This window comes from Streptomyces sp. NPDC101132, assembly GCF_044759225.1.
GTDB lineage: Bacteria > Actinomycetota > Actinomycetes > Streptomycetales > Streptomycetaceae > Streptomyces.
This window is the reverse complement of sequence record NZ_JBIVYX010000011.1, coordinates 148,716-205,110: the sequence shown is the minus strand read 5'-3', so window position 1 is coordinate 205,110 and position 56,395 is coordinate 148,716. Positions and strand designations below refer to the sequence as shown.

50 protein-coding genes and 1 riboswitch (1 of these 51 running past the window's edge) are annotated in these 56,395 nt (G+C 72.0%); of the genes, 23 read left to right on the top strand and 27 right to left on the bottom strand.

All coding sequences use genetic code 11. From position 1 onward, the window contains the following. Together ACIQUR_RS25410 and ACIQUR_RS25405 are read right to left on the bottom strand one after the other, a co-directional pair. A protein-coding gene (locus ACIQUR_RS25410; protein ID WP_403668415.1) for a cystathionine gamma-lyase crosses the window boundary here: on the bottom strand, positions 1-361 show its 5' portion. Its footprint begins 779 nt before the window's first position; 361 of the gene's 1,140 nt are visible here — the first part of the coding sequence; it begins with the start codon at positions 359-361; its stop codon lies off the left edge, out of view. 28 nt (positions 362-389) lie between these two features. Further along, positions 390-767 carry a phage holin family protein gene (locus ACIQUR_RS25405; protein WP_403668413.1) on the bottom strand — a complete coding sequence of 126 codons (378 nt, stop codon included), beginning with the start codon at positions 765-767 and terminating at the stop codon, positions 390-392. Between the two features lie 79 nt (positions 768-846). On the opposite strand from ACIQUR_RS25405, the gene ACIQUR_RS25400 reads away from it, so the two are divergent. The 4 genes from ACIQUR_RS25400 (at position 847) to ACIQUR_RS25385 (ending at position 3,097) form a co-directional block, all read left to right on the top strand. Further along, positions 847-1,164 carry a cupin domain-containing protein gene (locus ACIQUR_RS25400; RefSeq protein WP_403668410.1) on the top strand — a complete coding sequence of 106 codons (318 nt, stop codon included), beginning with the start codon at positions 847-849 and terminating at the stop codon, positions 1,162-1,164. Between the two features lie 129 nt (positions 1,165-1,293). Continuing rightward, complete coding sequence (locus ACIQUR_RS25395) at positions 1,294-1,521, top strand: DUF5326 family protein (protein WP_403668407.1); 228 nt, start codon at positions 1,294-1,296, stop codon at positions 1,519-1,521. 285 nt (positions 1,522-1,806) lie between these two features. Further along, entirely contained in the window at positions 1,807-2,544 is a 738-nt protein-coding gene (locus ACIQUR_RS25390; protein WP_403668561.1) for an IclR family transcriptional regulator, read from the top strand. Positions 2,545-2,641: 97 nt separating this feature from the next. After that, positions 2,642-3,097, top strand: coding sequence for an SsgA family sporulation/cell division regulator (locus ACIQUR_RS25385; protein ID WP_403668404.1), 456 nt, complete (start codon positions 2,642-2,644; stop codon positions 3,095-3,097). A gap of 134 nt (positions 3,098-3,231) precedes the next feature. Here the strand turns inward: ACIQUR_RS25385 and ACIQUR_RS25380 are convergent, their stop codons facing one another. Then, positions 3,232-4,743: a YibE/F family protein gene (locus ACIQUR_RS25380; RefSeq protein ID WP_403668402.1), complete on the bottom strand. Its 1,512-nt coding sequence runs from the start codon at positions 4,741-4,743 to the stop codon at positions 3,232-3,234. A 72-nt stretch (positions 4,744-4,815) separates the two neighbouring features. Beyond that, positions 4,816-4,964, top strand: a riboswitch (TPP riboswitch). Between ACIQUR_RS25380 and thiC the strand changes: the two genes are divergently transcribed. Next, positions 4,958-6,739: a phosphomethylpyrimidine synthase ThiC gene (thiC, locus tag ACIQUR_RS25375; protein WP_403668399.1), complete on the top strand. Its 1,782-nt coding sequence runs from the start codon at positions 4,958-4,960 to the stop codon at positions 6,737-6,739. (Overlaps the previous riboswitch by 7 nt.) A 102-nt stretch (positions 6,740-6,841) precedes the next feature. On the opposite strand, the gene ACIQUR_RS25370 is transcribed toward thiC, so the two are convergent. Further along, complete coding sequence (locus tag ACIQUR_RS25370; protein WP_403668396.1) at positions 6,842-7,951, bottom strand: glycosyltransferase; 1,110 nt, start codon at positions 7,949-7,951, stop codon at positions 6,842-6,844. Between the two features lie 288 nt (positions 7,952-8,239). Here ACIQUR_RS25370 and ACIQUR_RS25365 point away from each other — a divergent pair, with 288 nt between their 5' ends. After that, the gene (locus tag ACIQUR_RS25365) at positions 8,240-9,352 is read left to right on the top strand and encodes a hypothetical protein (protein WP_403668394.1); all 1,113 of its coding nucleotides are present in this window, start codon (positions 8,240-8,242) and stop codon (positions 9,350-9,352) included. Positions 9,353-9,435: 83 nt separating this feature from the next. On the opposite strand, the gene ACIQUR_RS25360 is transcribed toward ACIQUR_RS25365, so the two are convergent. From ACIQUR_RS25360 to ACIQUR_RS25350, 3 genes are all read right to left on the bottom strand, one after another. Continuing rightward, complete coding sequence (locus ACIQUR_RS25360; protein ID WP_403668391.1) at positions 9,436-10,230, bottom strand: hypothetical protein; 795 nt, start codon at positions 10,228-10,230, stop codon at positions 9,436-9,438. Between the two features lie 149 nt (positions 10,231-10,379). Next, positions 10,380-11,543, bottom strand: coding sequence for a metallophosphoesterase (locus ACIQUR_RS25355; protein WP_403668388.1), 1,164 nt, complete (start codon positions 11,541-11,543; stop codon positions 10,380-10,382). 206 nt (positions 11,544-11,749) lie between these two features. Continuing rightward, positions 11,750-12,862 carry a LacI family DNA-binding transcriptional regulator gene (locus tag ACIQUR_RS25350; RefSeq protein ID WP_403668385.1) on the bottom strand — a complete coding sequence of 371 codons (1,113 nt, stop codon included), beginning with the start codon at positions 12,860-12,862 and terminating at the stop codon, positions 11,750-11,752. 351 nt (positions 12,863-13,213) lie between these two features. Between ACIQUR_RS25350 and hisC the strand changes: the two genes are divergently transcribed. Continuing rightward, positions 13,214-14,293 (top strand): histidinol-phosphate transaminase, encoded by a 1,080-nt coding sequence (hisC, locus tag ACIQUR_RS25345; protein ID WP_403668383.1) that lies wholly within the window; start codon positions 13,214-13,216, stop codon positions 14,291-14,293. Positions 14,294-14,370: 77 nt separating this feature from the next. Here hisC and ACIQUR_RS25340 read toward each other — a convergent pair whose 3' ends face one another. Then, on the bottom strand, positions 14,371-14,739 hold the full coding sequence (locus ACIQUR_RS25340) for a cyclophilin-like fold protein (RefSeq protein ID WP_403668380.1): 369 nt from the start codon (positions 14,737-14,739) through the stop codon (positions 14,371-14,373). A gap of 192 nt (positions 14,740-14,931) precedes the next feature. On the opposite strand from ACIQUR_RS25340, the gene ACIQUR_RS25335 reads away from it, so the two are divergent. The 4 genes from ACIQUR_RS25335 to ACIQUR_RS25320 all read left to right on the top strand — a co-directional run bounded on the left by ACIQUR_RS25335 (position 14,932) and on the right by ACIQUR_RS25320 (position 22,950). Continuing rightward, complete coding sequence (locus ACIQUR_RS25335; protein WP_403668377.1) at positions 14,932-16,437, top strand: cytochrome ubiquinol oxidase subunit I; 1,506 nt, start codon at positions 14,932-14,934, stop codon at positions 16,435-16,437. Between the two features lie 18 nt (positions 16,438-16,455). Then, the gene (gene cydB / locus ACIQUR_RS25330) at positions 16,456-17,460 is read left to right on the top strand and encodes a cytochrome d ubiquinol oxidase subunit II (protein WP_403668374.1); all 1,005 of its coding nucleotides are present in this window, start codon (positions 16,456-16,458) and stop codon (positions 17,458-17,460) included. 96 nt (positions 17,461-17,556) lie between these two features. Continuing rightward, positions 17,557-21,210 carry a thiol reductant ABC exporter subunit CydD gene (cydD, locus tag ACIQUR_RS25325; protein ID WP_403668371.1) on the top strand — a complete coding sequence of 1,218 codons (3,654 nt, stop codon included), beginning with the start codon at positions 17,557-17,559 and terminating at the stop codon, positions 21,208-21,210. A 24-nt stretch (positions 21,211-21,234) separates the two neighbouring features. Next, on the top strand, positions 21,235-22,950 hold the full coding sequence (locus tag ACIQUR_RS25320; protein ID WP_403668368.1) for a GAF domain-containing sensor histidine kinase: 1,716 nt from the start codon (positions 21,235-21,237) through the stop codon (positions 22,948-22,950). Between the two features lie 59 nt (positions 22,951-23,009). On the opposite strand, the gene ACIQUR_RS25315 is transcribed toward ACIQUR_RS25320, so the two are convergent. After that, the gene (locus ACIQUR_RS25315) at positions 23,010-23,867 is read right to left on the bottom strand and encodes a Cof-type HAD-IIB family hydrolase (protein ID WP_403668364.1); all 858 of its coding nucleotides are present in this window, start codon (positions 23,865-23,867) and stop codon (positions 23,010-23,012) included. Between the two features lie 120 nt (positions 23,868-23,987). Between ACIQUR_RS25315 and ACIQUR_RS25310 the strand changes: the two genes are divergently transcribed. Both ACIQUR_RS25310 and ACIQUR_RS25305 read left to right on the top strand, forming a co-directional pair. Beyond that, positions 23,988-24,890 carry an LLM class flavin-dependent oxidoreductase gene (locus tag ACIQUR_RS25310; RefSeq protein WP_403668361.1) on the top strand — a complete coding sequence of 301 codons (903 nt, stop codon included), beginning with the start codon at positions 23,988-23,990 and terminating at the stop codon, positions 24,888-24,890. 247 nt (positions 24,891-25,137) lie between these two features. Continuing rightward, positions 25,138-26,067 (top strand): class I SAM-dependent methyltransferase, encoded by a 930-nt coding sequence (locus ACIQUR_RS25305; protein ID WP_403668358.1) that lies wholly within the window; start codon positions 25,138-25,140, stop codon positions 26,065-26,067. A gap of 58 nt (positions 26,068-26,125) precedes the next feature. Here the strand turns inward: ACIQUR_RS25305 and ACIQUR_RS25300 are convergent, their stop codons facing one another. Then, a complete protein-coding gene (locus ACIQUR_RS25300; RefSeq protein WP_403668355.1) occupies positions 26,126-26,665 on the bottom strand; it encodes an RNA 2'-phosphotransferase in 540 nt (179 codons plus the stop codon). A gap of 231 nt (positions 26,666-26,896) precedes the next feature. Between ACIQUR_RS25300 and ACIQUR_RS25295 the strand changes: the two genes are divergently transcribed. Further along, positions 26,897-27,634 carry an aquaporin gene (locus tag ACIQUR_RS25295; RefSeq protein WP_403668351.1) on the top strand — a complete coding sequence of 246 codons (738 nt, stop codon included), beginning with the start codon at positions 26,897-26,899 and terminating at the stop codon, positions 27,632-27,634. Positions 27,635-27,726: 92 nt separating this feature from the next. Here the strand turns inward: ACIQUR_RS25295 and ACIQUR_RS25290 are convergent, their stop codons facing one another. The 3 genes from ACIQUR_RS25290 to ACIQUR_RS25280 all read right to left on the bottom strand — a co-directional run bounded on the left by ACIQUR_RS25290 (position 27,727) and on the right by ACIQUR_RS25280 (position 31,441). Beyond that, positions 27,727-28,644 (bottom strand): MerR family transcriptional regulator, encoded by a 918-nt coding sequence (locus ACIQUR_RS25290; protein ID WP_403668348.1) that lies wholly within the window; start codon positions 28,642-28,644, stop codon positions 27,727-27,729. Positions 28,645-28,820: 176 nt separating this feature from the next. Next, on the bottom strand, positions 28,821-30,602 hold the full coding sequence (locus ACIQUR_RS25285) for an SDR family oxidoreductase (protein WP_403668558.1): 1,782 nt from the start codon (positions 30,600-30,602) through the stop codon (positions 28,821-28,823). Positions 30,603-30,604: 2 nt separating this feature from the next. After that, positions 30,605-31,441 (bottom strand): M24 family metallopeptidase, encoded by an 837-nt coding sequence (locus ACIQUR_RS25280; protein ID WP_403668345.1) that lies wholly within the window; start codon positions 31,439-31,441, stop codon positions 30,605-30,607. 230 nt (positions 31,442-31,671) lie between these two features. Here ACIQUR_RS25280 and ACIQUR_RS25275 point away from each other — a divergent pair, with 230 nt between their 5' ends. The 5 genes from ACIQUR_RS25275 (at position 31,672) to ACIQUR_RS25255 (ending at position 35,932) form a co-directional block, all read left to right on the top strand. Further along, positions 31,672-32,634: an ABC transporter ATP-binding protein gene (locus tag ACIQUR_RS25275; RefSeq protein WP_403668342.1), complete on the top strand. Its 963-nt coding sequence runs from the start codon at positions 31,672-31,674 to the stop codon at positions 32,632-32,634. Continuing rightward, positions 32,624-33,511 (top strand): ABC transporter permease, encoded by an 888-nt coding sequence (locus tag ACIQUR_RS25270; protein ID WP_403668339.1) that lies wholly within the window; start codon positions 32,624-32,626, stop codon positions 33,509-33,511. The genes ACIQUR_RS25275 and ACIQUR_RS25270 overlap by 11 nt, the downstream gene beginning before the upstream one ends. Further along, entirely contained in the window at positions 33,508-34,419 is a 912-nt protein-coding gene (locus ACIQUR_RS25265; RefSeq protein WP_403668336.1) for an ABC transporter ATP-binding protein, read from the top strand. Before ACIQUR_RS25270 ends, ACIQUR_RS25265 begins: the two co-directional genes overlap by 4 nt. Before the next feature lie 14 nt (positions 34,420-34,433). Beyond that, entirely contained in the window at positions 34,434-35,153 is a 720-nt protein-coding gene (locus tag ACIQUR_RS25260) for an ABC transporter permease (protein ID WP_403668333.1), read from the top strand. A 110-nt stretch (positions 35,154-35,263) separates the two neighbouring features. After that, positions 35,264-35,932, top strand: coding sequence for a rhomboid-like protein (locus ACIQUR_RS25255; RefSeq protein WP_403668330.1), 669 nt, complete (start codon positions 35,264-35,266; stop codon positions 35,930-35,932). A 163-nt stretch (positions 35,933-36,095) separates the two neighbouring features. Here ACIQUR_RS25255 and ACIQUR_RS25250 read toward each other — a convergent pair whose 3' ends face one another. The 9 genes from ACIQUR_RS25250 to ACIQUR_RS25210 all read right to left on the bottom strand — a co-directional run bounded on the left by ACIQUR_RS25250 (position 36,096) and on the right by ACIQUR_RS25210 (position 45,896). Then, positions 36,096-36,902 (bottom strand): HAD family hydrolase, encoded by an 807-nt coding sequence (locus ACIQUR_RS25250; protein ID WP_403668326.1) that lies wholly within the window; start codon positions 36,900-36,902, stop codon positions 36,096-36,098. Further along, positions 36,899-38,176: a serine--tRNA ligase gene (gene serS, locus ACIQUR_RS25245; RefSeq protein ID WP_403668323.1), complete on the bottom strand. Its 1,278-nt coding sequence runs from the start codon at positions 38,174-38,176 to the stop codon at positions 36,899-36,901. Before serS ends, ACIQUR_RS25250 begins: the two co-directional genes overlap by 4 nt. Before the next feature lie 571 nt (positions 38,177-38,747). Next, on the bottom strand, positions 38,748-39,683 hold the full coding sequence (gene pheA / locus ACIQUR_RS25240) for a prephenate dehydratase (protein ID WP_399944251.1): 936 nt from the start codon (positions 39,681-39,683) through the stop codon (positions 38,748-38,750). Positions 39,684-39,725: 42 nt separating this feature from the next. Then, the gene (efeB, locus tag ACIQUR_RS25235) at positions 39,726-41,000 is read right to left on the bottom strand and encodes an iron uptake transporter deferrochelatase/peroxidase subunit (protein ID WP_403668320.1); all 1,275 of its coding nucleotides are present in this window, start codon (positions 40,998-41,000) and stop codon (positions 39,726-39,728) included. A 5-nt stretch (positions 41,001-41,005) separates the two neighbouring features. Continuing rightward, positions 41,006-43,063: a copper resistance CopC/CopD family protein gene (locus ACIQUR_RS25230; RefSeq protein WP_403668317.1), complete on the bottom strand. Its 2,058-nt coding sequence runs from the start codon at positions 43,061-43,063 to the stop codon at positions 41,006-41,008. 22 nt (positions 43,064-43,085) lie between these two features. Continuing rightward, on the bottom strand, positions 43,086-43,571 hold the full coding sequence (locus tag ACIQUR_RS25225) for a copper chaperone PCu(A)C (RefSeq protein WP_403668314.1): 486 nt from the start codon (positions 43,569-43,571) through the stop codon (positions 43,086-43,088). Continuing rightward, the gene (locus tag ACIQUR_RS25220; protein WP_403668311.1) at positions 43,568-44,218 is read right to left on the bottom strand and encodes an SCO family protein; all 651 of its coding nucleotides are present in this window, start codon (positions 44,216-44,218) and stop codon (positions 43,568-43,570) included. The genes ACIQUR_RS25225 and ACIQUR_RS25220 overlap by 4 nt, the downstream gene beginning before the upstream one ends. 82 nt (positions 44,219-44,300) lie before the next feature. After that, positions 44,301-45,038, bottom strand: coding sequence for a YcnI family protein (locus ACIQUR_RS25215; RefSeq protein ID WP_403668308.1), 738 nt, complete (start codon positions 45,036-45,038; stop codon positions 44,301-44,303). Positions 45,039-45,146: 108 nt separating this feature from the next. Further along, positions 45,147-45,896: a hypothetical protein gene (locus ACIQUR_RS25210; protein WP_403668306.1), complete on the bottom strand. Its 750-nt coding sequence runs from the start codon at positions 45,894-45,896 to the stop codon at positions 45,147-45,149. A 264-nt stretch (positions 45,897-46,160) separates the two neighbouring features. Between ACIQUR_RS25210 and ACIQUR_RS25205 the strand changes: the two genes are divergently transcribed. After that, positions 46,161-46,604 carry an ATP-binding protein gene (locus ACIQUR_RS25205; protein ID WP_399944270.1) on the top strand — a complete coding sequence of 148 codons (444 nt, stop codon included), beginning with the start codon at positions 46,161-46,163 and terminating at the stop codon, positions 46,602-46,604. A 129-nt stretch (positions 46,605-46,733) separates the two neighbouring features. Here ACIQUR_RS25205 and ACIQUR_RS25200 read toward each other — a convergent pair whose 3' ends face one another. Together ACIQUR_RS25200 and ACIQUR_RS25195 are read right to left on the bottom strand one after the other, a co-directional pair. Further along, entirely contained in the window at positions 46,734-48,221 is a 1,488-nt protein-coding gene (locus ACIQUR_RS25200; RefSeq protein WP_403668302.1) for an aminopeptidase P family protein, read from the bottom strand. Between the two features lie 114 nt (positions 48,222-48,335). Continuing rightward, a complete protein-coding gene (locus ACIQUR_RS25195) occupies positions 48,336-49,751 on the bottom strand; it encodes a PP2C family protein-serine/threonine phosphatase (protein ID WP_403668299.1) in 1,416 nt (471 codons plus the stop codon). Between the two features lie 513 nt (positions 49,752-50,264). On the opposite strand from ACIQUR_RS25195, the gene ACIQUR_RS25190 reads away from it, so the two are divergent. After that, positions 50,265-50,957, top strand: coding sequence for a bifunctional DNA primase/polymerase (locus ACIQUR_RS25190; protein WP_403668296.1), 693 nt, complete (start codon positions 50,265-50,267; stop codon positions 50,955-50,957). 135 nt (positions 50,958-51,092) lie between these two features. Beyond that, positions 51,093-51,650: a hypothetical protein gene (locus ACIQUR_RS25185; protein ID WP_403668294.1), complete on the top strand. Its 558-nt coding sequence runs from the start codon at positions 51,093-51,095 to the stop codon at positions 51,648-51,650. Positions 51,651-51,832: 182 nt separating this feature from the next. Here the strand turns inward: ACIQUR_RS25185 and ACIQUR_RS25180 are convergent, their stop codons facing one another. The 3 genes from ACIQUR_RS25180 to ACIQUR_RS25170 all read right to left on the bottom strand — a co-directional run bounded on the left by ACIQUR_RS25180 (position 51,833) and on the right by ACIQUR_RS25170 (position 54,491). Then, positions 51,833-52,822 carry a DUF5926 family protein gene (locus ACIQUR_RS25180; RefSeq protein WP_403668291.1) on the bottom strand — a complete coding sequence of 330 codons (990 nt, stop codon included), beginning with the start codon at positions 52,820-52,822 and terminating at the stop codon, positions 51,833-51,835. A gap of 131 nt (positions 52,823-52,953) precedes the next feature. Beyond that, positions 52,954-53,586, bottom strand: coding sequence for an ATP-binding protein (locus tag ACIQUR_RS25175; RefSeq protein ID WP_403668288.1), 633 nt, complete (start codon positions 53,584-53,586; stop codon positions 52,954-52,956). Positions 53,587-53,660: 74 nt separating this feature from the next. Beyond that, positions 53,661-54,491: a glycerophosphodiester phosphodiesterase gene (locus ACIQUR_RS25170; protein WP_403668285.1), complete on the bottom strand. Its 831-nt coding sequence runs from the start codon at positions 54,489-54,491 to the stop codon at positions 53,661-53,663. Positions 54,492-54,687: 196 nt separating this feature from the next. On the opposite strand from ACIQUR_RS25170, the gene ACIQUR_RS25165 reads away from it, so the two are divergent. Continuing rightward, on the top strand, positions 54,688-56,220 hold the full coding sequence (locus tag ACIQUR_RS25165) for a S1C family serine protease (protein ID WP_403668282.1): 1,533 nt from the start codon (positions 54,688-54,690) through the stop codon (positions 56,218-56,220). Positions 56,221-56,395: the final 175 nt, after the last annotated feature.

Here is a 56,395-nt window from a genome sequence, read left to right as displayed (position 1 = left end):
ACGCCTCCAGCTGCTCGCGCAGCAGTGGCAGGGCCTGGTACCCGTCGGAGGGAAGTACGACGGTGTCGCCGGTCCGGGCGCCGGAGAGCAGGACGGCCGAGACGGCCGCCATGCCCGAGGCGAAGACCACGGTGTCCGCGTCGTCGTGGCCGGGCGCCTCCAGTTCGCCGATGGCCCGCTCCAGCAGGGTCCACGTGGGATTGGTGTCACGGCCGTACGTGTACGGACCCGCCACCTCGCCCGGCAGGTGGAAGTGCGCGGCGAAGGCCGGGCCGGGCAGCACCGGCTCGTTCTTGACCGGCTCGGGGACCCCGGCGCGGACGGCGCGGGTGCCGTCGCCGTATGTGTCCCGGGCGTTCATGCGGCGGTCCTTCCCATGGTGGTGCCGATCAGTCGTTGTCGGGCAGGAGCACGTTCAGCGCCCACGAGACCACGCTGATGATCAGGCCGCCGACGACCGCGGTCCAGAAGCCCTCGACGTGGAAGTCGAGGTTGAGCTTGTCGGCGAGCCACGAGGTCAGCAGCAGCATCAGGGCGTTCACGACCAGGGTGAACAGGCCCAGGGTGAGGATGAACAGCGGCAGGGAGAGGAGCTTCACCACCGGCTTGACCAGGAGGTTGACCAGTCCGAAGACCAGCGCGACCAGCAGGAGGGTGAGCGCCTTGCCCCCCGTGCTGTCGCCGGTCAGCGTGATGTCGTCGACCAGCCAGATGGCCACGGCCAGCGCGCCCGCGTTCGCGATCGTCTTGACTAGGAAATTCGTCATGTGTCTGATCGTGGCAGAGAAGATCCGTGACGGACATCAGCAGAACAGCGGATCCGGGAAACACTAGGGGCGCAAGGCGATGAAGGCATTCCGGCTGGACGAGCTCGAGGCGGAGCGCGCGGCCAACGAGGGCGCGTACCTCCAGTTCCTGAGGGAGCGGAACATGTCGGTCGGGCTGTACGCGCTCGACGCCGGGCAGAGCGATCCGCAGCAGCCGCACCGCCAGGACGAGGTGTACTTCGTGGTGAGCGGCCGCGCGTCGATCACCGTGGGGGACGAGACGACCACGGTGGCCCGCGGCAGCGTGGTGTACGTGCCGGCCGGGGTGCCGCACAAGTTCCACCACATCTCCGAGGACCTCAAGGTGCTGGTGGTCTTCTCGCCGCCGGAGGCCTGATCGGGGTTGAGGGGGCTGCTCCCCTAGGGGTTGGATCAGGGGACTCCAAGGGCTCTGGAGCCTCCGTTCCCTTCGCCGCGCTCCTAGCATCGAAGCCAGGAACGAATCCGAAGGGAAGAGGTAGAGGAAATGGACGGCATCCGGGAGATATTCGCAGGCATGCCCTGGTGGGTGAAGTGGGTCGCGGTCCCGCTCCTCGCGCTGCTGGTCTTCGGCGGGGTGATCACCTCCTTCCTCACCGCGCTCATCGGCATCGTGTTCAAGGTCCTCGTCTTCGTCGCCCTCGTCGGCGGTCTGGTCTTCGTGGTCCGCAAGTTCACGGGGACGAAGAGCACGGCCACGCGCGGCGACTGGTAAGCGGCGCTCCCGCGGGACGGGCGTTAGCCCGCCTGAGGGAACGTGACCGCCCAAACCGCCCGCAGGCCAGGAATCGGCGGATACAGTGGCAATCTGTGCCGTCCCCTGGGCGCCGTGCGGCCGGTAACCCCTCTGACCCAGGGGCTTTGTGTGAAGAGCCACCGAGCATGACCCCCAGGAGTGCGGTCGCTGCGGGGGAGGCCCCCGCAGCGGCGGGCCCCCAGAGCCCGCCGCCACGCCTGGGGGTGAGCTTTGTCTTCGGTTCACAACGCCGCTGTGCCGACCCTGATCGGTTCGGTTCAGAGGGCGCTGAGACTGCTCGAAGCCGTGGGGTCCCATAGCGAGGGAGCCCCGGCCAAGCAGCTGGCCCGCGAAGCCGGACTCCCGCTCCCCACCGCGTACCACCTGCTCCGGACCCTCACCCACGAGGGCTATCTCCGCCGCGAGGGCGGCGTGTTCGTGCTGGGCGACGCAGCCGGTCGGCTGGCCGGTGGCGGACTACAGCAGAAACGTCGCAGCATGATCCTCGACTCCCTCGCGCACTTCCGCGACACCATCGGCGCCCCCATCTACTTCGCGGTCTTCCGCGAGGGCGAGATCGAGGTCGTGGGCGTCTCGGACACCCCCGGCATGCCGGCCGTCGAGGAATGGGCGGAATTCCGCGCCACCGGCCACGCGCACGCCATCGGGCAGTGCCTGCTCGGCCAGCTCGACGAGGAGACCCGACGCGAGTACCTCGACCGGCACCCCGTCGAGGCCGTCACCCCGTACACGGTCCGGGACCTGCGCGCCCTGGAGCAGCGCATCACCGCCCAGCAGCGGATGCAGCCCGTGATCGAGCGTCAGGAATACGCCCTGGGAACGGTCTGCGCGGCCATTCCCATCACGGCCGGTGACGCCGCCGCGACCATGGCGATTTCTCTCCCCCTCCACCAGCAAGACCGGTTGCTCTATGTGGTTGATCGGCTACGGAGTGAAGTAGGCGCGCTGTTGAGCTCACTCTCGTTCTCTATCAGTATCTGAAAACTCACTCCTTGTGATCCGATGGCGCTTCCACCACCCTTGTCAAGAGAGCCCTGGGGGATCATTCCTGGCCACTTCCACAACAGCGGGGTAGGCAATGCGCGAGTCGGTACAGGCAGAAGTCATGATGAGCTTCCTCGTTTCCGAGGAGCTCTCGTTCCGGATCCCGGTGGAGCTCCGGTACGACGCTCGTGACCCCTACGCAGTACGCCTGACTTTCCACCTTCCCGGCGACGCGCCCGTGACCTGGGCGTTCGGCCGGGAGTTGCTTCTCGACGGCATCAACAAGCCATGCGGTGACGGCGATGTGCACATCGCCCCCACCGACCCCGAGGAGCTGTCCGATGTCCACATCAGGCTCCAGGTCGGCACCGACCGAGCCCTGTTCCGGGCCAGTGCGGCCCCTCTTGTCGCGTTCCTCGACCGGACCGACCGGCTGGTGCCGCTCGGTCAGGAGCGCAACCTCGGCGACTTCGAGGAGAACCTCGACGAAGCCCTCGACAAGATCCTTGCCGAGACGCGTACGCAGCAGAACGAGCAGAACGCGGGCTGAACCACGGCCGGCGGGAACCGGTCCGTACGCGTGCGTCCCGAGCGGTTCGCGTACGACGAGCGACTCTCAGCGTGCCGACGCGCTGAGCCGCCCGGTCCCCACCCCGTGACCCGTCCGTCCCTCCCGGCGGTCACTCAGCGCTTACGGCGGCGACCCCGTCCGCCCGTTCGTCCCGGCCCCCCGGCCGGGGCGGCGGACGGGGACACCGGCCGGTCGGCCGAAACCACCAGGGCGGCCAGCGCCGTCGTCACCGGCACGGACGCGACGAGCCCGATCGAGCCCACGAGGGTCCGTACGATCTCCTCGGCCACCAGCTCGCTGTTGGCCACGGAACCCACACTGCTCTGTGCGATCGAGAACAGCAGCAACAAGGGCAGGGCCGCGCCGGCATAGGCGAGCACCAGCGTGTTGACCACCGAGGCGATGTGGTCGCGGCCGATCCGGATGGCCGCGCGGTACAAGGCCCGTGGCCCCATCGTGGGGTCCGCCGCGTGCAGTTCCCAGACGGCCGACGTCTGCGTGACGGTCACGTCGTCGAGCACGCCGAGGGACCCGATGATCACACCTGCCAACAGCAGGCCGCTCATGTCGATCTCCGGGTAGAGCCCGTGGATCAGACCCGTGTTGTCATCCGTGTTCCCGCTCAGGAACGCCGACCCGATGAACCCGGACCCGAGCACGCCGATCAGCAGCAGCGAGACCAGGGTCCCCAGGACCGCGACGGACGTGCGTGCCGTCACGCCGTGGCACATGTAGAGCGCGATCAGCATGATGGCGCTCGCCCCGACCACCGCGACGAGCAGCGGGTTCGACCCCTGGAGGATCGCCGGCAGGATGAAGAGGACCAGCACGGCGAAGCTGACGGCGAGCGCGACCAGCGCGAACACCCCGCGCATCCGCCCCACCAGCACCACGGCCAGCGCGAAGATGCCGGCCAGCAGCGCGAGCGGCAGCTCACGGTTGACGTCGACCACGGAGTACTGGAGGTCGCGGGGGGCGTCCGGCGCGTACGCGACCACGACCTCCTGACCCTCGGTCAACTGCCGCGGAGCGCCCGGCTGGACGATCTCCAGGAATGTACGCCCCTTGTCGGGACCGGTGGTGACCTCGATCGTCGCCTTCGCGCACTGCCCAGTCTGCCGCTGCTGCGCCTCGCGCCCCTCGGGCGTGGAGGTGTCCCCGGTGGGCGGCACCTGGGCGACGTTGACCTCCTTGCAGTCCACCCGCTGAAGCGTGGCCACCCGCCCTTCCTGCGTCTGGCGGTCGAAGCCGACCCCGGTGCGCTCGTGCGAGGGTGCGCCGCCGGGCCACAGCACCACCAGGCCCACCACGACCGCGGCGGCGAACGGGATCAGCACGGCGGCGATGACCTTGCGCAGGTGCTTCGAGACGGGGGCCGCCGGACCGTGCCCGTGCGAGTGGCCGCCGTGGGAGTGGCCGCCGTGGGAGTGCCCGCCGTTCCCGCCGTGCCCAGCGTTCCCGCCATGCCCGCCGGTGCCGCCGTGCGAGTGCCCGCTCCCGTGCCCGCCGCCCTCGTGCGCCCCGTGCCCGAAGTCGGGGTCGCCTGGCCCGGCGTAGCCCTGTGAGGGGCCGGAGTGGCCGGTGGGGTCATGGGGGTCGACGGGAGGCCGCGGCGGTGTGGTCACCGGCCGATCATCGCAAGAGTTGAGGGGGCCCACTGTTCAGCGCGCCACAGATGACGCTAGCGTGGGGGCACCTTTGCACAACGCGGGAGCTCGGAGCACCGGGCTGAGAGGGCGCTGATCACCGTACGCGCGTCGAAGACGACGGGTACGGGAGGAGGCTGCGTCGACCGCCGAACCTGTTACCGGGTAATGCCGGCGTAGGGAGATGGGTCTCATGACCATTCAGGATGCACGCACGCCTGCCATCAGCCAGGACGGCCAGAGCGAGCGCCAGCCGGGCTGGCACAAGGGCTACGTCGCGGGCTCCCGCCCCGACATCCGCGTGCCGGTTCGCCAGGTCCACCTCACCAACGGCAAGGACGTGACGCTCTACGACACGTCCGGTCCGTACACCGACCCGCAGATCGAGACCGACGTCCGCCGCGGCCTGCCGCCGCTGCGCGAGAACTGGATCATCGGCCGCGGCGACACCGAGGAGTACGCGGGCCGTCCCGTGCGCCCCGAGGACGACGGCATCAAGCACACCTCGCCCCGCGGCGGCCTCAAGAACCTCGACGCGGTCTTCCCGGGCCGCCCGCGCCTGCCGCGCCGCGGCCGCGACGGCCAGGCCGTCACGCAGCTCGCGTACGCCCGCCGCGGTGAGATCACCCCGGAGATGGAGTACGTCGCGATCCGCGAGAACGTCTCCCCCGAGGTCGTCCGCGAGGAGATCGCCGCCGGCCGCGCGGTGCTCCCGGCGAACGTCAACCACCCGGAGATCGAGCCGATGATCATCGGCAAGAAGTTCCTGGTGAAGGTCAACGCCAACATCGGCAACTCCGCCGTGACCTCCTCCATCGAGGAGGAGGTCGAGAAGATGACCTGGGCCACCCGCTGGGGCGCCGACACGGTCATGGACCTCTCCACCGGCCGCAACATCCACACCACCCGCGAGTGGGTGCTGCGCAACTCCCCCGTCCCGATCGGCACCGTGCCCCTCTACCAGGCCCTGGAGAAGGTCGACGGCAAGGCCGAGGAGCTGACCTGGGAGATCTACAAGGACACTGTCATCGAGCAGGCCGAGCAGGGCGTCGACTACATGACCGTCCACGCCGGCGTGCTGCTGCCGTACGTGCCGCTCACCGCCCGCCGCAAGACCGGCATCGTCTCGCGCGGCGGCTCGATCATGGCCGCCTGGTGCCTCGCGCACCACAAGGAGAACTTCCTCTACACGAACTTCGAGGAGCTCTGCGAGATCCTGGCGGCGTACGACGTCACGTACTCGCTCGGCGACGGCCTGCGCCCCGGCTCGATCGCGGACGCCAACGACGCCGCGCAGTTCGCCGAGCTGAAGACGCTGGGCGAGCTGAACACGATCGCCAAGCGCCACAACGTACAGACCATGATCGAGGGCCCGGGCCACGTCCCGATGCACAAGATCAAGGAGAACATCGACCTCCAGCAGGAGATCTGCGAGGAGGCGCCGTTCTACACGCTCGGCCCGCTGACCACGGACGTCGCGCCCGCGTACGACCACATCACCTCGGGCATCGGCGCCGCGATGATCGCCTGGTGGGGCACCGCGATGCTCTGCTACGTCACGCCCAAGGAGCACCTGGGCCTGCCGAACCGGGACGACGTCAAGACCGGGGTGATCACGTACAAGATCGCCGCGCACGCCGCGGACCTGGCCAAGGGCCACCCGGGTGCCCAGGAGTGGGACGACGCGCTGTCCGACGCGCGCTTCGAGTTCCGCTGGGAGGACCAGTTCAACCTGGCCCTCGACCCGGACACCGCCCGCGAGTTCCACGACGAGACGCTTCCGGCCGAGCCGGCCAAGACCGCGCACTTCTGCTCGATGTGCGGCCCGAAGTTCTGCTCCATGAAGATCTCGCAGGACATCCGGCGCGAGCACGGCGGGGACCTGAAGGCCGAGGAGATCCAGGCCGGCATGGCGGAGAAGTCCGCCGAGTTCGCCGCCGCGGGCAACCGCGTCTACCTGCCGCTGGCCGACTGACCCACCGGCCGCCGCAGCCGCACCGGACGGTCCCGCGACCCTATGGGGGGAGTCGCGGGCCCGTCCGGCGGCACCTTCCCGGTGGCGCCGGGCGTACGCCGGTCAGGCGACGGTCTGGTACGCCGAGCCGAGCTTCGCGCGGGCGAAGTCGCGGTTCGCGGTGACCCGTTCGCGCTGGTCCTCCGGCAACAGGCCGTCCCCGAGCAGCCGTTCGCAGCAGTCCAGGCACTCCTGGTACTCGCCGGTCCAGTAGGCGGCGACGGCCAGCTCGTCGAGCGCGCGCCAGTCGTGCCAGGCGAACTCCACGAACAGGATGTCCTCCGGGCGCGGGACGGCCACCGCACGGCGGGCGAACAGGTGGGCCAGGGGCCAGCGCCCCTCCAGGCGGCACAGCCGGGCGAGGTCGCCGATGGCCTCGGCACGGGTGGGCCGGCTCTCGTACGCGCGCAGGTAGCGGTCCATGACCTCGGCCGCCGGCCGCTCCAGTTCGGCGGCGAGCCGCGCGGCGTACACCCGGGCGAGGTACGTCTCCTCGACCCAGCCGTCCATGGCCGCGCGCCGGTCGTAGGCGGCCAGGGACTTCTCCTTCTCGCCGGCGTCGCGCCAGCTCTGGGCCAGGTAGAAGGCGTAGCGCGCGTTGCCGGGCTCCTTGGCGAGCCCCTCCTCCAGGATCTTCGCGTCCCGCAGGTACTTCTCCCGCTCGCCGCCCTCCCGCTGCCGGGCGCCGCCGCCGACGATGAGCAGGCTGATCCCTTCGAGCACGTCCTTGCTGTGCGGTCCGCCGCAGTCGAGGTACTCGTGGAGCACCCCGACGTAGCGCCAGGGCAGCCGAGTGGCGACGAGCGTGTGCCGCCAGTGGATGACCGGACCGTGGTGCACCGCCAGCTGGTAGGCGTCGTGGGTGAGCTCGGGCATGCGGAAGCCCGGCTCGATGCGCATCTCGTCGTCGGCGTCCATGAACAGCAGGTAGTCGGCCCGGTCGCGGGCGAGTTCGACGGCTTCCGTGCGGCTGCCGTCGAAGCCCCGCCACGGGCGCTCGTACAGCTCGCCGGGGAGGTCGGCGAAGAACTCCCGGATCACGTCCTGGGTGCCGTCCGTGGAGCCGGTGTCGACGATCACCCACGTGTCGATCAGGGGGCGCACCGACTCCAGGCACTTGCGGATGGTCGGCGCCTCGTTCTTGACGATCATGTTCAGGCAGACTGTGCTCAAGGGTCCCGTCCACGGTGTGCGGGCCGCCGTACGGGCGGCCGGGCCGGTGTCGGTCCGTGACCGTAGTGACCCCCGTGACGCCGTTGTCCACGGCTCGCCGAAGCCTCTACTGCGTCTGCGGGCGGGAACACCCCCTCGGGTGGGTGCCTGATAGCCCGAAGTGTTGACGCGTGCATCCGCCCGCTCAAGTGGTACTGCTCGTCGTCCGTTCTCTCCGGAGGAAGCTCGAACCCACGACCGGGACGTCACCCGTTCCGGCGGCAGATCCCCTCCGAAGGAGCGTTTTTGATGAGTCGTGAGCGCAGGACCACGCAGCTGGGTCCCGTTCCCTGCACCCGGGGCTGGCAGGTGGGCGGTGCCCTGGCCTCCCTCTCGCTCGTGCTCGTGGGCCTCGCCAGCCCCGCCGTGGCCGCGGCCAACGCGGTCACTCCGAAGGTGAGCGCCGTCGCGCCGGCGGGTGGCAGCGGCGACTGCAAGGAGGAGCGCCCGCACGAGCGGCCGCGCCACGGCATGCCGCTGGCCCGCCACCTGCTGGACAGGTACCTGCACGGGCAGGACCACGAGGACCACGACGAGTACGTGCGTGGCGGTGGCGGCGACGACAAGTGCAAGGGCGCCACGGGCGCGACGGGCGCCACCGGCGCGACCGGCGCGACGGGTCCGACGGGTCCGACGGGTCCGGCCGGTACGGGTGACGGCGCGACCGGCGCCACCGGCCCGACCGGCCCGACTGGCGCCACCGGCCCGACCGGTCCGACCGGCGCCGACGGCACGGGCACGCCGGGCGCGACGGGAGCCACGGGTGCCACGGGTGCCACCGGCCCGACCGGTCCGACCGGCGCCGACGGCACGGGCACGCCGGGCGCGACGGGAGCCACGGGTGCCACGGGTGCCACGGGTGCCACGGGCGCCACGGGCGCCACCGGTGCGACGGGTGTGGCGATCTGTCAGGACGTCGACGCCTACAAGCCGAGCGGCAGTGAGGAGGTCAAGGCCGTCCTGACCGGGGGTGTCGCGTACGCGGGCATCCGCGACCTGACGCCGTCTCCGACGGACTTCATCTGGTACGACCTGACCGACAGCACCGGCAACCAGTTCCCCGACGGTGCGTGCTCGATCTCCATCGCGTCCCAGACCAGCAGCGACGCAGGCGTCTCGATCCAGGTACTGACCGAGAGCGGGGAGGTGTGGGAGACGACCTGCGAGATCAACAACGAGGGCATGCCCACCGAGCCGTTCGGTAGCCGTCGCCTCGACTGCAACGAGGACTGGGAGCAGCTGACTACGCCGACTCCCGGCTCGAATGGCATCCCGCCGACCGCGCTCAACATGGTCCACAAGGACCTGCGCGCGGCCGTCGCTGCTCAGGGCCACAACAAGGCTCTTCACAAGGTCGGTTGAGCGGAACCCCTGACCTGAACCCCTGTGCCGCGTCCGGTTCGCCGGGCGCGGCACAGCCGTGTTTCACGTGAAACATGTGGACGTCAGTCCGGTCGGCGGTCCGGGCCGCCGAAGTCCGGGCTCGTGAAGTCGGGACTGGTGTAGCTCGGGCGGGGGGTGGGGTCCTCACCCGCCGGGGACGTGAAGTCCGGCCGCGAATACCCGAGGCTCGGCATCCGGCCCGAAGGACGGTACGAGGACGGCGCCGCCGGATCCCGGGGGTCGGCCAGCGCGTCCCGCAGGAACGGCAGCACACCCCGCTCCAGCAGCGCGTTGAGCCAGGCCTCCCGCGCGCGGGCCAGCTCCTCCGGTACGGCGTCGAGGTCCTCCGCCACGACCTCGGTGGAACTGTTCCGCACCGCCGTCACCAGCAGTCCGACCGCGGCGACCAGGATCGCGACCACGGTCAGTCCGCCGAACAGCCAGCCCGCCGTCAGCATCGTCCGGGCGAAGGCCGGTTCGGGGTCCAGCAGCTTCAGGAAGTACCCGACCAGCAGGAATATCAGCATGGCCGTGACGGACAGCACGGGTGCCAGCACCGCCACCACCGCGCTGGCCCCGGCCCCGCCGGTGCCGTCGTCGGTGTCCCGTGGTTCCTGGCGCGCCGGGTCGCGCAGGTCTTCCCGTACCTTCACGAAGTGCTCGTACTCGGGAGCCGCCGCGGCGGTCAGGATGCCGGTCGCGTTGAGTGCCATCGTGCGCAGCTGTTCGGTGTTCAGCCGTTCGCCGACGGAGGCCAGGTCGGGCCGCTCGGAGGCCGTGCGGAGCACCTCGTCCAGCAGGCGCAGGAACTCGGGCCGGTCCTCGGTCAGCAGGTGCGGAGCGCTGGTCATGTGCATCCCCCGATGCTCCGTCGGCGCCGGTTTGCCCGCGTAGACAGGAAGGTCCGGCGGAAACGGAGGAGAGCCTGCTACGGATAGAGCGATGGTAGAGCGCCCACGTGGTGCCGTGACAGGGGCTTTCGGTAAATACCCCGGACGGTGAACAGTCAGTCGCGCAGCGGAAGTTCGACCACCAGCAGCTTTCCGGCCATGGTCACCCCGCCGTCCATCGCGATGGCGAGCCCGTCGGCGTACACGTGCGGCCCCTCGACGGTCGGGCCGTCCGAGTCCTCGCCGTCCTCCGAACCGACCTCGCCCAGGAGGTACGGGATGGGGCTGTGGCCGTGCACGATGCGCGAGCCGCCGTACGTGGCGAGCAGCCTGCGGACCTCGCCGGGGCCGGACTCCTCGTCGCGGAAGCTGAAGCGCTTGGTGAACTTGCGGAACAGGTCCCAGCACTCGTTGGCGTCGTTGCGGTTGAGGGCCTGCTTGACGGTGTCGTTGACCGCCTCGACGGAGTCGCCGTAGTCGAGGTACGCGATCGTGTCCGAGTGCAGCAGCAGGTGGTCGTCGACCACGGCGGCCGCGTCGAGCCGCGACATCCACTGGAGGTGGACGTCCTCCAGGCGCTCCATGTCGGTGCGCTGGCCGCCGTTGAGCAGCCAGGCGGCCTGGAAGGTGGCGGTGCCGGCGCCGGAGCTGACCGGGGTGTCGCCGAACCGCTTGGCACCGATGAGCAGCAGCTCGTGGTTGCCCATGAGGGCCTTGCAGTAGCCGCCGGCCGCGGCGGCCTCGGCGGAGAGGCGCATGACCAGGTCGATCACGCCGATGCCGTCGGGGCCGCGGTCGGTGAAGTCGCCGAGGAACCAGAGCCGCGCGTTGCCCGCGGCCCAGTGGCCCTCGGAGTCGGTCAGGCCCTTGGCGCGGAGTTCGGCGACCAGCTCGTCGAGGTAGCCGTGCACGTCGCCGACCACCCACAGGGGGCCGGGGCCGCCGGCGCGCTCCTCGGGGACGTGCTGGATCTGCACGGTGTCGCCGGGACCGCCGGCGGGGCGTGCGCCCTGCCCGATGACCGGGAGGTCGCGCTGGGTCGGGGTGTAGCCGTCCGGGTCCTCGGCGGGTGCCGTCGGGGGGGCCGGGTAGGCGTGGGGCTCCGGCGGCGCGGACCGCTGCACCGGAGCCGCTCCGGGGTGGTGGGCGGCGGGGTGCGCCGGGTGGCCGGGGGTGCCGGCGTACGGATTGAACTCGGGGGTGTACTCGGCCGCGGGAACGCGGAAATCCCGGAGCGTCTCCGTCCGCATCGCGGGTCCCTGACCTGCCCCCTGAGCCATCGACCCCTCCACCACCTCGCGCTGCCGTGCACCTGCGGACCCTCCTGGCCGGAGGGTCCGTGATGTCGTGCGCCCATCATAGGAATGCAGCTCGCTCTGTGTGACGCACCAGGGGTGGTGAATCCTGGACGGACACGAACCGCGTTGGTTGTTTCTCCCGATTTGGGTGGTCTGGACGGGTGATCTTGTGGATCCGGGCCGCGTCGTCAGTCCCGTGCCGGGGATCGGGGCGGGCTGACCGTGGTACGTGGAGGCCTGCGCTGGGACGAGGTGCGGACGATGAGTTCGGTCGGTATCACCTGCTCGACCGGCCGGCCGGCGTCGACTCCCTCGATCGCGTCGATCAGCAACTGCACGACGGCGGTGCCGATGCGGCGCGGTTTGAGGGAGAGCGTGGTGATGGGCGGCTCGGTGTTCGCGTAGACCGTGGACTCGCTGCAGCACACGAGCAGCAGGTCGTCCGGGACGCGCAGCCCGTAGCGGCGGGCGGCGGCCAGCAGGTCGGTGCCGTTGGGGTCGAAGAGGCCGTACACGGCGTCCGGGCGGTCCGGGCGCGCGAGCAGCCGGTCGGCGGCGACCGCGCCCGCGCACGGGTCGTGCGCGGGGTAGGACTCGTACACCGGATCCTGGCCGACCCGGGCGCACCAGTTGAGGTACGCGGTGGTCGAGAGCCGGGTGTACGTGTCCGTGGTCGTCCCGGTGAGCAGCCCGATCCGGCGGGCGCCCGCGGCGGCGAGGTGGTCGAGCAGGTCGAGTACGGCGGCCTCGTGGTCGTTGTCCACCCAGGCGGTGACCGGGAGGGAACCCGCCGGACGGCCGTCCGAGACCACCGGCAGGCCCTGGCGGACCAGCTCGGTGACCACGGGGTCGTGGTCGGAGGGGTCGATCACCACGGTCCCGTCCAGCGCCACGTTCGACCAGACGTCGTGGCGGGAGGTCGCCGGGAGGATGACGAGCGCGTACCCGCGGGCGAGTGCTGCGGAGGTGGCGGCTCTCGCCATCTCCGCGAAGTACGCGAATTCCGTGAAGGTGAAAGGTTCATCCCCGTACGTCGTCACGGTCAGGCCGATGAGGCCCGATTTCCCGGTACGGAGGGTTCGGGCCGCGGCGGAGGGGCGGTACCCCAGCCGGTCTGCGACCTCGCGGACGTGGCGGCGGGTGGCGTCCGGCAGCCGGCCCTTGCCATTGAGCGCGTCCGAGACAGTTGTGATCGAGACGCCGGCCGCGGCGGCCACGTCTCTGATGCCTGCCCGTCCTTGCCGGGCGGCCCGCCGGGGGGTCTCCGTCCGGCTCACCTGATGCTTCCCTGCTGCTGTCATGGCGAGCCGATAGTAGGGCTCGGGGGGGTGGGTGGTCCGGGTGCATATGCAGTCGTTGACAGGCACGTTTCTGCATGGTTCGCCACCCCCAATGACCTTGGAAATAGAGGTAGTTGCAGGTTGGGGGTCCGGGCTGCCGCTTGTCGGCGGGTACGGGCATGCCAAAGTGTCGATGTTTCGAAGTGGTCTCAACTCACCTTCACGAGGGATGCGCGCCACGGCGCAAGCCACCGGCGCACGCATATATGCAAGCGCTCCCCTCATTCCTTCTGCCAGCCATTCTCCGAACGGCGGAATCCTCATAAGGTGAGCAGTATTGAACTTGCACGGGAAGGTCGAGGAGGACCTGCGGTGAGCGAGAAGAGCCCGAAGCTGCGCGCCGAGCTGGACGGCATCCCCACGTACAAGCCGGGGAAGCCCGCCGCTGCCGGGGGCCCGGTCGCGTACAAGCTGTCCTCCAACGAGAACCCGTATCCGCCGCTCCCGGGCGTGCTGGAGAGCGCGGTCGCGGCGGCGAACAGCTTCAACCGGTACCCCGACATGGCCTGCACCGGCCTGGTGGCCGAGCTCTCCGAGCGCTTCGGCGTGCCGGTCGAGCACATCGCCACCGGCACCGGCTCGGTGGGCGTGGCCCAGTCCCTGATCCAGTCCACGGCGGGCCCGGGCGACGAGGTGATCTACGCCTGGCGGTCCTTTGAGGCTTATCCGATCATCGTGCAGATCTCCGGCGCGACGTCGGTGCAGGTGCCGCTCACCAAGGGCGACGTGCACGACCTGGACGCGATGGCGGACGCCATCACCGACCGGACGCGGCTGATCTTCGTCTGCAACCCGAACAACCCCACCGGCACGGTGGTGCGCCGGGCCGAGCTGGAGCGCTTCCTGGACCGGGTGCCGTCGGACGTGCTGGTCGTGATCGACGAGGCGTACCGCGAGTTCATCCGCGACGCCGAGGTGCCGGACGGCATCGAGCTGTACCGCGACCGGCCGAACGTCGCCGTGCTGCGCACGTTCTCGAAGGCGTACGGTCTGGCCGGCCTGCGCGTCGGCTTCGCCGTGGCCCACGAGCCGGTGGCCGCGGCGCTGCGCAAGACGGCGGTGCCGTTCGGCGTCAGCCAGCTGGCGCAGGACGCCGCGGTGGCATCGCTGCGGGCCGAGGACGAGCTGCTCGGCCGGGTGGGTTCGCTGGTGTGCGAGCGCAAGCGGGTCTACGAGGCGCTGGTCGACCAGGGCTGGACCGTGCCCGAGACGCAGGCCAACTTCGTGTGGATGCGGCTGGGGGAGCGGACCGCGGCGTTCGCGGCGGCGTGCGAGAAGGCCGGTGTGGTGGTCCGGCCGTTCCCCGGTGAGGGCCTGCGGGTCACGATCGGTGAGACCGAGGCGAACGACCTCTTCCTGCACGCGGCGGAGGCGTTCCGCAAGGAGCTGTAGTTCCTGGGGCCGGGTGCCCGGACGTCATCGTTCCGGGGGCCGCGGTCGTCGGGTGTGCGGTCCGCGGGGGCCGGCGGTTACGCCGGCTCCACGCGGACCGGGTCGCCGTCGCGGACGGTGGCCAGGAGGCGGGGGTCGCCGTCGAACGAGCCGAGTACGTTGCACGGGCTCGCCAGGCGGCTCTCGCCCCCGCGGGAGATGGGCGTGGGGCCGTAGGGGAGCGCGAGCGCGTCGCCCTCGGTCCAGAACGCGACCGTGCCGGGCTCGACGACCTGCTGGGCGTCGTCCTCCAGGGCCACGGAGACGCCGGTGTCGAAGTAGACCTCCTCGCCCCAGGTGTTCGCGGAGGCGTGGATGGGGAGCGCGGCGGCCAGGGCCTTGCTGGTCGGCGTCTCGTCGAGGGTGGCGGTGAGCTGGCCCGCGGGCCAGGAGATTCGTATCTGCATGGCCGAATTCAACAATATGTTGAATTTCTTGGCTAGAGGTGTACCCCCCGGATGAAAGATCGCGGAACCGGTACGACATAATGCTTGTGAATGTGAACGCGTTCACAAGCGTGTCCTGCTTCCTCCCGTATTGAGCGGTATTAAGCAGGCAAACTGCCGATGTGACCACGGCGACCGTAAGGAGAAGACGACGTGGACCTAGCTTTGGCGCCGGAGACGCTGGCGCGCTGGCAGTTCGGGATCACCACCGTCTACCACTTCCTCTTCGTCCCCCTGACGATCTCCCTCGCCGCCCTCACCGCGGGACTGCAGACGGCTTGGGTCCGCACGGAGAACGAGAAGTACCTCAGGGCCACCAAGTTCTGGGGCAAGCTGTTCCTGATCAACATCGCGATGGGTGTCGTCACCGGCATCGTGCAGGAATTCCAGTTCGGCATGAACTGGTCGGACTACTCGCGGTTCGTCGGTGACGTCTTCGGTGCCCCGCTGGCGTTCGAGGCACTGATCGCCTTCTTCTTCGAGTCCACGTTCATCGGACTGTGGATCTTCGGCTGGGACAAGCTGCCCAAGAAGATCCACCTCGCCTGCATCTGGATGGTCTCCATCGGGACCATCCTGTCCGCGTACTTCATCCTCGCGGCCAATTCCTGGATGCAGCACCCGGTCGGCTACAAGATCAACAAGGCGAACGGCCGGGCCGAGCTCACCGACTTCTGGGCGGTGCTCAGCCAGAACACCACGCTCACCCAGGTCTTCCACACGCTCTCGGCGGCCTTCCTGACCGGCGGTGCGTTCATGGTCGGCATCGCGGCCTTCCACCTGATGCGCAGGAAGCACATCCCCGTGATGCGCACCTCGCTGCGGCTCGGCCTGGTCACCATCGTGATCGCCGGCCTGCTGACCGCGATCAGCGGCGACCTGCTCGGCAAGGTCATGTTCAAGCAGCAGCCGATGAAGATGGCCGCCGCCGAGGCGCTCTGGGACGGCGAGGCCCCCGCCCCGTTCTCCGTCTTCGCCTACGGCGACGTGGACGAGGGCCACAACAAGGTGGCCATAGAGATCCCGGGCCTGCTGTCCTTCCTCGCCAACGACGACTTCGACTCCTTCGTCCCCGGCATCAACGACGTCAACAAGTCCGAGCAGGAGAAGTACGGGCCCGGCGACTACCGGCCCAACATCCCGGTGGCCTACTGGGGCTTCCGCTGGATGATCGGCTTCGGCATGGCGTCCCTCGCACTCGGCGCCGTGGGCCTCTGGCTGACCCGCCGGAAGTTCATGCTGCCGGCCGCCCACCGCACCGGCGACGACGAGGTGCCGAACCTCGTGCTCTTCAAGCAGCCGCTGGGCGCCCGTCTGACGCGGTGGTACTGGCTGCTGGCGGTGTGGATGCTCGGCTTCCCGCTGATCGCCAACTCCTGGGGCTGGATCTTCACCGAGATGGGCCGCCAGCCGTGGGTCGTCTACGGCGTCCTGCGCACCCGGGACGCGGTCTCGCCCGGTGTCTCCCAGGGCGAGGTGCTCACCTCGATGATCGTCTTCACCCTGCTCTACGCCGTGCTCGCGGTGATCGAGGTCAAGCTGCTGGTGAAGTACGTCAAGGCCGGACCGCCCGAGCTGACGGAGTCCGATCTCAACCCGCCCACCAAGATCGGCGGCGACGACAAAGACGCCGACCGGCCGATGGCCTTCTCGTACTGAGGCCGAGGGGATCGCGCTATGGAACTCCACGACGTCTGGTTCGTACTCATCGCCGTCCTGTGGACCGGCTACTTCTTCCTGGAGGGCTTCGACTTCGGCGTCGGCGTCCTGACCAGGCTGCTGGCCCGGGACCGGGCCGAGAAGCGGGTCCTGATCAACACGATCGGGCCGGTCTGGGACGGCAACGAGGTCTGGCTGCTCACGGCGGGCGGCGCGACCTTCGCCGCCTTCCCCGAGTGGTACGCCACCCTGTTCTCCGGCTTCTACCTGCCGCTGCTGGTCATCCTGGTCTGCCTCATCGTGCGGGGCGTCGCCTTCGAGTACCGGGCCAAGCGGCCCGAGGAGAAGTGGCAGACCAACTGGGAGCACGCGATCTTCTGGACCTCGCTGGTCCCGGCCTTCCTGTGGGGTGTGGCCTTCGGCAACATCGTGCGGGGCGTCAAGATCGACGCCGACATGGAGTACGTCGGCACCTTCTGGGACCTGCTGAACGTCTACTCGATCCTCGGCGGTCTGGTCACGCTCACCCTGTTCACCTTCCACGGCGCGGTCTTCACCTCGCTCAAGACGGTCGGTGACATCCGGGACCGCTCGCGGAAGCTCGCGCTGCGGCTGGGCCTGGTGACGGCGGTGCTCGCACTGGTCTTCCTGATCTGGACCCAGGTCTCGAAGGGCGACGCCAAGAGCCTGGCCGCGATGGTCGTGGCCGTGCTCGCCCTCGTGGGTGCCGTCGGAGCCATCGTCGCGGGCCGGGAGGGCTGGTCGTTCGCGCTGTCGGGCATCACGATCGCGGCCGCCGTCGCGATGCTCTTCCTGACGCTCTTCCCGAACGTCATGCCGTCCTCGCTGAACGACGCGTGGAGCCTCACGGTCACCAACGCCTCGTCCAGCGCCTACACCCTGAAGATCATGACCTGGTGCGCGGCCGTGGCCACGCCGGTGGTGCTGCTCTACCAGGGCTGGACGTACTGGGTGTTCCGCAAGCGGATCGGCACCCAGCACATCGCCGACCCGGTCCACTAGGTCCCGCGGGTCCCGCCGGGTCCCGCCGGGTCCCGAGCCTGTCCGCCCCGTGCCGGGGGCGTCCCGTCCGACGCCCCCGGCCTCCCGCCGAGGGGGATGTTTCACGTGAAACCGATCGACCCGCGTCTGCTCCGGTACGCCCGGTCCACCCGCCGCTTCCTCGTGGCGACGGTGGTCCTCGGCCTGGTGGGGGCGGCGCTGGTCGTCGGCCAGGCGATGCTGATCGCCGAGGTCGTGGTCGGTGCCTTCCAGCGCGGGCTGGGCGGTACCGAACTGCGGACCCCGCTGCTGCTGCTCGCGGGCGTGGCGCTCGGGCGCGCCTTGGTGTCCTGGCTGACCGAGCTGGCCGCGCACCGCGCCAGCGCCGCGGTGAAGTCGGAGCTGCGGGGCCGGCTGCTGGACCGGGCCGCCGACCTGGGCCCCTCCTGGCTCAGCGGACAGCGCACGGGTTCGCTGGTGGCCCTGGCCACCCGGGGTGTGGACGCGCTCGACGACTACTTCGCGCGGTACCTGCCGCAGCTCGGGCTGGCCGTGGTGGTGCCGGTGGCCGTACTGGCCCGGATCGTCACCGAGGACTGGGTGTCCGCCGCGATCATCGTGGTCACGCTGCCCCTGATCCCGGTCTTCATGGTGCTCATCGGCTGGGCCACGCAGGCCCGGATGGACCGTCAGTGGCAGCTGCTCTCCCGGCTGTCGGGGCACTTCCTCGACGTGGTCGCGGGTCTGCCGACGCTGAAGGTGTTCGGGCGGGCCAAGGCGCAGGCCGAGTCCATCCGGGCGATCACCGCCGACTACCGGCGGGCGACGCTGCGGACCCTGCGGATCGCCTTCCTGTCCTCCTTCGCGCTGGAGCTGCTGGCCACCCTGTCGGTGGCGCTGGTGGCCGTGACGATCGGCATGCGGCTGGTCCACGGCGAGCTGGACCTGTACACGGGCCTGGTCATCCTGATCCTGGCGCCCGAGGCGTACCTGCCGCTGCGTCAGGTGGGTGCGCAGTACCACGCGGCCGCCGAGGGGCTGGCGGCCGCCGAGGAGATCTTCGAGGTGCTGGAGACCCCGGTGCCGGGGGCGGGCGGGACCGCGGCCGTGCCGGCGGACTCCGGGCTGCGGGTCGAGGGCGTGTCCGTGCGGTACCCGGGGCGGGAGGCCGACGCGCTCGGCGCCGTCTCACTGACCGTGGCGGCGGGGGAGACCGTCGCCCTCACCGGTCCGAGCGGCGTGGGCAAGTCGACGCTGCTCCAGGTGCTGCTGGGGTTCGTGCGGCCCACGACCGGGCGGGTGCTGGTCGGGGGGACGGACCTGGCGGAGCTGTCGCCCGAGGAGTGGCGGGCCCGGATCGCGTGGGTGCCCCAGCGGCCGTACCTGTTCGCCGGGACGATCGCCGAGAACGTCAGGCTGGCCAGGCCCGGGGCCACCGACGCGGAGGTGGAGCGGGCCCTGGGCGACGCCGGGGCGCGGGACTTCGTGGCCGCGCTGCCCCGGGGGGCCGGGACGGTCCTGGGCGAGGGCGGGGTGGGGCTGTCCGCCGGCCAGCGCCAGCGGCTGGCCCTCGCTCGGGCGTTCCTCGCGGACCGGCCGGTGCTGCTGCTGGACGAGCCCACCGCCGCGCTCGACGGGGAGACCGAGGCGGGCGTGGTCGAGGCGGTACGACGGCTCGCCGCCGGGCGCACGGTGCTGCTGGTCGTGCACCGGCCCGCGCTGCTGTCGGTCGCCGACCGGGTGGTGCGGCTGGGGTCCGGCGCCGACGGGTACGGGGCGGGGGCCGTGGTCCGCGTGCCGGGCGCGGTGGAGCGTTCGGGCGCGGCGCGGGGTGCGGAGGGCCGTACCGGTGCGGGCGTGACGCCCGGCGCCGGGGATCTCGGGGTGCCGGACGCGATGGGTGAGGCCGGGGATCTCGCGGCACCGGGCGCGACGGGTGACGCCGGGTACCTCGCTGCTCCGGGCGCGGCTCCGGGCGACGTCGCGGGGGCCGTGCGGGGCGCCGGGCGGCCGGTGCTGGCCCGGGTGCGCACCGAGGCGCGCCGCCGCTGGGGGCGCTTCGCCGGTGCCCTCGGGCTGGGCAGCCTCGCCACCGCCTCGGCCGTGGGCCTGATGGCGGTCTCCGGCTGGCTGATCTCGCGGGCCTCGGAGCAGCCGCCCGTGCTCTACCTGATGATGGCGGTCACCGCGACCCGCGCCTTCGGCATCGGACGGGCGGTCTTCCGGTACGCCGAGCGGCTCGTCTCGCACGACGCCGTGCTGCGCATGCTGGCCGACCTGCGGGTGTCCGTGTACCGCCGGCTCGAACGCATCGCCCCGGCGGGACTGCGCCGCACCCGGCGCGGCGACCTGCTCTCGCGGCTGGTCGCCGATGTCGACGCGCTCCAGGACTACTGGCTCCGCTGGCTGCTGCCGCTCGGCACCGCCGTCCTCGTGGGTGCCGCGTCCGTCGGTTTCACCGCCTGGCTGCTGCCGGCCGCCGGAGCGGTCCTCGCGGTCGGCCTGCTGGTCGCGGGGGCCGGCGTACCGCTGCTCAGCGGCACGGTCGCGCGCCGCGCGGAGCGCCGTCTGGCGCCCGCCCGGGGCGAGCTGGCCACCCAGGTGGCCGATCTGCTCTCCGGGACCGCTGAGCTCACCGTCGCCGGAGCCCTGGCCGCCCGCAAGGAGCGGGTCCGCGCCGCCGACTCCCTCCTCACCCGGATCGCCCGCCGCGGCGCTTCCGCCACCGGTCTCGGCTCCGGGCTGACCGCCCTGGCCTGCGGGCTCACCGTGGTGTTCGCGGCCCTGGCCGGGGTCCGCGCGGTGGCCGACGGCCGGCTGTCCGGGGTGGCCCTGGCCGTGGTGGTCCTGGCTCCGCTGGCCGCCTTCGAGGCCGTGGCCCCGCTGCCGCTGGCCGTGCAGTACCGCCAGCGCGTCCGGCGTAGCGCGGAGCGGGTGTACGAGGTGCTCGACGCGCCCGCGCCCGTACGGACCCTCGCTCCGGTCCGTCCGCCGGCCTCGCCCTTCCCGCTGCGGCTCCGGGGCCTGCGGGCCCGGTACCCCGGCCAGGAAGGCGACGCGCTCGCCGGGATCGACCTCACCGTCGAAGCGGGCCGGCGGATCGCCGTGGTGGGCGCCTCGGGCTCCGGCAAGACCACGCTCGCGCAGGTGCTGCTGCGCTTCCTCGACGCGGAGGAGGGCTCGTACACGCTCGGCGGCACCGACGCCCGGGCCCTCGACGAGGACGCCGTACGCCGGTTCGTCGGCCTGTGCGCGCAGGACGCCCACATCTTCGACAGCTCGGTACGGGAGAACCTGCGGCTGGCCAGGACCGGTGCCACCGACGCCGAACTGCGGGAGGCCCTGGCCGCGGCCCGGCTCCCCCTGGACCTGGACACGCCGGTGGGTGAACACGGCGAACGGATTTCCGGCGGCCAGCGCCAGCGGCTGGCCCTGGCCCGCGCCCTGCTCGCCGACTTCCCGGTGCTGGTGCTGGACGAGCCCGCGGAACACCTCGACCTGGAGACCGCCGACGCCCTGACGGCCGATCTGCTGACCGCGACCGAGGGCCGCACGACGCTGCTGATCACCCACCGGCTGGCGGGGCTCGACGCGGTGGACGAGGTCGTCGTCCTGGACCGGGGCCGGATCGTGCAGCGCGGCGGGTACGCGGCGCTGGCGGAGGCCGAGGGACCGCTGCGGCGGATGCTGGAGCGGGAGTGGGCGGCGGACCGGCTGTCCGGCCGGGCCGGCGGGGGCCGCAGCACCGCCATGGCCGACTTTCCCCAGTAAAAGGGACTAACTAGGCTCAAGGTCATGTCAGTGCAGGAGTCGCAGGAATCCCCGGACCCGCTCGAAGCCGCCACCGAGGCGACACGGAGCCTCCAGGGACTGTCCACCGAGCTCACCGCCCGTGTCCCCCAGCTGCTGGAGGCGATGCGGTCGGTCGGCACGGGCCTCGAGCTGCACTCCACCCTCGACCGCATCTGCGAGACGGCCGCCGAACTGGCCGACGCGCAGTACGCCGCCATCGGGGTCGTGGACGTCGAGGGCCGAGGGCTCTCGGACTTCGTCACGTACGGCATCGACGAGGAGACGTCCCGGCGCATCGGCCACCGCCCCGACGGCAAGCGGGGCCTGCTCGGTGCGCTGATCAGGGATCCGCAGCCGGTCCGGCTCGCCGACCTGACCAGCGACCCGCGCTCCGCGGGCTTCCCGGCGCACCATCCGCGGATGCGGAGCTTCCTCGGCGTACCGATCCGCGTGCAGGGCGAGATCTTCGGCAACCTCTACCTCGCGGAGAAGCGCGGCGGCGTCGAGTTCAACGACTACGACCTGCACATGGTCCGGGTGCTGGCCACCGAGGCGGGCATCGCGATCGGCAACGCCCGGCTCTACGAGGCGGCCACCCAGCGGGAGCGCTGGATCGACGGCTCCGTCGCCGTCACGACCGCGCTGCTCTCCGGCGGCGACGCGGACGACGCGCTGGCGGTGGTGGCCGAGCAGGCCAGGCACCTGGCGGACTCGGCTGCCGGGATAGTGATGCTGCCGGCGGAGGACGGAGGCATGGAGATCGTCGCGGTCTCCTCCGACGACCCGGCCACCTCGCTCGGCGTGGTCGTCCCCGCCGAGAGCGCGGTGGTCGACAGCCTGATGGCGGGCGAGCCGGTCTTCGTGGACGACGTCTCCGCCGATCCCCGCATGATCAGCCGTCTGACCAGCCAGTACGGCCCCTGCATGATGCTCCCGCTGCAGAGCGGGGGCCGGGTGCTGGGCGCCCTGGTGACCCCGCGGGCGCGGGGCAAGCGGCCGTTCACGGAGGCCGAGCGGACCCTCGCCACCCAGTTCGCCTCGCAGGCCGCGCTCGCGCTGATGATGGCCGAGGCGCAGCGCGACCGGGAGCGGCTGGCGGTCTACGAGGACCGCGACCGGATCGCCCGCGACCTGCACGACCTGGTGATCCAGCGGCTCTTCGCCACCGGGATGATGCTCGAGGGCGCGCAGCGCAGGTCGATCGTGCCCGAGGTGCGCGAGGGCGTCGGGAAGGCCGTCGACGAGCTCGACGTGACGATCCAGGAGATCCGTACGGCGATCTTCGCGCTCCAGCAGGGCCCGGCGGAGGCGCCCTCGGGGCTGCGCACCCGGGTGCTGCGCGAGATCAACATGGCCGCGGTGCCGCTGGGCTTCAAGCCGTCCCACCGCTTCCTCGGCGCGGTCGACGCCGTGGTGGGGGAGCTGGTGGGCAAGAACCTGATCGCCGCGCTGCGGGAGGCGCTGTCGAACGCCTTCCGCCATGCCGAGGCCGGCCGGATCGAGGTGCTCGTCGACGCCACCGCCAAGCTGGCGGACGGGCGGCCGGCGGTACGGCTGGAGGTGGCGGACGACGGGGTCGGCATCCCGGAGGGCGGGCGCCGGAGCGGGCTGCGGAACCTGCGGCGCCGGGCCGAGTCCCTGGGCGGGGCCAGCTGGTACGGGCCGGGCCTCGGCGAGGACGGGGGCGGGACGCGGCTGGTGTGGGAGGCGCCGCTGTAGGGCGGCGCGGTCACGCTCGCGCCGTCGCGCTGCATCCGGCCCCCGGCCGGCGGGCTCCGTCAGGCCCCGCGCTCGGCCAGCATGCGCTCGATGACGACGGCCACGCCGTCCTCGGTGTTGGCGACGGTACGGCCGGAGGCGGCCGCGATCACGTCCGGGTGGGCGTTGCCCATGGCGTACGAGGTGCCGGCCCAGGTGAGCATCTCGATGTCGTTCGGCATGTCGCCGAAGGCCACCACCTCGTCGGCGGAGATGCCGCGCTCGGCACAGCACATGGCCAGGGTGCTGGCCTTGGAGACCCCGGGCCCGCTGATCTCCAGCAGGGCGGTGGGGCTGGACCGGGTGATCGAGGCGTGCCGGCCGGCCGCCTCCCGGGCCAGGGCGAGGAAGGCGTCCGGGGCGAGTTCGGCGTGGTGGGCCAGCAGCTTGAGCACCGGTGCCGTGCTGTGTTCCTCGTGCAGCAGCTTCTCCGCGACGGCGACCGTGGCGCCGGGGTCGAGGAAGAAGGGCGGGTAGGCGGGCTCGTAGTTGATGCCCGTGGTCAGCTCGACCGCGAAGGAGGTGCCGGGCACGGCGGCGCGCAGGGTGCGCACCACCTCCAGGGCGACGGGCCGGTCGAGGGGCCGTACCTCGATGATCTTCCGTCCGGCGTGCAGGTCGACCACGGCGGCGCCGTTGGCGCAGATGGCCAGGCCGTGACCGTGTACGTGGGCGCTGACCACGTCCATCCAGCGGGCCGGGCGGCCGGTGACGAAGAAGACCTCGATGCCGGCGGCCTCGGCCGCGGCCAGCGCGGCGACCGTGCGGTCCGAGACCGTCTTGTCGTCCCGCAGCAGGGTGCCGTCGAGGTCGGTGGCGATCAGCCGAGGGGCCCGGGGGTGCTTGGGAGCTGCGGTCACCCGTCCATCTTCGCCCATGACGGCGCGGGTACGTGCGACAGGTCGAACACCCGAGCCCCCTTGGGCCAGGGCGCGCCCCGGTGCCGCCGGGACGCCGGTGTTCGGTGGGGTCCCCGGGACGGTCGTAGGCTCGTGGGCATGAGCCTGCGTCTGAGCACCGTGATCCTGCCCGTCCACCGCTGGCACGAGGGGGGCCGCGAGCGCTGGCAGCGCGCCGAGGAGCTGGGCTTCCACGCCGCGTACACCTACGACCACCTGTCCTGGCGGAGCTTCCGCGACGGGCCCTGGTTCGGGGCGCTGCCGACCCTCACCGCCGCCGCGACCGCCACGGAGCGGCTGCGCCTGGGCACTCTCGTCACCTCGCCGAACTTCCGGCACCCGGTGACCCTCGCCAAGGAGCTGATCTCCCTCGACGACATCTCCGGCGGCCGGGTCACCCTCGGCATCGGCGCGGGCGGCAACGGTTTCGACGCCACCGTGCTGGGCCAGGAGCCCTGGACCCCGAGGGAGCGCGCCGACCGGTTCGGGGAGTTCCTCCCCCTGCTGGACCGGCTGCTGACGGAGGACGCGGTCAGCCACACCGGCACGCACTACTCCGCCGACGAGGCCCGCAACGTGCCGGGCTGCGTCCAGCGCCCGCGGCTGCCCTTCGCGGTGGCCGCGACCGGGCCGCGCGGCCTCAAGCTCGCGGCGCGGTACGGCCAGGCATGGGTGACCACCGGCGACCCGAAGCTCTACGAGGACGGCACTCCGGAGCAGTCGGTGGAGGCCCTGCGCGGCCAGGTCGAGAAGCTCGGCAAGGCCTGCGCGGACATCGGCCGGGACGTCGCCGAGCTGGACAAGGTGCTGCTCACGGGCTTCACGCCGGACCGGAACACGCTGCTGGGCTCCGTGGAGGCCTTCGTGGACTTCGCCGGCCGCCACCGGGAGCTCGGCTTCACCGAGATCGTCGTCCACTGGCCGATCGCCGACTCCGACTTCGCCGCCGACCAGGCCGTCTTCGAGGAGATCGCCACGGAGGCGCTCGGCCGGCTGGGCTGAGGTACGGGCGGGACGGGCAACAGCGCAGGGGGTCGTACCGGCGCACACCTCGGGGATTGCCGTGGCGGTGTGCGTCGGTCGGGCGGGGGCCGGGCGCGTCGCGCATGGACGGTGTGTGAACGGCTCGCGGATGGGCGGGGGTTGACGAGGTGACAGCGCGCGAACTTCACCCCATGGCCCTTGGGCTGGATGCGGGGCAGTCAATAGCTTCGTTTCACGTGAAACGGTCCGCATCCAGGAGAACCCCATGACCGATGTGCCACTCCGCGCCCGTCCCGCGCGGCGTCTGCTCCAGCCCCTGATCGACCGCATCGACCGGCGGATCGATCGGCGGCTGCGGGCGGCCGACCGGCAGATCGACACCCTGCGGCAGGAGCTCCGCCGTACGCAGGAGCAGCTGGCCACCCAGCACGCCCGGCCGTTCACCCATGACCTGCTCTACGGCAAGGACGGCCGGCTCAACGACCGGATGCCGAGCCGTGAGGTCTTCAGGAAGCTGTCGGACGAGATCGCGGCCGTCGCGGGCCGCCCGGGGGCGTGGACCGAGACGGCGCAGGCCTTCCGGACGCTGGTGGAGCTGGAGTCCCGGGGCGTGGGGCGGATCGCCGGCTCCACCGTGAACATCCTGGGGAAGCTCACCACCACGCCGCTGCTGGGCCCGCCGAACGGCGAGATCCTGGAGATCGGCACGCTGTACGGGCTCTTCGCCGGCGGCATGGCCCGCCAGCTGCTGCGCCGGGGGCTCGGCTACCGGCTGACGATCGTGGACCCGATCGCACCCGTACAGCTCCAGCCCGGGGTGGAGATCAGCCGGGACCCCTCGGGCACGCCGATCAGTGAGGACGTCGTGCGGGCCAACCTGCTGTTGGCGGGCGTGCACCCGGACCGGCTGCGGCTGCACCGCGGGTTCTCGCAGGACCCGGCGGTGCGCGAGGCCCTTTCCGACCGCCGGTACGGGGTCATCGTGATCGACGGTGACCACTCCGAGGAGGGCGTGGCGCGGGACCTGGAGTGGGCCGAGGAGATCGCGGCCACGGGGGCGGTCGTGGTGCTCGACGACTACGGCGACGCGCGGTGGCCCGGGGTCCAGGCGGCCGCCGACGCCCACCTGGCCGGGCGCACCCGGCTGCGGCTGGTGGGCACGGTCGCCACCAGCGCCTTCCTGCGGGCGGGCTGACGGACCGGACCGTACGGCCGCCGCTGTGGTCCGGCGCGTTCCTGCGGGCGGGCCGGGGTCAGGGGAAGCGGATGAACTCCGGCGGCACGGCGTCCACCAGCCACACGCCGTTCTCGCTGATCCGGAAGGAGTGACCGGCGGCGCGCATCGCCGCCGCGTCCACGCTCAGCACGACCGGACGGCCCCGGCGCGCGCCCACCCGCGTCGCGGTCTCCCGGTCGGCGGAGAGGTGGACGTGGTGGCGCCGCATGGGCCGCAGCCCCTCGGTGCGGATCGCCGTGATCACGGCGGGCACGGTGCCGTGGTAGAGGTACGCGGGCGGTTCGGCCTCGGGCAGGCCGAGGTCGACGGTCACCGTGTGGCCCTGGCTGGCGCGGATGCGGGTGCCCTCCACGGCGAAGCGGCGCTTGTCGTTGGTGGCCACGACGTGGTCGAGCTCGGCCCTGCTGAAGGCGAAGCCATGTGCGGCCGCGGCCGCGAGCAGGTCGTCGATCTCCACCCAGCCCTGGGCGTCGAGCACCAGTCCGATGCGTTCCGGCTGATGTCTCAGGTGCTTCGAGACATATTTCGACACCTTCACGGTGCGGCGTTCGTCCATGGGCCCAGCGTGCCCGCAGGGCAGGGGCCCCGGCATGCCCTTTTCCGGTTCTGCCGCCGCCAGGCCGGGCCGACCCGGCGGCGGACGAGGGGTGGACCCCCTCTATCGCACTTCCAAGATACGAAATACATTTTCCGTTAGGACTCCGCACGTGAAGACATCCGTCGCCGGGTCCACCCACCACTTCGTCGTCGACGACCGTCGACCCATCCGTTCCAGGGGGACACCACCATGCCCGCTTCCGCCTCGCTGCCACGCAGGGCCGCCGCCGAGTTCACCGGTACCGCCGCGCTGCTGGCGATCGTCGTCGGCTCCGGCATCCAGGCCGCCGCGCTCAGCGGGGACACGGGCGTGGCGCTGCTCGCCAACGCCACCGCCTCCGCCATCGGCCTGGGGCTGATCATCACGCTGTTCGGGCCCCTCTCCGGCGCCCACCTCAACCCGGTCGTCACGCTCGTCTCCTGGTGGACCCGGCGCACCGGCGGTGAGGGGCTGACCGGGCGCGCGGCGGGCGTGTACGTGGTCGCCCAGACCGTGGGTGCCGTGGCCGGAGCGGTGCTGGCCGAGGTGATGTTCGGCAGGACGCCGGGGGCGTTCGCCGCGCAGGCCAAGGACGGTGCGCACCTGCTGGTCGGGGAGGTGGTGGCCACCGCCGGGCTGGTGCTGGTCATCCAGGGGCTCGGGAGGATCGGACGGCCGCGGCTGGTCCCGGCCGCGGTGGCCGGGTACATCGCCGCGGCGATCTGGTTCACCTCGTCCGGCTCGTTCGCCAACCCGGCCGGCACGGTCGGCCGCGCCTTCTCCGACTCGTTCACCGGGATCGCCCCCGCCTCCGTGCCCGGCTTCGTGGCCGCCCAGCTGGTCGGCGGCGGACTCGGCCTGGCGCTGTCGCTGGTCCTGTACGGGCGGGAGCGGGCGCGCGACGCCGAGGTGACGCCCATCAACACCGCCTATCGTGCGGCGAGTTGACGCAATCCACAGTCACGGTCGGTTATCCACAGCCCATTTGCCGGGGTATGTCGGCGATTGAGTGATCGTCTGTGGGCAACCCTGTGGGTAAGTCAGTCACCCTTCCGTGAGGCCAGCTCGTTCATCGTCCGGGCCTGCAGCTCCCGCTCGGTGGCGGCCCGTACGAAGGCCGCCACGTGGGCCGGCCCCACCAGCTCCTGCACCGCGCGCACCGTCTCGGCCGGCAGCGCCACCGGGGACGGGCCCGACGGGGACACCGGCTGGCCGGCCGCCCCCAGGTGCCGCTGGAGGTGGCGGGTGGCGAACAGCCGCATGGCGCGGGCCAGCTCGGCGTCGACCGTCTGCTGGGCCAGCGGCCGCAGCCGGCGTACGAGCGTGGCCGCCTCGGCGGCGTCCGCGTCGGTCGGCGGGTGCGAGCCGAGGTACCGGGCGAAGACGTGCTCGGTCGTGAAGTCCAGGAACCGCGAGGCGATCGACTCCACCTGCCCCCGCAGCTCGCGCAGGTGCCCGGTGATCGCGTCCAGCGGCACGCCCGCGGCGTGCAGTTCGGCCGCCACCGCCAGCTCCTGCGGGCTGGGCACCAGGAACTCGTCCGAGGTGCCCGGCACCCGCTCCAGCACTCCGAGCTCGACCGCCTCGTCGACGGCCCGGTCGTCGGGCCTGCCCCCGAAGCGGTCGTTCAGCTCCTCCCGGGTGATCCGGGCGGCCTCCTCGTCGGTCCAGGGCCCGTGCACCTCGGCCACCAGACCGAGGACGCCGCCCAGGCCCCGCCCCGCGTCCCAGGCCTCCAGGAGTTCCTTGATGGAGGCCAGGGTGTAGCCGCGGTCGAGCAGGTCGGCGATCTGGCGCAGCCGGGCCAGGTGCGTGTCCCGGTACACGTTGGACCGGCCGCGCCGCTCCGGCTTCGGCAGCAGCCCGCGGTCCTGGTACGCCCTGATGGTGCGCACCGTGGCTCCGCTGTGGTGCGCCAGATCCTCGATCCGGTACTCCGCCACCGCCTGCTCGGACACTCAGCACTCCCTACGACATCGCCGCCCGCCGGCACCGCCCGCCGCGGCCCGGGCGGCCGGTGGGGCCGCCAGGTGCTCGGCCGCCCTGTGCGGCGAGCCCTCCTGCGAGGGATGGTACGACCGGCGGAATCAGCAGGGTATGGCCGTGCCGGGCTCTCTGCGGGTGGCGTACGCGGTCACAGCCTGGGCTCCAGCCGGGCGATCGCCCGCAGGGTCCGGGGAGTGAACCGGGACATCCACAGGGCGCCGCGCGATTCGGGGGTCACCGGCACCACCGCCTGGTTCTTCACCACGGCCTGGAGGATCGCGTCGGCCACCTTCTCCGGCGGGAAGTTGCGCAGGCCGTAGAGGCGCGAGGACTTCTGCTGACGGCGCTTCTGCTCGGCCTCGTCGACCCCGGCGAAGCGGGTGGTGGCGGTGATGTTGGTGTTGACGATGCCCGGGCAGATCGCGGAGACGCCGATGGACTTGCCGGCCAGCTCCGCCCGCAGGCACTCGCTGAGCATCAGCACCGCGGCCTTGGAGGTGCTGTAGGCGGGCAGCGTCCGGGACGGCAGGTACGCGGCGGCCGAGGCCGTGTTGACGATGTGGCCGCCCTGGCCGCGCTCGGCCATCTGCCTGCCGAAGATCCGGCAGCCGTGGATGACGCCCCAGAGGTTGACGTCGAGGACCTTCCTCCAGTCCTCCGCGGTGGTGTCCAGGAACGACCCGGACAGTCCGATCCCCGCGTTGTTCACCAGCACGTCGACCACGCCGTACTCCGCCGCGACCTTGGCGGCCAGCTGCTCCATCGCCTGCTCGTCGCTGACGTCCACCGTCTCGCCCCAGGCCTCCGGGGAGCCGAGCAGCCGGGCCATCTCGGCGGTGCGCGCCGCGCCCTCGCCGTCCCGGTCCACGGCCACGACCCGGGCCCCCGCCTCGGCGAACGCGAAGGCGGTGGCCCGCCCGATGCCGCTCGCGGCCCCGGTCACCAGCACCAGCTGGCCGCCGAACCGGTCGGCGTACCGGCCGGTGGCCGCCGCCGGGGCCGTCGTACCCGCCGCACCGGCGGCCGCCCGGTCCTCCTGCGCCTCGACGAACTCGCCGATCCAGGCCGCCAGCTGGTCGGGCCGGGTGCGCGGCACCCAGTGCTTGGCCGGCAGGGTGCGGCGCAGCACGTTCGGCGCCCAGAGCTCCAGGTCGTCGTACAGCCGCTCCGAGAGGAAGGCGTCACCGGTCGGCGTGATCAGCTGGACCGGGGTGTGGGCGTACGCGTCGGCGCGCGGCCGGCGCAGCCTGGCGCGGACGTTGTCGCGGTAGAGCCAGGCGCCGTGCGCCGCGTCCGAGGGCAGCGAGGCCGTCGGGTACTCCCCCGCCGGCACCTTTTCGACCCGGGCCAGGATCCCCGGCCAGCGCTTGCCGAGGGGGCCGCGCCAGGCGAGCTCCGGCAGCACCGGGGTGTGCAGCATGTAGACGTACCAGGACTTGGCGCCCTGCCCGAGCAGCTGGGCCGCCCGGCGCGGGGTGGGCCGCGCCATCCGCTTCTTGATCCAGTGTCCGAAGTGGTCCAGGGAGGGCCCGGACATCGAGGTGAAGGAGGCGATCCGGCCCTCGGTGCGCTTGACCGTGGCGAACTCCCAGGCCTGCACCGAGCCCCAGTCGTGGCCCACCAGGTGCACCGGGCGGTCCGGGCTCACCGCGTCGGCCACGGCGAGGAAGTCGTCCGTCAGCTTCTCCAGCGTGAACCCGCCGCGCAGCGGCACCGGAGCCGTGGACCGCCCGTGCCCGCGCACGTCGTACAGCACCACGTGGAAGCGCTCGGCCAGGCGCGCCGCGACCTCCGACCACACCTCCTTGCTGTCCGGGTAGCCGTGCACCAGCACGACCGTCGGCCGGCCCGCGTCCCCGAGCTCCGCGACGCAGAGCTCGACGCCCCCTGTGTGTATCCGGCGCTCCCGCGCCCCGCCCAGAACGGCCATGCTCACGCTGCCTTCTCCTCTGCCCAGCGCCGCACGTGCGGCAGGTCGTCGTCCAGCCAGTAGGCGCTCTCCTCGGGATCCCGGGAGTCGGTGACGACCAGGATCTCCTCGAACTTCGCGCCGGTGCCCCGGAAGCCCAGGTGGGGTTCGACCGCCCACAGCCCCGGCTGCGGGGGGTGGTCCGAGAACTTGTACGGGCTCCACAGCGGCGACCAGCCCTCACGGTGCCCGTGCAGGGCGTCGCTCACCAGCCCCTTGAGCGACTGGGTGCCGAACCCGAAGGCCGTCGGTGACCAGCGCCGCTCCTTCACCCGGTCCACCTTGTGCGCGATCACGCCGAAGGGATAGGCGCGGTGGCGGTTGGCGTACCCCTGGCGGATCATCAGCCGCTCCACGTCCTCGTAGATCTCGCGCAGCGACCGGCGCTCGCGGACCTGCGTCAGGATCAGCTCGCGGTGCGCCCTGAGGTCGGCCATCAGCCGGTCCTGTACGGGGTTCGGCCCGAGGGAGCCCGAGTAGCCGATGTCCGCCGTGTAGCCCTTGTAAACGGGGGCCATGTCGAGGATGAAGGGCATCCCCGCCTCCAGCCGCCGGTTGGTCGGGAAGAACTGGAGCGGGATCCTGAAGTCCGTGAACGCGGTCCGGTCGCCGAACCAGGCGAAGGGAAGGTGGAACCAGTCGGTCACCCCGCGCTCGCGCAGCCAGTCCCGCTGCATCCGCGCCGCCTCCCGCTCGGTGACGCCCGGCCGCAGCCGCGCGGCGACCGCCTCGGCGCACTCGTAGGCGAGCCGCTGCACTTCCCTGAACCCGCGGAACTCCTGGAACCCGTCCCCTGCCATGCCAGCCCCGTCCCGGTAGCCGTACGTGCCCGTAAGTTGACACTGATGAATGTGACAATGCCTGGAGATGACGTCAAGAGCCGTGCACACACCTGTGGAAAACCTTTCGGCGGCCTTCCGGGGTAGCTCTCGGGTCCTGCCTCCCCTACGGGCATGTACGACCCAAGGCGGAGAACGGTAACCCGCTACAGAGTGACGATCCGCGTGGCCTGCGCCACTACCGTCGAACCGTGACTGTCATCGCGACCGAAAGCCTGAGCAAGCGGTACACGGAAGTGACCGCCCTTGACCGGCTCTCCCTGGACATCGGCCCCGGCGTAACCGGCCTGGTCGGCGCCAACGGAGCCGGCAAGTCCACGCTCATCAAGATCCTGCTGGGGCTCTCCCCGGCCACCGAGGGCCGTGCCTCCGTGCTCGGGCTGGACGTCGCCACCAGTGGCGGCGCCATCCGGGAGCGCGTCGGCTACATGCCGGAGCACGACTGCCTGCCGCCCGACGTCTCGGCCACCGAGTTCGTCGTCCACATGGCGCGCATGTCCGGGCTGCCGCCGACGGCCGCGCGCGAGCGCACGGCCGACACGCTGCGGCACGTCGGCCTGTACGAGGAGCGGTACCGCCCCATCGGCGGCTACTCCACCGGCATGAAGCAGCGGGTCAAGCTCGCCCAGGCCCTGGTCCACGACCCGCAGCTGGTCCTCCTCGACGAGCCGACCAACGGCCTGGACCCGGTCGGCCGCGACGAGATGCTCGGCCTCATCCGCCGGGTCTACACCGACTTCGGCATCTCGGTGCTGGTCACCTCCCACCTCCTCGGCGAGCTGGAGCGCACCTGCGACCACGTCGTCGTCGTGGACGGCGGCAAGCTGCTCCGCTCCAGCTCCACCAGCGACTTCACGCAGACCACGACCACCCTCGCGGTCGAGGTCACCGACTCCGACGCCCACCCGGACGGCACCCGCGCCCTGCGCGAGGCCCTCGTCGCCGCGGGCGTCACGCTCCACGTGAGCACGGAGCAGGGCCTGCCCGGCGCGGGCCACGTCCTCCTCGTCGAGGCCACCGGCGAGCAGACGTACGACACGGTGCGCGACACCGTCGCCGGCCTCGGCCTGGGCCTGGTCCGCATGGAGCAGCGCCGCCACCACATCGCGGAGGTCTTCAAGGACCGGAAGGGAGCCGGGAGCCATGGCGCCTGAGACCTCCACCCAGATCCACAACATCGGCTACCGCTCCTACGACGGGGCCCGCCTCGGCCGCGCCTACGCCCGCCGCTCGCTGTACTCGCAGTCGCTGCGCGGCGCGTACGGCCTGGGCCGCTCGGCCAAGTCCAAGGTGCTGCCGATGCTCCTCTTCGGGATCATGTGCGCGCCGGCCGCGATCATCGTGGCGGTGGCCATCGCCGTACCGGGCTCGACCGACCTGCCCATCAAGTACACGGGCTACGCCCTGTACCTCCAGATGGTGATCGGCCTCTACGTCGCGTCGCAGGCCCCCCAGTCGGTCTCCCGCGACCTGCGCTTCAAGACCGTGCCGCTGTACTTCTCGCGGCCCATCGAGCGCGTCGACTACGTCCTCGCGAAGTTCGCGGCGATGGCCTCGGCGCTCTTCGTCCTCACGGCGACGCCGCTGCTGATCATGTACATCGGCGCGCTGCTGGCCAAATTCGACTTCGCGGACCAGACCAAGGGGTTCGCCCAGGGACTGGTCTCGGTGCTCCTGCTCTCGCTCCTCTTCTCGGGCATCGGCCTGGTGATGGCCGCCCTCACGCCGCGCCGCGGTTTCGGCGTCGCCGCCGTCATCGCGCTGTTCGTCATCCCCTTCGGCGCGGTCTCGACCGTGCAGGTCATCGCCCACGAGACCGGCGCCCCGGGCCCCATCGAGTGGCTCGGCCTGTTCTCGCCGATCACCCTGATCAGCGGCTTCCAGTCGGTGTTCCTGGGTGCCGACTCCGCCTTCCCGGGCGAGGTGGTCCCCTCCACCGGCGTCGGCTTCGTCTACCTGCTCGTCATCCTCGGCGTCATCGCGGGCTCGTACGGCGTCCTGATGGCCCGCTACCGGAAGGCCGGACTGTGACCACCATCGACATCGACCACGCGTCGCGCTGGTTCGGCAACGTCGTCGCCGTCAACGACGTCACGATGAGCATCCGCCCCGGGGTGACCGGTCTGCTGGGTCCCAACGGCGCCGGCAAGTCCACCCTGATCAACATGATGGGCGGCTTCCTGGCGCCCTCCACGGGCACCGTCACCCTCGACGGCTCCCCGATCTGGGGCAACGAGCAGATCTACCAGCACGTCGGCGTGGTGCCCGAGCGCGAGGCCATGTACGACTTCCTGACCGGCCGTGAGTTCGTCGTCGCCAACGCCGAACTGCACGGGCTCGACGCCCGGGCCGCGCAGCGCGCCCTGGCCACGGTCGAGATGGAGTACGCGCAGGACCGCAAGATCGCCACGTACTCCAAGGGCATGCGGCAGCGGGTCAAGATGGCATCCGCGCTCGTCCACGACCCGTCGGTGCTGCTGCTCGACGAGCCGTTCAACGGCATGGACCCGCGGCAGCGGATGCAGCTGATGGACCTGCTGCGGCGGATGGGCGACGAGGGCCGCACGGTCCTCTTCTCCTCCCACATCCTGGAGGAGGTCGAGCAGCTCGCCTCCCACATCGAGGTCGTCGTCGCCGGCCGGCACGCCGCCTCCGGCGACTTCCGCAAGATCCGCCGCCTGATGACGGACCGCCCCCACCGCTACCTCGTCCGCTCCTCCGACGACCGCGCGCTGGCGGCGGCCCTGATCGCCGACCCGTCCACGGCCGGGATCGAGGTCGACCACGCCGAGGGCGCCCTGCGCATCCAGGCCGTCGACTTCGGCCGGTTCACCGAGCTGCTGCCGCGGGTCGCCCGCGAGCACGGCATCCGGCTGCTGACGGTCTCGCCCTCCGACGAGTCCCTCGAGTCGGTCTTCTCCTACCTCGTAGCGGCCTGAAGGAGCTGGCATCGATGTACAACCCCACGGTCGCCCGCCTCACCTACCGGGCCCTGCTCGGCCGCCGCCGGGCCCTGATCCTCTTCGCGCTGCCCGCCCTGCTCCTGGTCATCGCGGTCGCCGTCCGGCTCCTCAACGGCGCGGACGACACCACCGCGGCGGGCCTCCTCGGCGGCTTCGCGCTGGCCACGATGGTGCCGCTGATCGGCGTGATCGCCGGCACCGGGGCCATCGGCCCGGAGATCGACGACGGCTCGATCGTCTACCTGCTCGCCAAGCCGGTGAAGCGTCCGACGATCATCATGACGAAGCTGACCGTCGCCATCGCCGTGACCATGGTCTTCTCGGCGGTCCCCACCCTGCTCGCCGGCCTGATCCTGAACGGCAACGGCCAGCAGATCGCGGTGGCCTTCACCGTCGCGACCCTGGTCGCCTCCATCGCGTACAGCGCGCTCTTCCTGCTCCTCGGCACGGTCAGCCGCCACGCGGTGGTCTTCGGCCTGGTCTACGCCCTGGTCTGGGAGTCCCTGTTCGGCTCCCTGGTGCCGGGCGCCAAGACCCTCAGCGTCCAGCAGTGGTCGCTGGCCCTGGCCGAGAAGGTCACCGGCCCGGGCGTGGTCGACTCCGCGGTCGGCCTGCCCACCGCCGCGGTCCTGCTGGCCGCCGTGACCGTCGTGGCGACCTGGTTCGCCGGCCAGAAGCTGCGCCGCCTCACTCTCGCCGGGGAGGAGTGAGCCGCGGCGCGGCCGGGTGAGTGCCCCTCATCCGGCCGCGCGCCCCGGGGAGGTGACCCTCCGCGCGGGCGTACCGGGCGGACCACAGGGTCCGGAGTGATGATCGGATCATGACGTCTCACTCCGGACCCGAACCGTCCCGGCCCGTGCGGTCCTGGATCCGGTCCTCGCCCGGTACGCACGTATGGCTCGCGGTCATCGCGTTCACCAGCCTCGTCGTGGTGATCGTGCCGGACCGGACCGAGCACTTCCTGCTGCACCGCCACAGCAGCAACATCCACGAGCTGGTCAAGCACCCGGTCGAGGCGCTGGTCGGCAGCGCCTTCTGGATCGAGAACCCCGCCTCGCTGCTGCTGTACGCGGTGCTCTTCGAGGTCTTCCATGCGAACGTGGAGCGCTGGCTCGGCACCCTGCGCTGGCTGGTGATCGTGGCCACCGCCCACGTCGTCGCCACCCTGGTCAGTCAGGACGTGGTGCTGATGGCCATCCGGGACGACCGCGCACCGCGCAGCATGGCCCACGTGGTCGACATCGGAGTGAGCTACGGACTCGCCGCCGCGGTCGGCGTCCTGACGTACCGGCTGCCCGGCCCCTGGCGCTGGTTCTACCTCGTCGGGGCGGTCGCCTTCTTCGCTGTACCGCTGCTGACCGGCGGCACCTTCACCGACCTCGGCCACGCCATCTCGCTGGCGATCGGCCTGCTGTCCTGGCCCCTCACGCGCAGCCCGGCGCACCCCCACCCGGACATCCTCGCCCGCGAGGACGAACCCGCCCCCTGAAGGGGCCGGGAGGGCCGGCAGGGCCGGGAAATTCGCTGGTACGTACGGGCCGCCGACGGCAGAGTGAAACCCGCGGGGGAACGATCCGGGTCCGGGGCAGCCGCTTCGAGCGCGCCGCAAGGCGCGGGCGGCCCCGGACTCCGGTGAGCGCGTCGCGTACGGGTCAGGCGGCGCCGAGCAGGCGTTCCAGCACCACCGCGATGCCGTCTTCCTCGTTCGACGTCGTCACCTCGTCGGCGACGGCCTTGAGCTCGTGGTGGGCGTTGGCCATGGCCACGCCGTGCGCGGCCCAGCCGAACATCGGGACGTCGTTCGGCATGTCGCCGAACGCGATCGTCTGGTCCTTCTTCACGCCCAGCCGCCGGGCGGCCAGCGACAGCCCGGTGGCCTTGGTCAGCCCCAGCGGGAGGATCTCCACCACGCCGGGACCGGCCATCACGATGTCGACCAGCGAGCCCACGACCTGCCGCGCGGCCGTGGCCAGCGCGTCGTCGTCCATGCCGGGGTGCTGGATGTAGAGCTTGTTCAGCGGCGCCGTCCACAGCTGGGCCAGGTCGTCCAGGAACACGTGCGGGAGGGGACCCTCCTGCACCCGATAGCCCGGTCCGACCAGCACCTCGCCGTCGATGCCGTCCCGGCTGGCCGCCAGCGCCACCGGGCCCAGCTCCGCCTCTATCTTGGCGAGCGCCAGCCCGGCGAGCTGCCGGTCGAGCGTCACCGACGTGAGCAGCTTGTGGGCCCCGGCGTCGTACACCTGCGCGCCCTGGCCGCACACCGCGAGCCCCTGGTAGCCCAGGTCGTCGAGGATGTGGCGGGTCCAGGGCACCGAACGTCCGGTCACGACGATGTGCGCCGCGCCCGCCGCGGTGGCCGCGGCGAGCGCCTCGCGCGTCCGCTCCGAGATCGACTCGTCGGCCCGCAGCAGCGTGCCGTCGAGGTCCGTCGCGATCAGCCGGTACGGGAAACTCACTTGGAGATCGGCTCCAGGAACTCGCGGCCGCCGAGGTAGGGGCGGAGGACCTCGGGCACCCGCACCGAGCCGTCGGCCTGCTGGTGGTTCTCCAGCAGCGCCACGATCGTCCGCGGAACGGCGCACAGCGTGCCGTTCAGCGTCGCCAGCGGCTGGATCTTCTTGCCGTCACGGACGCGCACCGACAGGCGGCGGGCCTGGAAGCCGTCGCAGTTCGAGGCGGAGGTCAGCTCGCGGAACTTGCCCTGGGTCGGGATCCACGCCTCGCAGTCGAACTTGCGCGAGGCGGAGGCGCCGAGGTCGCCGGTGGCGACGTCGATGACCTGGAAGGGCAGCTCCAGGGAGTTCAGCCACTGCTTCTCCCAGGCCAGCAGCCGCGCGTGCTCGGCCTCGGCCTCCTCCGGCGCGACGTACGAGAACATCTCGACCTTGTCGAACTGGTGGACGCGGAAGATGCCGCGGGTGTCCTTGCCGTACGTGCCGGCCTCGCGGCGGAAGCACGGGGAGAAGCCGGCGTACCGCAGCGGCAGCTTGTCGGCGTCGATGATCTCGTCCATGTGGTACGCGGCGAGCGGGACCTCGGAGGTGCCGACCAGGTAGTAGTCGTCCTTCTCCAGGTGGTACACGTTCTCCGCGGCCTGGCCGAGGAAGCCGGTGCCCTCCATGGCGCGCGGGCGGACCAGCGCCGGGGTGAGCATCGGGATGAAGCCGGCCTCGGTCGCCTGGGCGATCGCGGCGTTGACGAGGGCGAGCTCCAGGAGCGCGCCGACGCCGGTCAGGTAGTAGAAGCGGGAGCCGGAGACCTTGGCGCCGCGCTCGACGTCGATGGCGCCCAGCGCCTCGCCCAGCTCCAGGTGGTCCTTGGGCTCGAAGCCCTCGGCGGCGAAGTCGCGGATCGTGCCGTGGGTCTCGAGGACGGTGAAGTCCTCCTCGCCGCCGACGGGCACGTCGGGGTGCACGATGTTGCCGAGCTGGAGGAGCAGTGCCTTGGCGGCCTCGTCGGCCTCGTTCTGCTCGGCCTCGGCGGCCTTGACGTCGGTCTTCAGCTGCTCGGCGCGCTTCAGGAGCTCGGCCCGCTCCTCCGGGGAGGCCTTGGGGATGAGCTTGCCCAGCGACTTCTGCTCGTTGCGCAGTTCGTCGAAGCGCACGCCGGAGGACCTGCGGCGCTCGTCGGCGGAGAGCAGCGCGTCGACGAGCTCGACGTCCTCTCCACGGGCGCGCTGCGAGGCGCGGACACGGTCAGGGTCTTCACGGAGCAGCCGGAGGTCAATCACCCCACCAGGCTACCGGCCTGGGCTTCGGGGCCGGACACCGATATCACGCTGCGTGTCACTATGTCCTAATTGCCGTGAATGGAAATCTGGGGGTGTGTGGCCGGAACCGATCCCTCCGCCGAAGTCGATAAAAGGGTGCCCTTTCTCCGAAAAGGGGCGCGGCGGGACAGGTGGGTGACGGTCCTCCGGCCGTCGGACCCCTTGGGGGGAGCGGGTCGCCGGGGTCCGGTTGTCCACAGGAATTCACAGGAAGGGTGCGTTATCCACAGGCTGTGGGGGCGGGCTGTGGATGTGAATTGCGATCTTTCTCCAGCCCTTCGCGAGGCGAAGGAATCTCGGCCCAAACCCCCATCACACACTCATTCGGGTGGGAATGGCTCGCCCCAAAGAGTTGATCAACGGTGCGAGGGTGACGGCGTTCATCTCCCGGGAGTCGGGGTGTCACCCGGTTCCGTCGACCGATTTGTCGACGATGTCGTGCTCGGATGTCGACTTGTCCCCAGGTCGAGAAGCCTCCCTGTGGATAACTCTGTGGACAATCCCGGGGGTGGGGACGGAGCCGCCGGACCGGTCAGGCGCGGCCGTCGAGGCAGCGAGTCAGCCAGTCCGACGCGGCCGTGAAGTCACCGTCCGAAGTCCCGGGCCGCGGCGCGCGCACATCGGCGGCCGAGACGCCCGCCCGCGGGTACGACCCCAGGAACCGGACGTTCGGACAGATCCGCTTCAGGCCCATCAGCGCCTCGCCCACCCGGCGGTCCGAGATGTGACCCTCGGCGTCCACCGCGAAGCAGTAGTTGCCGATGCCCTCGCCGGTCGGCCGGGACTGGATCAGCATCAGGTTCACCCCGCGCACCGCGAACTCCTGGAGCAGTTCCAGCAGGGCACCCGGGTGGTCGTCGCCGAGCCAGATGACCACGGAGGTCTTGTCGGCACCGGTCGGCGCGGAGGGCCGGGCCGGCCGTCCCACCAGGACGAACCGGGTCTCGGCGTTCTCGGCGTCGTGGATCTCGGTGACCAGCGGCTCCAGGCCGTACGTCGCCGCCGCGAACTCACCCGCGAAGGCCGCGTCGTACCGGCCCTCCTGCACCAGCCGCGCCCCGTCCGCGTTGGAGGCGGCCGACTCCCAGACGGCGTCCGGCAGGTTGGCCCGCAGCCAGTTGCGGACCTGCGGCTGCGCCACCGGGTGCCCGGTGACCGTCTTGATCTCGGACAGCTTCGTGCCCGGCCGCACGAGCAGCGCGAACGCGATCCGCAGCCGCACCTCGCGGTAGATCATCAGCGGCTCGCCGGCGGCCAGCTCGTCGAGGGTCGCCGTCACCCCGCCCTCGACCGAGTTCTCGATCGGGACGAGTGCCGCGGCGGCCTCCCCGTTGCGCACCGCGTCGAGCGCGGCGGGCACCGACACCATGGGAACGAGCTCCCGGGTGGCGGCTTCGGGCAGCGTGCGGAGGGCGGCTTCCGTGAAGGTGCCCTCGGGACCGAGATACGTGAAGCGGGTGGCCGACATGCGATCAGCCTAGTGCTCCCGGGGACCGGCGGCCGGAGCCGTTCACGCTTCGAGAAGCCGCTGGCCCACGTACTCGCCGGGCTTCGGGCCGCCCGGTACCGCGTACAGCCCGCTGGCCTCGTGCCGGACGAACGCCGACAGGGCGTCCCCCCGGTCCAGCTTCCGCTGCACCGGGACGAAGCCGCGCAGCGGATCGGCCTGCCAGCAGATGAACAGCAGGCCCGCGTCCGGGGTCCCGTCCGTCCCGATCCCGTCGTGGTACGAGAAGGGCCGGCGCAGCATCGCCGCGCCGCCGTTCTGCTCGGGAGCCGAGATCCGCGCGTGGGCGTTCGACGGGATCACCGGCTTCCCGTCCGCGCCGATCCGGTCCAGCTCCATCTCGGTGGTCTCCGTGCCGCCGGTCAGCGGCGCGCCGTCCGCCTTCTTCCGGCCGATGACCTGCTCCTGCTTCGCCAGGGACAGCTTCTCCCAGTCGTCGAGCAACATCCGGATCCGCCGGACCACCGCGTACGAGCCGCCGGCCATCCACGCGTGCTCGGCCGGGCCCGGCCCGGCGGCCGGCACGAACACCCGGCGGTCGAAGTCGGGCTCGGAGGGCTTCGGGTTGCCCGTGCCGTCGATCTGCCCCATCAGGTTGCGGGCCGTCATCGGCCTGCCCGTGGCGCCGGGGGAGCGGTTGAAGCCGTTCATCTGCCACCGGACCGCGGCCGCGTCCCCGGCGTCCTTCTGGATCGCGCGCAGCGCGTGGAAGGCCACCAGCCCGTCGTTCGAGCCGATCTGCACCCACAGGTCACCGTTGCTGCGGCGCGGGTCGAGCTGGTCCGACGAGAACTCCGGCAGCGGGTCGAGCGCGGCCGGGCGCCGCGCGGCCAGGCCCGTGCGGTCGAAGAAGGTGCGGCCGAAGCCGAAGGTGACCGACAGCGAGCAGGGGCCGGCGTCCAGAGCGACCCCCGTGTCCCCGGAACCGGCCGGGGACCCGGCCATCAGCAGCCGTGCCGTCTCCGACCAGCGGCGCAGCAGCGCGGCCGCCTCCTTGCGGCCCGCCCCCGGCTTCAGGTCGAAGGCCAGTACGTGCCCCTTCGCCTGCATCGGGGTGGTGATCCCCGCCTGGTGCTCCCCGTGGAAGGGCACCTCGGTGGCGCCCAGCGAGGCCAGGGCCCCGGCCGCACCGCCGCCCGTGGCCTCGCCGTCCGCGAGGGCGGAGGCGCCCAGGGCCCCGCCCGCCGCGCCCAGCGCGAGCCCGGCGGCACCCGCGGCACCGACGGTGCCGAGCAGCCGCCGCCTGGAGATCTCGATGTGGGTCACGCTGTCGGTCACGCTGGTCAGCCGATCTTCACTGTCTTCTGCACGGTCACTTGGTCGATGTCGGAGGTGCGCACGGTCAGGTCGATGCGCCACGTCCCGGCGAGCGGGAGCTGGACCCCGGAGGCGGTCCAGTGTCCGGTGCTCGCGTGGTCGGGGGCCAGCGGCAGCGGGCCGATGTCCTTGGCGGGCAGCGTGAACGCCACCTTCACCTCGGGCGCGTCCAGCGGCTTGCCGTTCGTCCGGGCGAGCCACAGGTGCAGGGTGTTGGCCCCGGTCCGGCCCGGGTCGAGCTCCAGCCGTGCCGACCCCTGGCCGTCCTCGCCGCCCGTGTCGAACGGGAGGGTGACCTTGATGGGCCGGTTGGGCACGGCCGTGGAGTTGGTGGCCGTGCTCCGCCCGGCCTCCTGCTCCGCGGCCCGGCCGGGCTCGGTGCTCGTCAGCACGGTGGTGACGGCCAGCAGGACCACGGCCACCCCCGCCTCGGTCAGGACCGAGCGCCGCAGCCCCGCCCGGCCGGGGTCCGCGTCGCGGACCTTCTTCTCCCGGGCGGTGGCCAGGGCGGCCCGCTGACGGGCGAGCTGCGCGGCCCGCTTCGGGTCCGCGGGCACGGTCACCGGCTCGGGCTCGGGCTCGGAATCGACCCCGGCCTTGGCCTCGGCCTCGGGGTGTGTTTCACGTGAAACATCCCCCTGGCCCGCGCCCTGTTCGCTCTCCGCCGGTCCCGCGCCCAGCCGCGCCGTCCACTTCCGGGACAGGTAGGCCACGCCCACCAGGACCGCGACCAGCCCGACCTTCACCAGCAGGAGCTGCCCGTACGCCGTCCCGGTCAGGGCCGACCAGCTGCCGAGCTGCCGCCAGGACTGGTAGACGCCCGTCGCGGCCAGTACGGCCACGCTGACGAACGCCACCCGGGAGAACCGCAGTACGGCGGCCCGCTCGATGCCCGGCACCCGGTACAGGGCCACCAGCAGCACGACCAGACCGCCCAGCCAGGCGGCGACGGCCAGCAGGTGGACGATGTCCACCGGCATCGCGATGCCGGGCTGGACGCCGGTCGAGGCGTGCTCGGACAGCGCCCAGGTGGCTGCGATGCCGCCGGCCACCACCGCGCCGCCGACGCCCAGACCGAAGGTGAGGTCGCCGGTCTCCTTGCGGAGCCGCTCGGCCGTCTCGGCGTCCGCCACCCCTTCCCGGGCCGCCTGCCGGCGCGCGTACGCCCCGAAGAGCACGGCCAGGAAGAGCGCGGTGGCGCCGAGCAGCAGCAGCCGCGACACCAGCGAGGCACCGGTCTTGGTCTCCAGCACCGCCTTCAGCCCGGACAGGTCGAAGGCGTCGGCGAACTTCCCCGAGCCCGTGTACGGATGACGCAGCGCCAGCATCGCCAGCGTCGCAGCGGTCAGCGTCACCCAGCCGTACAGCACCACCCGCTGGACCGGCCTGACCCCCGCCCCGCGCTGCCAGCACAGCAGCACGAAGGCCGCGCCGCCGACCAGCAGCACGAAGCCCGCGTAGGCGGCGTAGCGCGCGACGCCGTAGGCGAAGCCCACCGGACCGCCGCCCGCCTCCTGCTCCGGCAGCGTCACCGTGGTCGTGGAGGGCGCGCCCACCGAGAAGGTGAAGGCACCGGAGATCGGGTGGCTGTCGGCGGACACCGCCTGCCAGGCCACCGTGTACGTGCCGTTGGGCAGGCCGGCGTGCAGCTGGACCCCGTACCTGACGGTGGTGCCGTCGCACAGGTCCCGCTGTTCACCCGTGTCGACCCGCTTGCCGCTGGGGTCCATGACCCGGATCGAGTCCTCGCCCATGGCCACCTGCTCCGAGAAGGAGAGCGTGACCTGGGCGGGGGCCGTGGCGACCACCGACCCGTCCTTGGGATCGCTCGCGGTCAGCGCGGCGTGCGCCACGGCCGGTGCGGCGGTGGCGACCAGCGAGCCCAGCAGGGCCGCGGCGACCAGCAGCAGCCGGAGCAGCTGCTGCGGGCGCAGGGGCCGTCGGAGCGCCGGCTGCCGGAGCAGCGGCTGCCCGGGCCGCCGGGGCCTGAGCGATCGGGCGGGGGCGGGGGCGGTGGCCGTCATGGCGTGTCAGTCCCTCGGTCCGTCAGTGGTGCTTCGGGTTGTAGGTCCGTTCCTTCACGTCGAGCTCGACCTTGACCGGGTCCGCCTTCTCGAAGTGCAGCTCGACCGCGACCTTGTCACCGACCTTCGGCTTGCTCTTCAGGCCCATGAACATCATGTGGCTGCCGCCGCGCTCCAGCCGGAGCTCGCCGTTGGCCGGCACGTCCATCGACCGGACCTGCTGCATCTTCTGGTTCTTGGTCTCGTGGATCTGCACGTCGTCCGAGAGCGTGCTGGTCACCGAGGTGAGCTTGTCGGCGGTGTCCGAGCCGTTCTCGACGACCAGGAAGCCGCCCGCCATGTCGCCGTTGACCGGCTCCGGCATGAAGGCCCCGCTGACGCTCAGGGCGGGCTTGCCGTCCGAGCCCCCGGCCGGGGAGTCCTCGGCGGCACAGCCGGCTATCGCGAAGGACGCGGTCAGGGCGGTGGCGGCGAGGAGGGCGGTGCGGAGGGTGGTGCGGTGGTTCACGGGTTCTCTCCCTTGATGAGCTTCGGCAGGTCCTGGGTGTAGTCCTCGGCGGTGGTGTCCTCGCCGTACAGGACGTACCCCTCGTCGGACTTCGGGGAGAACGCGATGACCTGGGCCCCGTGCATGGAGACGACGCTGCCGTCCTTCTCCTTCTTCGGGGGGTCGATGCCGATGCCGATGCTGCGGGCGCCGGCCTGGATCGTGTTGAAGTCGCCGGTCAGCCCGATGAAGGCCGGGTCCTGCGCCTTGAGCCACTTGCCCAGCGAGTCGGGGGTGTCCCGCTCCGGGTCCGTGGTGACGAAGACGACCTGGAGCTTGTCCTGGTCGGCCTTCGGAAGGGCCTTCCTGGCGATGGCGATGTTGCTCATCGTCAGCGGGCAGACGTCGGGGCAGTTGGTGTAGCCGAAGTAGATGAGCGTCGGCTTGCCCTTGGTCTGCTCGCGCAGGCTGTACTGCTTGCCGTGCGTGTCCGTCAGCACCAGGTCGGGCTTCTCGAAGGGCCGGTCGAGGACGGTGGCGGCCTTGGTCTTCGCCGAGGCGCTCACCTCCGCGACGGGAGAGCCCTTGTCGGAGTCGCTGCCGCAGGCGGACAGCGTGAGCGCGGCCGCCACCGCGAGAGCGGCGGCCGTCACACGTGTGGTGTGCATGGGGGATTCGTCCCTGTTGATCGGGGTGGGAAGTGCTCGGGTGCGGCGGCCCGTACGCCCGTACGGGCCGCCCGCACCCGGATCAGGAGGTGCGGCGGCGCGACAGCACGCCGAACGCCACGCCCGCGGCGCCGACGAGGATGCCGGCGATGCCCAGCGCGCGGGCGGTGGTGTCGGAGGAGCCGGACGCGCTCGCGTGCTCGTCGCCGTGGGCGCCGTCCTTCCCGTCCTTCGCGTCGGTCTGCTTGGCGTCGTCCTTGCCGCCGGACGCGCCGCCGTGGTGGCCCTCGCCGGTGGGCTCGGTCAGCTTGAGGACCGGTGCCGGGTTCTGCGGCTCGTCCGCGCCGTCCTTGGGCTCCTCGATCCAGCGGACGACCTCGTTGTTGTCGTACGTCTGGATCGCCTTGAAGACCATCCGGTCGGCGTCCTCGGGGAGCTGGCCCACGGAGAGCGGGAACTGCTGGAAGCGGCCCGGGGCGATCTTGCCGCCGGTCCAGGTGACCTTGGTGACGGCCTCGGTGATCTGCTTGCCGTGGATGGTCAGCGGCTTGGCCAGCTTGCTCTTGGTGACCTCGACCTGCCAGCCCGGCACGTCCTGCGGCATCACGGACGCGAGCGGGTGGTCGGCGGGGAAGGTGACCTCCAGCTTGTTCGTGGAGGCGTTGTCGCGCTCGTTGGGGACCTTGAAGTTGATCGTGGCGTAGCCGCCCTTCTCGGCCTGCCCGGGCTGCACGCTGACGTGTGCGAAGGCGGTTCCGGAGAGCAGCAGGACGGAACCGGCGGCGAGGGCGGCGACGAAGGAGACGCGAGAGGTCTTCATGGCAGAGAGCTCCACTGGCAGTGGGAACGGTGGACGGCGCGCGGGTGCGCGCGGACGCCGCGGCACCACCGCTCCCGTGTGGATCGTCCCGGGGAGCCGGGTACCGCGTCAGGCTGCGAGTGCGTACGCCGCGGGCGGCCCGCGCCTGATCACCGTGTGCTGGAGCGCCTCCCGCCCCACCGGGACCCGCCGCTCCTCCTCGCCGCGCGGCAGCCCCGCCGTACGGGCCTCCGCGCCGGGCAGTCCCCGGCGCAGCGCGCGTACGAAGGCCAGCGCCGCCCGCAGGGACCGCGCGGATCCCGCCTCGGCCGACAGCCGGACCAGGCGCAGCAGCGCCGCGTCCCCGCGCCCGAGCAGCCAGCCCGCGGCGAGCGCGGCCAGCAGGTGCCCGAGCAGCATCGGCAGCGAGAACAGCCCGGTGTCCGGGGTGAGGGCCGGCGCGACGGTCTCCGCCGCTCCGCCCGCGTGGGCGTGGACGTGGCCGCCGGCCGTCGCCGGGTCGATGCCCGCGACCAGCAGGACCTGCCTGGCCTCGGCCGGACTGAGCGGGACGGTGTTGCCCCCGCAGACCAGCCGCGCGGCGAGGGCCGCGAGCGACTCGTCGGGGGAGGGCACCGGCTTCGGGACGGCCCGGTGCTGGCCGAGGCCGAAGAGCGCGTGGAGTGCCAGCTGTCCGCCGGCCAGCGCGCCGGCGATCCCGGGCAGCGAGCGCCGCCGTCCCGCCAGCGGTGCCGCGCAGGCGAACACCGCCAGGAACCCCGCGCAGAGCGCCCACAGCGGGACGGTCGCGCAGGAGGCCAGCGCGTGTCCCGCGCCGGACAGCACGACACAGACCGCGGTGAACACCGCGGCCCTCATGAGCCGGAGACCGGTTCCGGTGCGTGTCGTGCGGGGGTGAGGCATGGCCGGGCCATCATCGCACTGCGCCCCGGCCCTCCATACGGCAGGTCCGGAAGGTCCTGTTGGTACGTGCTCGTCGCTTCCCCCTCCCGGCCCACATACACCGCCGAGAAGGGGACGCGCATCGGCCGAACGGGCGCTCCGGCGTCGCTCAGGGGCTTATCGCGTGCCGTGTGCGGCAATAGGTAACGGTATGTCGAGCCGCGGCCGGGAGGCTGGAGCATGAGCATCTGGTGGTCATTGCACCTGCGCCGCGAAGCCGCCAGCGTTCCCCTGGCCAGACGGCTGCTCCTGGGCACCATGGAGACCGCCGGGGTGGACCCCGACATCTCGTACGACCTGTCCGTGGCCCTCACCGAGGCCTGTGCCAACGCGGTCGAGCACGGCGGCCTCGTCGGTGCCGCGCCGGACACCGGGGCGTACCGCGTCACCGCGTACCTCGACGGCGACACCTGCCGTATCGAAGTCACCGACTCGGGCCCCGGCTTCCCCGAGCACGTGGGCACGGCCCGCAGGTCCGCGCTCGCCGAGAGCGGGCGGGGCCTGTGCCTGATCGAGCAGCTGGCGGACCACGTGCGGTTCCGGAACCGGCCGGGCCAGGGCGCGGTGGTCAGCTTCGACAAGATCCTCAAGTGGCGGGAAGGCGCGCTGCTGAAGGCCTCCTGAGCCGCGGACGACCGTGGGCGAGGACCGCGTACGGTCCTCGCCCACGGTCGTGTCCGGGTGTCACCGGAGCGGACCGGCCGCTGCCGGCCGGTCCGCGTGGTCCGGGTGGTCCGGGGTGGTCCTGGCGGGTCAGCCCTTCAGGCGGGCCATCCACGCCTCGACCTCGTCGGCCTGGCGCGGGAGGCCGGCCGACAGGTTCCGGTTGCCGTCCTCGGTGACCAGGATGTCGTCCTCGATCCGGACGCCGATGCCGCGGTACTCCTCCGGCACGGTCAGGTCGTCGGCCTGGAAGTACAGGCCCGGCTCGACGGTCAGGCACATGCCCGGCTCCAGCGTGCCGTCGACGTACGCCTCGGTGCGCGCGGCGGCGCAGTCGTGGACGTCCATGCCGAGCATGTGGCCGGTGCCGTGCAGGGTCCAGCGGCGCTGGAGGCCGAGCTCCAGGACGCGCTCGACCGGGCCCTCCAGCAGGCCCCACTCGACGAGCTTCTCGGCGAGGACGTGCTGCGAGGCGTCGTGGAAGTCGCGGAACTTGGCGCCCGGCTTCACGGCCGCGATGCCGGCCTCCTGGGACTCGTACACCGCGTCGTAGATCTTGCGCTGGATCTCGGTGTACGTGCCGTTGATCGGCAGGGTGCGGGTGACGTCGGCGGTGTAGAGGCTGTGCGTCTCCACGCCGGCGTCGAGCAGCAGCAGGTCGCCGGAGCGGACCGCGCCGTCGTTGCGGACCCAGTGCAGGGTGCAGGCGTGGGCGCCGGCCGCGCAGATGGAGCCGTAGCCGACGTCGTTGCCCTCGACGCGGGCGCGCAGGAAGAAGGTGCCCTCGATGTACCGCTCGCTGGTGGCCTCAGCCTTGTCGAGGACCTTCACGACGTCCTCGAAGCCGCGGACGGTGGAGTCGACGGCCTTCTGCAGCTCGCCGATCTCGAACTCGTCCTTCACCGCGCGGGCCTCGGAGAGGTAGACGCGCAGCTCCTCGTCGCGCTCGGCGGTGACCTTGTCGGTCAGCGCCTCCTCGATCACGGCGTCGTGGCCGCGGACGTTGCGGACCGGGCCGGTGGCCTCGCGCAGCTCGTCGGCGACGTTGCGCACGTCCTTCACCGGGATGCCCAGCAGCTGCTCGGCCTCGGTCAGGGAGTGGCGGCGGCCGACCCACAGCTCGCCCTGGCCGGACAGCCAGAACTCGCCGTTCTCGCGGTCCGAGCGCGGCAGCAGGTAGATCGTCGCGGTGTGACCGTCGGTGGTGGGCTCCAGGACGAGCACGCCGTTCTCGGTCTGGTCACCGGTCAGGTACGCGTACTCGGTCGCGGCGCGGAACGGGTACTCCGTGTCGTTCGAGCGCGTCTTCAGCCGGCCCGCGGGGATCACCAGGCGCTCACCCGGGAAGCGAGCGGACAGCGCGGCGCGGCGGGCGGCGGTGTGCTGCGCCTGCGGGATCGGCTCCAGGCCGTGCAGCTCGGTGTCGGCCCAGCCGGTGCGCATGCTCTCGGCCAGCTCGTCGGAGACGCCCGGGTACAGACCGTTCTTCCGCTGCTTGTGCTTCTTCGGCTGCTCTTCTTCCGGGCCCGCTGCGTCAGCAGCAACATCTGTCTGGGCCGGGGTGAGCTCTTCCGACACGGTCCGCCTCCTCTTGGTACGACACTGAACCCCGTCCATCGTACGGTCGTGCGGAAGGGGTCCCAGGGCCCTTGGACCCATTACCAAGATCGTCGGACGCCGCGGCGGGCCGGGTCAGTCGAAGCGGGCCGCGAGCAGCACGATGTCCTCCGCCGAGTCCGCCTCGTCGCGGCCCTCGGGCAGCACGGTGCGCAGCACGTGGTCGCAGATCCCCGCCGGGTCGTCCCGGACGGTCCGCGGGACGCTCGCGGCGGCCGCGTGGAGCCGCGCGAAGGCCCGGTCCATGGAGTCGCCGGTGCGGTGCAGCAGCCCGTCGGTGTACAGCAGCACCGTTTCTCCGGGTCCGGGCTCGATCTCCACGCTGGGGGCCTCCCAGCAGGAGAGCATGCCGAGCGGCGCCGAGAGCGAGGTCTCCACGTACTCCGTGCGGCGCTCGCCGATCAGCAGCGGCGGGGTGTGCCCGGCGCCGGCCAGCACGATCTTGCGGCGCGCGGGCTCGCAGTACGCGAACAGGGCGGTGGCGGACCGGGCGGGCTCGGTGAGCCGCAGCAGCAGCTCCAGGTCGGAGAGCACGGCGACCGGGTCCTCGCCCTCCATCACGGCGTACGCGCGCAGGGAGGCCCGCAGGCGGCCCATGGCGGCGATGGCGCTGGGCCCCGAGCCGGTGACGGAGCCGACGGCCAGCCCGAGCGCGCCCTCGGGCAGCGGCAGCGCGTCGTACCAGTCGCCGCCGCCCCGCGGGCCGGTGCGGTGGCGGGCGGCCAGCCGGACGCCGGAGACCCGGGGCAGACGGCTGGGCAGCAGCTCCTCGGCGATGGTGCGCACCTGGGTGCGGGCCCGTTCCACCTCCACGACGCGGGCCAGGTGCTCACCCGCGTAGCGGACGTACAGCTCGATCAGGTGGCGCTGGCGCTCGGTGGGCTCGGCGTGCTCGTCGTACAGCCAGACGGCGGCGCCCAGGCGGCCCGTGGTCTGCGTGGCGAGGGGGAGGGCGTAGCTGGCGGCGTAGCCGAGGCGGGCCGCGACCTCGCGGAGGCGGGGGTCGACCGGGACGGAGTGCCCGCCCTGGCCGGCGGTGGCGTCCGGGTCGGGCAGCTGCTCGGTGCCGCCGTGCGCGTCCGGCAGGCCGTCGAGGATGCGGCCGTACGTGGTCGCGCTGCGCGGCACGGTCTCGATGTGCCCGAGGTCCGCGCGGCCGAGCCCGAGCCCGATGGTGCTGGCCGGACCGAGGCCGTCCGAGGGTTCGAGGACGACGAGTCCGCGGCGGGCGCCCACCAGTGCGGCGCCTGCGCGCAGCAGTTCCTGGAGGGATTCTTCGAGGTCAGCGGCGCGGGTGAGGCGCTCGGTGAGCTCGTGGAGCGTGGTGAGGTCCGAGACCCAGCCGGCCAGGCGGTCCTGGATGACGGTCCCCGGGGCCGGCGCGGAAGGGGCGGGAGGCGTCGCGCGGGCGGGCGAGGGCGCGACAGTGTGCGGGGGTGCCGGAACCGCTGGATCGATTCCAGCCACTTTCGGCAGGTGCGGGATGCTCATGGCAGCCGCCTTTCCACCTGGTGCGATTCGCCATAAAACATCGCGACCCCCAGATCCCTCTGCGCCGCCGTCAATGGATCCACATCTACACGCAGATGTGGATCGATGTCCAGCATTGCCCAGGTGGGAATCCTGGTGTCCGTGGGACGACAACTCGCCGTACACGTAAGGCTCAAAGTTGGCTGAAAAATGCCCGGAGCGGACGTCTTTTGCGGTCGACTGAACTGGTTCAGCAGAGCGTCATATCGTGCGTGATGGGTACGTAATCGGTGATGGCCAGGGTCAGTTGGGCGGACCCGTGGAACCAGGCGGCGCGAGTCGCGCGTCGGCCACACCTGGGGGCTCCCCGGCGGTTTGCCGGGGGAGTTACCGGCCCCGCAAGCCAGTAAGAACTGCACGAACCGCGTAAACCTCATCAAAGCGGACAGTGACGCGAAACGTGTACGTGTGGTGAAACACCGGATACATGGTGTGATGTGGCCCTCGGCGTTCAACGGAAAGGAACGAGCGCTCATGCGCGAGATCCTCGGAAGGCGTCTCCAGCGGCTTCGGCTCTCCCGGCGCGGCGGACCCCCCGCCCTCCTCGGCACGGCGCTGACCTGCGCGACCGAATGGCAGTGGCCGGTGATCCCCGGCGTCGGCCAGGCCCGCGCGGCCGACGGCCGCCCGGCCGAGGACGCGCGGTGCGCCTGCCCCGACCCCGACTGCGTGGTGCCCGGAGCGCATCCCTACGACCCCGGGCTGCTGGCCGCCACGACCGACGCCCGCATGGTCCGCTGGTGGTGGACGAACCGCCCCACCGCCCCGGTGATCCTCGCGACCGGCGGCAACGCGCCCTGTGCCGTCAGCCTCCCCGTCGCCGCCGGCGCCGAGGCGCTGGCCCGGCTCGACCGGATGGGCATGCGGCTGGGGCCGGTCGTGGCGACCCCCACCCGGATGTCCCTGCTCGTGGCCCCGTACTCGATGGAGACGCTCGGCGAGCTGCTCTACGCGAAGGACTGCGTGCCGGCCTCCCTGCGGTTCCACGGCGAGGGCGGCTACCTCCTGCTGCCGCCCTCGGAGGCGGGCGGCGGCGGGGTGCGCTGGGAGCGCGCACCGCTGGCCGGTTCGGCGCGTCCCTGGCTGCCGGACGTCGAGGCCGTGGTCGACGCACTCGTCGAGGCGAGCAGCGGGGCGCCGGGCGGCGGCAGCCGGCTCGCCTACTGAGCCGCACCCCGGGACGGCGTAGTGCGCCCTCGTGCGCTCGTGCCGTCACTCGAACGGGTGTGAGCGGGGCGCCGTTCCAGGGCAATTGGGCGCGCGGCCGGCCGGCGTCCGTGCCCGCCTCGCTATGTTCGCCGGATGAACCTCCGCGTGACCGGCATCGGCGTCGGTGTGCTGATCGCCCTGGCGCTGCCGCTCGCCGCGGCGACGGCTGGGCCGCTGTCCGACGAGGGGCGGGGCGGGCTCCTCACCTCGCTCGGGCTGCGCGACGACGAACGCGGGGGCGGGGCACGGGCGGAGGGGGCCCGGCCGGAGCCGAAGGCCCCCGAGACCGACACCCGGTGCGGACCGGAACTCTCCTCCCCCGAGGGCGTGGAGGCGCAGACCTGTGTGCTGGGCGAGGCGGGCCGGGTGTGGGCGCGAACGTACTACCGCAACGCGACGGGGCGCCCGCTGGACGCCGTACTCACGCTGATGGGTCCGGCCGGTCGGACCGTGCAGATCCGTTGCCCGCTCACCGCGGGGGACGAACCGGGGACCTGCGAGACGCCCAAGGAGGCTCCGGCCGGGGCGGCGCAGGGGCGCGGGCGAGGGCTGGAGGAGTACTCGGCGGTGGCGGAATTTGCCGTACCGGATGTGAACGGGCCGCTGTTGCTCCGGGCCGGCAGCAACTCGGAACCCGTGACCGAGCGTTGAAATGGAAGGGCCCGGTCGCTGGCGACGGGGGATGCACCAGCGACCGGGCTACAAGAACGGTAACAAGAGATCGCGTGTTCGCAAATTCGATCTCGGATATTCGGACACCGATTTGCCGACCATTAGCGGGAGTTGTGACCCGAGTCACCAAACCGGCTGGTCGGACTGCTGATGCCCGCTGATCAGCTGAGCGTCACCTGGCGGTTGGTGAGGCCGCCACGCGCCCGGCGCTCCTCGGGAGTCAGCGGGGCGTTCGTGGCCAGGGCGTTCGCCAGCCGCTCCGCGAACTCGGCCGCCGGCTTCTCGACGTCCGCCGCGGTGACCCCGGTGGGCAGGTCCCACACCGGCACCATCAGGCCGTGGGCCCGGAAGGAGCCGACCAGCCGGGTGCCCTCGCCGATCGAGGTCTCGCCCGCCGCGTGCAGTCGCGCCAGCGCGTCGAGCAGCTTCTCCTCGGCGTGCGGCATGACCCACCGGAGGTGGTTCTTCTCCGGCGTCTCGCACCAGTAGGCGGCGTCCACGCCGGTCAGCTTGACGGTGGGGATGGCGGCGGCGTTGGCGCGTTCCAGTGAGGCGGCGACCTCCGGAGAGGCGTTCGCGGCGTTCTCCGTGTCCGGAATCCAGAATTCGAATCCCGTGTGCACAACCGGCTCGAAAACGCCCTCGGGGTCGAGGAGATCCTGAAGTCGGGGACCCTCGGCGGGCACGCGCCGGGGGGAAACCGGATTACCCGGTTCCGTGGCGAGAGCGCGCTCCAGGGTGTCGGCGAGATCCCGCCCGAGGTCACCCGAAGACGTGTCGTTCTGCAAACCGAGCAGCACCGAACCGTCCTCGCGGCGCAGCGCGGGCCACGCCATCGGGAGCACGGTCGCCAGCGTCACCGACGGCACGCCCTCGGGCAGCCCGCCCTTGAGGGAGAGCGGCACGGTCGCGGCCGGCACCAGCTCGCGCAGCGCGACCCAGTCGCACTCGCCCGGCAGCCCCTCGAACGGGCGCTGGACGAGCTCGGTCACGGCGTGCGCCGCAGCCCGCCCGTGACAGGCCTTGTAGCGGCGGCCGGAGCCGCACGGGCAGGGTTCCCGGGCGCCCACCACGGGGATCTCGCCATCCGTGAGCTGCGGCTTTCCGGCCGTGGACTGGGGTCCCTTGGTCTGCGGGCGCTTCTTGGCCATCGTGGGTGTCTCCCGGTTGTGGCGTCGTGCTGAGGCTCTGTCGGCGCGAGCCTAGCCGTTCGTGCCGGGATCTCCGGGATGGCTGGAAGCGGAACGCGTGCCTCGGGTCCCGTCCCGTACCGGGCGCGCCGTCAGCCGTCCCGGGTCAGCGGACAGGACTCCAGATCGTCGAGGGCCGCGATGGCCGATATGAAGTCCAGCGCCGGCGCGGTGACGCGCGTAGCGAAATCCTCGTGACGGTGTCCTGCCGCGACGGTCACCCACACCGTGACCTCGCCCGCCGCACCGTCGCGCACGCCCCAGTCCTGGGCGAGCGCACTGATGATGTTCAGCCCGCGGCCGCCGCGCGCGGTGACCGAGGGCGTCGAGGGAACGGGCCGGGTGGGACCGCCCCCGTCCGTGACCTCGACCGTCAGACGGCCTCGTGCGTCGACCCGCCAAGCGGCCCGTACGTCGCCGTCCCCCACCTCGTCCGAGCCCAGCGGCCTGCCGTGCCGGCAGGCGTTGCTGAGCAGTTCGGAAAGGATCAGGACTGCATCGTCGACGACCGATTCGGACACCCCGCTGAGGCGCAGCTGTGCGCGCATCCGGTGTCTCGCCTCTCCCACGCCCGCAGGACCATGGGGTACGGCCATGCTCGACGACGTGGGCACTTCCTGTGCCACCACCAACGCCACCCCCGGAACCTCCTTAGCCCCACGCCATGGTCTGGATGCCCCAATGGCCTGGACCGGAAACCGCGCAGGCGGAGGCCTCTGACGCATTCATGACGACCGAACGCGGAGCGGATGCGCCGGGGCACACCCTGTCACGGAAGTGGGGGGTGCAACCCATGTGATTAGCGCCCGAGTTGGGACAGAACCCGCCCGGGTCGATTCGTAATGATCGCTTCCACACCCAGATCAGCGCAGAGCTGAACGTCTTCCGGTTCGTTCACGGTCCAGACGTGCACCGAGTGGCCCTGTGCCTGGAGCCGCTTCACGAACCCGGGGTGGTTCCGCACGATCCGCATGCCCGGGCCGGCGATCCGTACACCCGCGGGCAGCCGGCCGTCCCGCATCCGCGGTGAGATGAACTGCATCAGGTACACGGTGGGGATGGTCGGCGCGGCCGCCCGCACGCGGTGCAGGGAGCGGGCCGAGAAGCTCATGATCCGGACCGGCGAGTGGCCGCCGGCCGGGGGCGCGTCCAGCCCGAAGCGCTTGAGCAGGAAGAGCAGCCGCTCCTCCACCTGGCCGGCCCAGCGGGTCGGGTGCTTGGTCTCGATCGCCAGGTCCACCGGCCGCCCCGCGTCCGCGACCAGCTCCAGCAGCCGCTCCAGGGTGAGCACCGAGGTGCGTTCCGGGTCGGGCTCCCCCGCCTCGTCGGCGTCCCAGTCCGGCGACTCCTCCCGGTCCTTCCACGACCCGAAGTCGAGCGCGGCGAGATCGGCGAGCTCCAGGGCGGACACCGCTCCGCGGCCGTTCGAGGTGCGGTTGACGCGGCGGTCGTGGACCAGCACGAGGTGCCCGTCCGCGGTCAGCCGCACGTCGCATTCCAGGGCGTCGGCCCCCTGCTCGATGGCCATGCGGTACGCCGCCAGCGTGTGCTCGGGAGCCTCCTCGGAGGCGCCGCGGTGGGCGACGACCTGGATGGGCCGCGGGTCGGTCGGGTGCGGTGCGTGGGTCACCGCGTCATGGTGCCATCAGAGGGAGGTACGGCGCGGCCCCGGACGGGGGAAGGTGCCGGAAATGCCGGAGATAAAGATCGGCGTCGGATGCACAGGTCCGGCTTACAGTGCTCTGACAGACCATGGGAAAAGCTTTGCCCGGGAACGTGCGCAGACCGACCGTACCCGACAGACCGTGTTTGACGAGGAGAGAGCCGTGAGCACCGAGAACGAGGGCAACGCGGCCCAGCAGCCCCCCGCGGCCCCGTCCGCACCCCCCGTGCCGGCCGCTCCTGCCCCCGAGCCGGCACCGGAGGCTCCGACGCAGCAGCTGCCGCCCACCCAGGCGCCGGAAGCGGCGACCCAGCAGATGCCGCCCGCCCAGGCGCCGGAGAGCCCGACCCAGCAGATGCCGGCCGGGCCGGCGGCGCAGGGTGCCCCGGCGGCGCAGGGCGCTCCGGCGGCGCAGGGAGTTCCGGCGGCGTACGGCGCCGAGGCCGCGTACGGCGCCCAGCCCGGCCACGGCGCCGCCGGCTGGCCGCCGCCTCCCCCGGCCCTGCCGGCGTACGGCGCCGGAGGCACGGGCGGCGGAGCCCCCGTCTGGGGCGCCCACCCGGCCCCCGCCCCCAAGCCCAAGGGGCGCGGCGGCCTCGTCGCGGCGGTGCTGGCGGCCGCCCTGCTCGCGGGCGGCATCGGCGGCGGCATCGGCTACTGGGCCGCCGAGCGGAACGACGGGGGGATCTCCTCCACCACCGTCGCGGCCGGCGAGACCCCCAAGGACCTCAAGCGCGAGCCGAACTCGATCGCGGGCCTGGCCGCCCGGGCGCTGCCGAGCGTCGTCACCATCGAGGCCCAGGCCGGCGACGGCGAGGGCGGCACCGGCACCGGCTTCATCTACGACCAGCAGGGCCACATCCTCACGAACAACCACGTGGTGGCCTCCGCGGCGAACGGAGGAAAGCTTTCCGCGACCTTCTCCAACGGCCGGAAGTACGAAGCCGAGGTGATCGGCCGCGCCCAGGGCTACGACGTCGCGGTGCTGAAGCTGAAGAACCCGCCCGCCGGGCTGGCCCCGCTCCCGCTGGGCGACTCGGACAGGGTCGCGGTCGGGGACTCGACGATCGCCATCGGCGCCCCCTTCGGCCTCTCGAACACCGTGACCACGGGCATCGTCAGCGCCAAGAACCGCCCGGTGGCCTCCGGTGACGGCGGCGGCGGCAAGAACTCGTACATGAGCGCCCTGCAGACGGACGCCTCGATCAACCCGGGCAACTCCGGTGGTCCGCTCCTCGACGGCCGCGGCGCGGTCATCGGCATCAACTCCGCGATCCAGTCGGCCGGCAGCGGCGGCTTCGGCGCCTCCCAGTCGGGCTCGATCGGCCTCGGCTTCGCCATCCCGATCAACCAGGCCAAGAACGTCGCACAGCAGCTGATCAAGACCGGCAAGCCGGTCTACCCGATCATCGACGCCTCGGTGGACCTCCAGGCCCGGGCCGACGGCGCGAAGATCTCGGAGCAGGGCGTGGGCGGCGCCGCCCCGGTGGGCCCCAACGGCCCGGCGGCCAAGGCGGGTCTGCGCGCCGGTGACGTGATCACGCAGCTCGACGGCAAGCCGATCGACAGCGGCCCGACCCTGATCAGCGAGATCTGGACCCACAAGCCGGGTGACACGGTCAAGGTCACGTACGTGCGCGACGGCCGGAGCAGCACCGTCGACCTGGTCCTGGGCGCCCGGGAGGGCGACAGCTAGGACGTCTCCTCCGGCCCCGGGCCGGAGCCGGTCCTGAAGTGGAGGGGGGGGGGGGGGGGGGGCCCCCCCCCCCCCCCCCCCCCCACGCCCAATATAGGGGGGGGGGGGGTTAGGGCGCCACAACGCCCAAAACACCCGGAGTTGGAGCGCGGGGCCAAAACGGCGGCCCCCCCCG

Coding starts and splice junctions, on each gene's coding strand:
- ACIQUR_RS25300 (WP_403668355.1), bottom strand. CDS start 26,665: ATGGACGAACGCCGCACCGTGAAGGTGTCGAAATATGTCTCGAAGCAC.
- ACIQUR_RS25365 (WP_403668394.1), top strand. CDS start 8,240: ATGAGTCGTGAGCGCAGGACCACGCAGCTGGGTCCCGTTCCCTGCACC.
- ACIQUR_RS25400 (WP_403668410.1), top strand. CDS start 847: ATGAAGGCATTCCGGCTGGACGAGCTCGAGGCGGAGCGCGCGGCCAAC.
- ACIQUR_RS25215 (WP_403668308.1), bottom strand. CDS start 45,038: ATGAAGACCTCTCGCGTCTCCTTCGTCGCCGCCCTCGCCGCCGGTTCC.
- ACIQUR_RS25285 (WP_403668558.1), bottom strand. CDS start 30,602: ATGGCCGTTCTGGGCGGGGCGCGGGAGCGCCGGATACACACAGGGGGC.
- ACIQUR_RS25295 (WP_403668351.1), top strand. CDS start 26,897: ATGCCCGCTTCCGCCTCGCTGCCACGCAGGGCCGCCGCCGAGTTCACC.
- ACIQUR_RS25310 (WP_403668361.1), top strand. CDS start 23,988: ATGAGCCTGCGTCTGAGCACCGTGATCCTGCCCGTCCACCGCTGGCAC.
- ACIQUR_RS25230 (WP_403668317.1), bottom strand. CDS start 43,063: ATGACGGCCACCGCCCCCGCCCCCGCCCGATCGCTCAGGCCCCGGCGG.
- ACIQUR_RS25360 (WP_403668391.1), bottom strand. CDS start 10,230: ATGCACATGACCAGCGCTCCGCACCTGCTGACCGAGGACCGGCCCGAG.
- ACIQUR_RS25210 (WP_403668306.1), bottom strand. CDS start 45,896: ATGAGGGCCGCGGTGTTCACCGCGGTCTGTGTCGTGCTGTCCGGCGCG.
- ACIQUR_RS25270 (WP_403668339.1), top strand. CDS start 32,624: ATGGCGCCTGAGACCTCCACCCAGATCCACAACATCGGCTACCGCTCC.
- ACIQUR_RS25220 (WP_403668311.1), bottom strand. CDS start 44,218: ATGCACACCACACGTGTGACGGCCGCCGCTCTCGCGGTGGCGGCCGCG.
- ACIQUR_RS25355 (WP_403668388.1), bottom strand. CDS start 11,543: ATGGCTCAGGGGGCAGGTCAGGGACCCGCGATGCGGACGGAGACGCTC.
- ACIQUR_RS25195 (WP_403668299.1), bottom strand. CDS start 49,751: ATGAGCATCCCGCACCTGCCGAAAGTGGCTGGAATCGATCCAGCGGTT.
- ACIQUR_RS25255 (WP_403668330.1), top strand. CDS start 35,264: ATGACGTCTCACTCCGGACCCGAACCGTCCCGGCCCGTGCGGTCCTGG.
- ACIQUR_RS25405 (WP_403668413.1), bottom strand. CDS start 767: ATGACGAATTTCCTAGTCAAGACGATCGCGAACGCGGGCGCGCTGGCC.
- ACIQUR_RS25190 (WP_403668296.1), top strand. CDS start 50,265: ATGCGCGAGATCCTCGGAAGGCGTCTCCAGCGGCTTCGGCTCTCCCGG.
- thiC (WP_403668399.1), top strand. CDS start 4,958: ATGACCATTCAGGATGCACGCACGCCTGCCATCAGCCAGGACGGCCAG.
- ACIQUR_RS25260 (WP_403668333.1), top strand. CDS start 34,434: ATGTACAACCCCACGGTCGCCCGCCTCACCTACCGGGCCCTGCTCGGC.
- cydD (WP_403668371.1), top strand. CDS start 17,557: ATGTTTCACGTGAAACCGATCGACCCGCGTCTGCTCCGGTACGCCCGG.
- pheA (WP_399944251.1), bottom strand. CDS start 39,683: ATGTCGGCCACCCGCTTCACGTATCTCGGTCCCGAGGGCACCTTCACG.
- ACIQUR_RS25305 (WP_403668358.1), top strand. CDS start 25,138: ATGACCGATGTGCCACTCCGCGCCCGTCCCGCGCGGCGTCTGCTCCAG.
- ACIQUR_RS25175 (WP_403668288.1), bottom strand. CDS start 53,586: ATGCGTCAGAGGCCTCCGCCTGCGCGGTTTCCGGTCCAGGCCATTGGG.
- ACIQUR_RS25340 (WP_403668380.1), bottom strand. CDS start 14,739: ATGCAGATACGAATCTCCTGGCCCGCGGGCCAGCTCACCGCCACCCTC.
- ACIQUR_RS25320 (WP_403668368.1), top strand. CDS start 21,235: ATGTCAGTGCAGGAGTCGCAGGAATCCCCGGACCCGCTCGAAGCCGCC.
- ACIQUR_RS25350 (WP_403668385.1), bottom strand. CDS start 12,862: ATGACAGCAGCAGGGAAGCATCAGGTGAGCCGGACGGAGACCCCCCGG.
- ACIQUR_RS25180 (WP_403668291.1), bottom strand. CDS start 52,822: ATGGCCAAGAAGCGCCCGCAGACCAAGGGACCCCAGTCCACGGCCGGA.
- ACIQUR_RS25205 (WP_399944270.1), top strand. CDS start 46,161: ATGAGCATCTGGTGGTCATTGCACCTGCGCCGCGAAGCCGCCAGCGTT.
- ACIQUR_RS25395 (WP_403668407.1), top strand. CDS start 1,294: ATGGACGGCATCCGGGAGATATTCGCAGGCATGCCCTGGTGGGTGAAG.
- ACIQUR_RS25280 (WP_403668345.1), bottom strand. CDS start 31,441: ATGGCAGGGGACGGGTTCCAGGAGTTCCGCGGGTTCAGGGAAGTGCAG.
- ACIQUR_RS25315 (WP_403668364.1), bottom strand. CDS start 23,867: ATGGGCGAAGATGGACGGGTGACCGCAGCTCCCAAGCACCCCCGGGCC.
- ACIQUR_RS25385 (WP_403668404.1), top strand. CDS start 2,642: ATGCGCGAGTCGGTACAGGCAGAAGTCATGATGAGCTTCCTCGTTTCC.
- ACIQUR_RS25185 (WP_403668294.1), top strand. CDS start 51,093: ATGAACCTCCGCGTGACCGGCATCGGCGTCGGTGTGCTGATCGCCCTG.
- cydB (WP_403668374.1), top strand. CDS start 16,456: ATGGAACTCCACGACGTCTGGTTCGTACTCATCGCCGTCCTGTGGACC.